This window comes from Streptomyces sp. CNZ287 (genome assembly GCF_007827615.1).
Window position 1 is genome coordinate 195,329 of record NZ_VISV01000004.1, and the last position, 56,891, is coordinate 252,219.

The window sequence follows — 56,891 nt, forward strand, 5'->3', positions numbered from 1 at the left end:
TGGGGGCGAAGCCCCCGGTCGGGGTCTGGGGGCGAAGCCCCCGGTCGGGGTCTGGGGGCGAAGCCCCCGGTCGGGGTCTGGGGGCGAAGCCCCCGGTCGGGGTCTGGGGGCGAAGCCCCCGGTCGGGGTCTGGGGGCGAAGCCCCCGGTCGGGGTCTGGGGGCGAAGCCCCCGGTCGGGGTCTGGGGGCGAAGCCCCCGGTCGGGGTCTGGGGGCGAAGCCCCCGAGACCCCTCCCATCGGCCAGACCCGAAACGGTGAGCCCCGCAGGGTTTCGCGGCGGGGTGGCGGACGGGTGCGGCAGCATCCCCCGGTATGGATGCCGTGCGGGTGGCCCTGCTGCGGGAAGTGCTGGCCGGGACCGAGTGGCCCGGAGCCGCGCGGCGGTTTGCCGGGGTGTTGCGGGGCGCCGTCGAGGCGCAGGGCGGTGGGTTGCTCCTCGTGGGGACGGCCGCGTACGAGCCGTGGCACCTCGCCGCCCACCTCGATGACGAAGCCGCCTGGTCGGGCCTCCCCGCCCTCTCCCCCACCCTCGTACGCCACCGGGTCCCGGCCTCCGGCCCCGCCCACCTCGGCGTCGGGCTCGGCCGGCTGGAGGCCGCGGGCCGCCGCGAGACCCTGCTCGTCGTCGCCCCGGACGAGCCCGGCGACGCGCTGCTGGAGCGCGTCGGCGACGCCCGCCGCGCCGGCGCCGCGGTGCTCGTGCTCGACGGCGGCTCCGCCGAACTGCCCGGCCTCGCCCACGAACTGCTCACCGTCCCCGGCGACAGCGGCGACATCGACCTGGAGACCGTCCAGCACCTCGTCAGCGCCGCCGCCGGCGAGAACGGTGACCCGCCCGCCGCCTCCGCCCGCTCCGGCTTCCGCCACCGCCTCGCCCGCCTCGCCGAGGTGCTGTCCTCCCCGCCCCCACCCCGCTGGTAGCCCGACCGACCACCAAACCGCCAGCCGGCCGGCCGGCCCCCGCCGTAATTCTCTTGCGGCCCGCCCCCCGCCCACCCGACCATGGCCCCTCGTGGCCGACGAATCCCGCGCCTACCGCGACCTCCTCCCCGACCTCGCCCCCTGGCACGCCTCGCGCGACTTCCGCCTCATGTGGGTCGCGGGCCTCATCACCGCCTTCGGCAGCTTCCTCACCTTCGTCGCCCTCCCGGTGCAGGTGAAGGAGCTGACCGGCTCCGCCCTCGCGGTCGGCGCCATCGGCACCGTCGAGCTGGTCCCGCTCATCGTCTTCGGGCTCTACGGCGGCGCCCTCGCCGACGCCATGGACAAGCGGAAGCTGATCCTCTACAGCGAGGCGGGGCTCGGCCTCGTCTCCGCCGTCCTGCTCCTCAACAGCCTGCTGCCCGAGCCGATGCTCTGGCCCCTCTACGTCGTCGCCGCGCTCACCAGCGCGCTCACCGGCATCCAGCGCCCGGCCCTGGACTCGATCGTCCCGCGCATCGTGCCGCACGAGCACCTGCCCGCCGCCGCCGCGCTCAACTCCCTGCGCTGGCAGCTCGGCGGCATCGCCGGCCCCGCGCTCGCCGGTTTCATCGTCGCGTACGCCGGGCTGCCCTGGGCGTACGCGCTGGACGCCGGGACGTTCGCCGTCTCCGTCGGCCTCGCGCTGATGCTCGCCCCGTCCCCCGCCGCCCGCGAGGCGGTGGCGCCGAGCCTGCGCGCGATAGCGGAGGGCGCGCGCTACGCGTGGAACCGCAAGGAGCTGCTCGGCACGTACGCCATCGACCTGGCGGCGATGTTCTTCGCCTTCCCGCTCGCGCTCTTCCCGTTCCTCGCCGACGACCTGGACGCGCCGTGGGCGCTGGGGCTGATGTACGCGGCGCTGCCCGCCGGTTCGCTGCTGGTGAGCCTCACCAGCGGATGGACCCGGCGGGTGCACCGGCACGGCCGCGCGGTGATGCTGTCGGCGGTCGGCTGGGGGCTGGCGATCACGGCGGCGGGGATGATGCCGAACGCCTGGGCGGTGCTGTTGCTGCTCATGGTGGCGGGCGCGTTCGACATGGTCAGCGGGGTGTTCCGGGCGGCGATGTGGAACCAGACCATCCCCGACGAGCTACGCGGCCGGCTCGCCGGCATCGAGCTGCTGTCGTACTCGGTCGGCCCGGTGGCCGGGCAGTTCCGCTCCGGCGGGGTGGCAGCGCTGACGAGCGTGCGGACGTCGATCTGGTCGGGCGGGGTGATGTGCGCGGGCGCGGTGGTGCTGCTGGCCGCGTGCCTGCCGAAGCTGATGACGTACGACGCCCGCACGAACGAGCACGCGGTAAGGGAGCGGGACCGCCGCGCCGCGGCGGCGGCGGAGAAGGCGGGAAAGGGCGGCCCGGAGGGCGTGCCGGCCCCGGACCCGGCGACGTGACGCCGCGGACCGAAGAGGACCGAAGAGGACCGAGGCGACGGCCGCCCGCCGCCGCCCTCTACCCCCTCAGCGGCCCGGCCCGCCCCCGCGGTCGCCCTCGTCGTTCCACCGGCTGTCCTCGTCCCACTCCTCGTTGCGCGCCTCCGCCGTCTCGATCGCCCGCGCCGCCTCCTCCGGCGTCGCGTACGGCCCGAGCCGGTTCAGGGCCCGGCACTGCGGGCCCTCCTCGACCTTCTTGTGCTCCAGGCAGTAGTACCATTCGCCCGGTTTGCCCGCCGTCTTCTTCTTGAACAGCGCCATCTCGCTCCTCATCTGCGGCGTGTCTGCGCGTCTGCCGCCGCCCATCGTGCCCGATCCGCCGCCGATAGACTCGGATCCATGTCTGGCCAGTCGTCGCTGCTCGCGCCCGGTACGCTCTCCCCGCCCCGCGCCGTTCCCGCCGCCATCCCCCGCCCCGAGTACGTCGGGAAGAAGGGACCGGCGCCCTACACCGGACCGGAGGTCCAGGACGCGGAGACCGTCGAGCGGATGCGTACCGCCGGGCGGATCGCCGCGCGGGCGATGGCCGCCGCCGCGGAGCACATCGCGCCCGGGGTGACGACGGACGAGCTGGACCGGGTGGCGCACGAGTACCTGTGCGACCACGGCGCGTACCCCTCCACCCTCGGCTACCGGGGCTTTCCCAAGTCGCTCTGCACGTCGGTCAACGAGGTGATCTGCCACGGCATTCCGGACTCCACGGTGCTGCGCGACGGCGACATCGTGAACCTCGACGTCACCGCGTTCATCGGCGGCGTGCACGGCGACAACAACGCCACGTACCTCGTCGGCGAGGTCGACGAGACCTCCCGGCTGCTGGTCGAGCGCACCCGCGAGTCGCTGAACCGCGCCATCAAGGCGGTCCGCCCGGGCCGGCAGGTCAACGTCATCGGCCGGGTCATCGAGTCGTACGCCAAGCGCTTCGGCTACGGCGTCGTGCGCGACTTCACCGGCCACGGCGTCAACACCGCCTTCCACTCCGGCCTGATCATCCCGCACTTCGACGACCCGCGCGCCACGACCGTGATGCGGCCGGGGATGACGTTCACGATCGAGCCGATGCTGACCCTCGGGACGCACGAGTACGACATGTGGGACGACGGCTGGACCGTGGTGACCAAGGACCGTAGGCGCACCGCCCAGTTCGAGCACACGCTGGTGGTGACGGAGTCGGGCGCGGAGGTGCTGACCCTCCCGTGAGCATGCCCGGGACCACCCGGGTGATACCGGCGCAGCGCCGGGCACCACTGACTCGGGGAAGCATCTCCCTAGAGGGAGCGCAGCGGGCGACGGCGTGCGCTTCCACGTCTTCGAGGGCGTGCCCAATCCGGCCGCGTACAAGCGCGGTTACCGCCGGCTGCTGGACGAGCTGCCGGTGGACGACCTGGAGAAGCAGCGGGTGGTCGAGGAGTGCCGCCGCGCGTTCACCCTCAACACGGACCTCTTCCGCGCCCTGGAGCCCGCGGACCCGCTGACCGCCTGACCCGCCCGGCCGGTGCCCCCCTTGCGCTGGAGTGCACTCGAGGGTGCATGGTCGTGACCATGGACAAGCGGACTCTGGGACGTACGGGCATCGAGGTCAGCGCTCTCGGCTTCGGCTGCTGGGCGATCGGCGGCGAGTGGTGGGACGCCGGGGGCGACCCGCTGGGCTGGGGCAAGGTGGACGACGACGAGTCGGTACGGGCCGTGCACCGCGCCCTCGACGGCGGCGTCACCTTCTTCGACACCGCCGACGTCTACGGCACGGGACACAGCGAGACCGTGCTCGGCCGCGCGCTCGCGGGCCGCCGCGACGACGTCGTCATCGCCACGAAGTGGGGCAACGTCTTCGACGCCGACCGCAGGACGCTGCTCTCCCGCGACCTCTCCCCCGGCTACGCACGCCGGGCACTGACCGACTCGCTGCGCCGGCTCGGCACCGACCGCGTCGACCTGTACCAACTGCACATCGGCGACGCCGGCTTCGCGGAGGCGGCGGAACTGCGCGAGGCGTGCGAGGACTTCGTCCGCGAGGGGCTGATCCGCGCGTACGCCTGGAGCACCGACGACCCCGCGCGCGCCGCGGCGTTCGCCGAGGGCCCGCACTGCGCGGCGGTGCAGCACCGGCTCAACGTGCTGGAGGACGCCCCGGAGATGCTGGCGCTGTGCGCGGAGCGCGGCCTCGCCAGCGTCAACCGCAGCCCGCTGGCGATGGGGCTGCTCTCCGGCGCGTACGACGCGGGCTCGCGGGTCGGCGCCGGCGACATCCGGGCGACGCCGCCGGCGTGGCTGACGTACTTCGGCGCGGACGGGCGGGTGGCGCCGGGGTGGCTGCCGCGGATCGAGGCGATCCGCGACATCCTCACCTCCGGCGGGCGCACCGTGGCGCAGGGTGCGCTGGCCTGGATCTGGGCCCGCAGCCCGCACACGGTCCCGATCCCCGGCTTCCGCACGGTGGCGCAGGCGGCGCAGAACGCGGGCGCCCTGGCCGCGGGCCCGCTGACCGCGGCGCAAATGGCGGAGATCGACGGGCTGCTGACGTAGCACGCCGCGACCCCGCCGACTCCGCTACGGCCGGTCCTGCGGCAGGGCGCTCGACTCGCGCAGCGCCAGCTCGTAGGGCGCCAGCAGCGTCGTCGGCGGGGCCTCCGCCGGGCCCTCGATCCGCGCCAGCAGCGCCTTCACCGCCAGCCTGGCCAGCTCCTGCTTGTCGGGCGCCACGCTGGTCAGCGACGGCACCATGTACCGCGCCTCCTGGATGTCGTCGAAGCCGACCACCGCGAGGTCGGCCGGAATCGCCAGGCCCTCGTCGTGCGCGACGCGCATCGCGCCCGACGCCATCATGTCGGTGAAGCAGAACACCGCGTCGGGCGGCTCCCGGAGCGCCAGCAGCTCCCGCATGGCCGCCGCCCCGCCCGCCCGGGTGTACGACCCCACGGCGGGCGCCAGCGCCTGGTCGTATGCGAGGCCCGCCTCGGCCAGCGCCTCGCGGTGGCCCTGCATGCGCTGCAGGGCGGTGGCCGTCGTGCGGTCGTCGTGCTGCCAGCCGATGACGCCGATGCGGCGGCGGCCGCGGCCGACGAGGTGCCGGGTGGCGTCGCGGGCGGCGGCGACGTTGTCGATGAGCACGTGGTCGGCGGGGACCTCGTAGTCGCGCTCGCCGAGCAGCACGAGCGGGACGCGGCGCTCGCGGGCGGCGAGCGCCGTCTGGTCCAGGCCGAGAGGGCTGAGGAGCACGCCGTCGATGAGCGGGTCGCCGAGGCCGCAGGCCAGCCGCAGCTCCTCCGCCGGATCACCGTCGGTGACCTCGATGAGGACGGTCTGCCCGCTCTCCTTGGCGGCGGCGATGACGCAGGTGGCCAGCTCCGCGAAGTAGGGCGCGACGAGTTCCGGTACGGCAAGCGCGATGACCCCGCTGCGGCCGGTGCGCAGATGGCGGGCGGAGGCGTGCGGGCGGTAGCCGAGTTCGTCGATGGCGCGCAGCACGCGCTCGCGGGTCGGCTCGGCGACGCGCGCGGCGCCGCGGACCACGTTCGAGACGGTCTTGATCGAGACACCGGCGCGCTCTGCGACGTCCTTGAGGCGGGCCCCGGGCACGGCTTCCTCCCGCTTCCTCCGAGGTTCTGGTGCGCACACCCTACGCCTTCTGCGCGGGCTGTTGACGTGGTGCGCACGGCGATATACAACGTTCCACCAAGAGCGCATTACAACGTTGTACAAGTTCGCCGCGGAAAGGGACATCCGCCATGCTCCGACGCCTCGACTCCCCCGGCCGCCCGGCCCCCGACCCCGCCCGCGGCACACCTGCAGCCCCGTACGCACCCTCCCGCCGCGCCCTGCTGCGCGGCGGTGCGGGCCTCGCCGCGGGCGCCGCCGCCACCGCGGCGCTCACCGGCTGCGGCACCACCATCGCCCAGGGCTTCACCGGCGGCGAACCCCCCGCGGACCGGCTGAACTTCTGGAACCCCTTCACCGGCGGCGACGGCGAACGCATGGTCGCCATGCAGGACCTGTACGAGAAGGACCACCCCGACAGCACCCTGCGGGCGACCACCTTCGTCTGGGGCAACCCGTACTACACCAAGCTGAGCCTGGCCACCATCGGCGAGCGCCCCCCGCACGTCGCCATCGCGCACCTGTCGAAGCTGCCGGTGCTCGCCCAGGCCGGGCTGCTCAGCGAGCTGCCCGCCGACGCGCTCGCCAAGCAGGGCATGACGCCGGAGAAGTTCGACACCAAGCCCTGGCGCAAGTCCCACGTCGACGACCGCCTCTACGGCATCCCGATCGACACCCACCCCTTCGCGCTGTACTTCCGCACCGACGTCGCCGAGAAGGCCGGCCTGCTCGACGGCGGCGAACTGGTCGACATCGACGGCGCGGACAAGTTCGCCGACGCGCTGCGCGCCGCGAAGGAGGTCACCGGCGTCTGGGGCGGCTCGGTCGCCTCGATCAAGGACACCGCCACCCAGTTCCGCATGTTCCTGTCCTTCTACACCCAGCTCGGCGGCCGGCCGCTGGTCGGCGACGCCGGCGCCACCGTGACGGTCGACCTCGGCGCCGCCGAGGAGGCGCTCGCGTACATCCAGCGCCTGGGCAAGGAGAAGCTGATACCCACGGGCGCCAACGGGCAGGCCGCCATCACCCTGCTCACCACCGGCGAGGCCGGGTTCCTGATGGACGGCGTGTGGCAGATCGTCGCCGTCCTGGACTCGGGGGCGAAGTTCGACATGCGGCCCCTGCCGCGGATCTTCGACGACGCCCCGTACGCCTGCTTCGCCGACAGCCACGCCCTGGTGCTGCCCCGGCAGCCGAAGCAGGACGACGGCCGCCTCGACCTGTCGCTGGAGTTCACCGCCTCGCTGCTGGCGAAGAGCAAGCTGTGGGCGGAGGGCGGGCACGTCCCCGCGTGGCTGCCGACCCAGCGCTCGGCCGCGTACCGGGAGCTGACGCCCCAGTCCCACTACACCGAAGCCGCCGAGGGCGCCGTCTACGACCCCGTCGCCTGGTACGGCGGCGCGGGCAGCAATCTGCAGAACCGGGTGGGCGACGCGGTCAGCGCCGCGCTCGCCGGCCGGTCGACGCCGCGCGCAGCCGCGGCCCGGGTCCGCGAGGAGCTGCGCACGCTCGCGGACGTCGAGTCCCCGATCTGACCCCCGCCGCCCCCACCCCCTCGAACGAAAGGCATCCCCGTGGCGAGCACAGTCGGCACCGGCGCCCTCACCCCCGACCGGTCACGCCCCCGCGAAACCCGCGGCCGGCTCGCGGGCCCGGCCCTGGTCGCGCCGTTCGCGCTTTTTTACATCGTTTTCCTCCTCGGTCCGCTCCTCTACACCTTCGTGGCGGGCTTCTTCAACGGCAGCCTGCTGCGCGACGGCTTCGGCAGTTGGGTCGGCTTCTCCAACTACGCGGACGTGCTGGGCGACTCCGAGTTCTGGCGCACCCTGAAGCACACCCTGTGGTTCACCGTGCTCACCACCATCCCGCTGGTGCTGCTGGCGCTGGGTCTCGCGATCCTCGCCGACCGGTTCGTACGCGGCCGGTGGTTCATCCGCTTCGCCTTCTTCGCGCCGTACGTCATCCCGTCCGCGTCGGTCTCCCTGATCTTCATGTGGGGCGTGCTCGCCGACCAGACCGGCCTGGCCCAGGACTGGCTGAAGACCCTCGGCGTCAGCTCGCCGCCGTCCTGGCTCGGCGATCCCAGCTGGGCGATGTGGTCGCTGGCCGGCGTCACCGTCTGGTGGACCATCGGCTTCAACTTCGTGCTCTACCTCGCCGGTCTGCAGGAGATCCCCCGCGACGTGCACGAGGCCGCCGCCATGGACGGCGCCGGGCCCTGGCAGCGGATCCGGCACGTGGTCATCCCCATGCTGGGGCGGACGACGACGCTCGTCACCGTGCTCCAGATCGTCGCCTCGCTGAAGGTCTTCGACCAGATCTACATGATGACCGCCGGCGGCCCCGACGGCTCCACCCGGCCCACGCTGCAGTACATCGTCGACACCGGCTTCACCGACGGCCGCACCGGCTACGCCTCGGTCGTCTCCCTCTTCCTCTTCCTCGTCATCCTGCTGATCTCCCTGGTCTGGTTCTTCCTCGTCCGCCGGGCAGAGAAGGAGAGCTGAGCCATGGCCCACACCAAAGAAGGCCCCGCCGCCACCGCCGCCGCGCCCGCCCGCGCAGAAGCGAAGGACCCCGCGCCCCGCCGCGGCTACGACGCCGAGAAGCTCTTCAACCGCGTCGCGCTCGGCGTCCTCGTCGCCTTCGCGCTGCTGTGGCTGGTGCCGCTGCTGTTCGCGACGGCGATATCCATCCGTCCCGCCGACGAGATAGCCGTCGACCCGGCTTCCTGGTTCACCTCGAACCCCACCTTCGCGGCGTACGAGGACCTCTTCGACAAGGGCAAGCTGCCCTACTGGTATGCCAACAGCTTCATCGTCTCGCTGCTGACCACGGTGCTCACCGTCGTCACCGCCTCACTCGCCGCCTTCGGCCTCTCCCAGGTGCGCTTCCGCTTCCGCCGCGGGGTCTTCCTGCTGCTGCTCGCCGGGATCATGATCCCGATGCAGGTGCTGATGATCCCGCAGTTCCTGGCGCTCCAGGAGGTGGGCCTCCTCAACACGTACTGGGGCGTGGTCCTGCCGCAGGTGCCGAACGTCGTCGCCGTCTTCGTCTTCAAGCAGTTCTTCGACGGCATCCCCAGGGAGCTGATCGAGGCCGCGCGCGCCGACGGCGCCGGCTGGCTCCGCACGTACGGGCAGATCGTGATGCCCGTCTCGCGGCCCGCCGTGTCGGCCGTGACGATCTTCGTCTTCGTGGCCGTGTGGAACAACTTCCTCTGGCCGCTGCTGGTCGTCACCGACCCGGAGATGATGACGCTGCCGGTCGGGCTCAACTCCGTACAGGACGCCTTCGGCATCCCGTACGCGCAGCTCATGGCCTCCGCCGTGCTGGGCGCCATCCCCCTGCTCGTCGTCTTCGCGCTCTTCCAGCGCCGCATCGTCGAGGGCATCGCCGGTACGGGCCTGAAGTAGGCCCGTACCCCCCCGAGAACCACTGTCAACGCCCCCGGAGAAAGGCACCGCATGCCGCACACCGCCAGGTTCACCGTCGACCCCGAGTTCGTCATCGGCGAGGTGGACCCGCGCCTGTACGGAACGTTCGTCGAGCACATGGGCCGCTGCGTCTACACCGGGATCTACGAGCCCGGCCACCCCACCGCCGACGCCGCCGGCTTCCGCGGCGACGTCGCCGCGCTCGTCCGCGAGCTGGGCACCGGCCTGGTCCGCTATCCCGGCGGCAACTTCGTCTCCGGCTACCACTGGGAGGACGGCGTCGGCCCGGTCGCCGAGCGGCCGCGCCGGCTCGACCTCGCCTGGCGGTCGGTGGAGACCAACGAGGTCGGCACCAACGAGTTCCTCACCTGGGCCAGAGGGCTGGGTCTGGAACCGATGATGGCCGTCAACCTCGGCACCCGCGGCATCGACGCCGCCCGCGCGCTCGTCGAGTACTGCAACCACCCCGGCGGCACCGCCTGGTCCGACCTGCGGATCAAGCACGGCGTCACCGAGCCGCACGGGGTGCGGCTGTGGTGCCTGGGCAACGAGATGGACGGCCCGTGGCAGACGGGGCACAAGTCGGCGCGCGAGTACGGCCGGCTGGCGGCCGAGGCCGGCAAGGCCATGCACCAGGTCGACCCGTCGATCGAGCTGGTCGCCTGCGGCAGCTCCAACGCGCAGATGGCGACCTTCGGCACCTGGGAGCGCGAGGTGCTGGAGGAGACCTACGACGAGGTCGACTATCTCTCGCTGCACGCGTACTACGAGGAACTCGACGGAGACCGCGCGAGCTTCCTCGCCTCCGGCGCGCACATGGACCAGTACATCTCCGACGTGGTGTCGACCGCCGACCACGTCCGCGCCGTACGCCGAGCGGACAAGCGGATCCGGCTCTCCTTCGACGAGTGGAACGTCTGGTACGCGGCCCGCTTCCCCGGCGAGCGGAACCTGGCCACCGCAGAGACGCCGCGGCTCATCGAGGACACGTACTCCGTGACCGACGCGGCCGTCGTGGGCTCCCTGCTCATCACCCTGCTCCGGCACGCCGACCGGGTCGCCGTGGCCTGCCTGGCGCAGCTCGTCAACGTCATCGCGCCGATCCGCAGCGAGCCCGGCGGTCCCGCCTGGCGGCAGACCGTCTTCCATCCGTTCGCGCAGGCCGCCCGGTTCGCACGCGGCACGGTGCTGCGCACCGAGGCGGACCGCACGGGCTCGCGGATCGAGACCCCCCGGCACGGCGACGTCCCCGCGCTCGACCACGTGGTGACGTACGACGAGGAGAGCGGCGACCTGACGATCCTGGCCGTCAACCGGGCCCAGGACGAGCCGCTGCGGCTGTCCGTCGCGCTGCGCGGGTTCGGCAAGGACGGCGGTGCGGACGGGTACTCGGTGATCGAACACCTGGTCCTCGCCGACGACGACCCGGACGCGGCGAACACCGAGACGGATCCGGGGCGGGTGCTGCCGCGGTCCCTCAGCACCACGCGGATCAGCGCAGACGGCGAGCTTGAGGCCGAACTGCCGTGCGTATCCTGGAACGTGCTCCGGCTGCGGAAGCGGGGTGCGTGACGGGATGCCGTAGGCAATCGAAACTGCCGCAAAACTCCGTACATCCCTCGGCCCTTCTCGGGAGTCGTACGTCGTGAGCCGCACGGTGCAAGCCGCGGCACGGCGCAGACCTGGTGTGAAGCTCGCTACATCTAGGCCGATTTTGCACGAACCATGGGCGTTCTACGCAAATCTGGCCTAAAGTTCCGGGAGCGAAGGGCGCGCGTCGATCAGGGGAGGATCGCGTGCGCCTCATCAGTCGCGATGTGCCAGGGGGGAACATGCGGCGTATCGGAGTAGCCGATACCGGGATCATGACGGCGGAGCCGAGACGCGGGACCCGCGTCCGCTCCGCCGCAGCGAAGCCGGCGTGGTACTTGCCGGCTGCCCTCGTCACCGACGCGGCGGGGATCGCGATCCCCGTCGTGCTCGTCTTCCTCACCACCCGGCAGCCGTATCCGGCGCACTGCGCCGCGCTGGCCGCCGGGGGCTGGCTCGCCGTACGGGCCGCGCGGCGCCGCTACTCCGCGCGGCAGCTCGGCGAGTCGGGCGCGGTGGTGCCGCTGCTGCAGGACTGGCTCCTGCTCTTCGGCGTGCTCGCCGTCGTCCGCGCGTTCACCGCCGACAGCGCGGCGGAACCACAGCCGGCGCTGCTCGCGCTGCTGCCTGCGCTGGTGCTGACCGTCGTCACCGCCAAGCTGCTCCACCACCATCTCGTCGCGTCCCGGCGGGAGGGCCAGGCGGTGCGGCGCGTGCTGGTGGTCGCCGAGCCGGCCACCGCCGACCACGTCGTCGGCCGGTTGGCGGCACGTACGGACCACGAGTACGTGGTCGTCGGTGTCGTCCCGGTCGGCGAGGCGCCGCTGTCCTGCGGCGCCCCGGAGGCCGCCCGGCTGGGCCCGGTCCCCTCGGACCGGGCGGGCTGGGACGCCCAGGCGGTGCTGGCCGCCGCCCGGGAGCACGGCGCCGAGCTGGTCCTCGCCGCTCCCGGACCGCTGCTGCCGGCGGCCCGGCTGCGGCAGTTGGCCTGGGCGCTGCACGACGCGGGGCTGCCGCTGGCCGTGCTGCCGGGCATCGCGGAGGTCGCGGAGCGGCGGCTGCGGCTGTCGGTGGTCGCGGGCCTGACGCTGCTGCACATCGCGCCGCCGCTGCGGCGGGGGGCGCAGTCGACGCTCAAGGCGTTGAGCGACCGGGTGGCCGCGGCGATCGGCATCGTGCTGCTGGCGCCGGTGTTCGCGGTGATCGCGGCGGCGGTGAGGTTCACGTCGCCGGGGCCGGTGTTCCACAGGCAGACCCGCCTCGGGCGGGGCGGGGCGCCGTTCACGATGTGGAAGTTCCGCAGCATGGTCGAGGACGCGGAGCAGCAGAAGGCCGCGCTGTCGGTGGTCAACGACCACGACGGCAGCCCGATCTTCAAGATCCGCCGCGACCCGCGGGTCACGCGGGTCGGCGAGGTGCTGCGCCGCAGCTCACTGGACGAGCTGCCGCAGTTGTTCAACGTGCTGCGCGGCGAGATGTCCCTGGTCGGCCCGCGCCCGCCGCTGCCGGAGGAGGTCGCCCGCTACAGCGACACCGAGCTGCGCCGGCTGGCGGTGAAGCCGGGGATGACGGGCCTGTGGCAGGTCAGCGGCCGCTCGGACCTCACCTGGGACGAGACGATCGCGCTCGACCTGCACTACGTGGAGAACTGGTCCTTCGCCCACGACATGGACGTGATGGCCCGCACCCTGCGCGCGGTCGTCGACGGCCGGGGGGCGTATTGAGACGCGGGACACCACTCTGCGTGCGTCGCGCGGCCGTTGAGGCGGCGCGGCCGGCGCCCGCCCCAGCCGCTCGCGGCGAAGCCGCGGCGGCGGGCGGGGTGCCCGAGGGGCGCGGCCCCTCGGATCCCCGCCGCGGGGTCGCTGAGGGGCGCGGCCCCTCAGGGCTTACGCCAGTCCTCGTAGACCGCCGCGATGCCCTCCCGCAGTCCGATCTCCGGGCGCCAGCCCAGTTCCGTGATGCGGGAGACGTCCAGCAGCTTGCGCGGCGTGCCGTCCGGGCGGCTCGTGTCGAAGGCGATGCGGCCCCGGTAGCCCACGACGTCCCGTACGGTCTCCGCCAGTTCGCGGATCGTCAGGTCCTCGCCGCAGCCGACGTTCACGGGAGCGTCCGCGTCGTAGCCCCGCAGCAGCGTGAGGCACGCCGCCGCCAGGTCGTCCACGTGGAGGAACTCCCGCCGGGGCGTTCCCGTGCCCCAGAGCACGACCTCCTCCGCGCCCGTCTCCCGTGCCTCGTGGAAGCGGCGGATAAGGGCCGGCAGGACGTGGCTCGTCTCCAGGTCGAAGTTGTCGCCGGGGCCGTACAGGTTCGTCGGCATCGCCGAGATGTACGCCGCGCCGTACTGCCTGCGGTACGCCTGCACCTGCTCGATGCCGGCGATCTTCGCCAGCGCGTAGGGCTGGTTCGTCGGCTCCAGCGGCCCGGTCAGCAGCGAGTCCTCGCGGATCGGCTGGCCGGCGAGCTTGGGGTAGATGCACGAGGAGCCGAGGAAGAGCAGCCGCCGTACGGACGCCGCGTGGCTGCCGGCGATGACGCTCAACTGGATGCGCAGGTTGTCCTCCAGGAACTGCACCGGGAAGCGGCTGTTCGCCATGATCCCGCCGACCTTGGCCGCGGCCAGCACCACCGCGTCCGGCCGGACTGCCGCCAGCCAGGCCGCCGTCCGCTCCGCGTCGCGCAGGTCCAGCTCGGCGCGGGTGCGGGTGACCACGTCGTAGCCGTCGGCGGTCAGCCGGCGGGCGACGGCCGAGCCGACCAGACCGCGGTGGCCCGCGACGAAGACGCGCGCGCCGGGCGGGAGGAAGCTCCGGGCGGCGGGCGGGAGTCCGTCAGCGCCCGCGGGCGAGGACAGTTCGTTCGATGGCGTCATAAGTACGAATTCTGCCATCCGGCGGAATGATCAGGGGGAAGGATCCCATGGGCAAGACGGCCCTCATCACCGGCGTCACCGGCCAGGACGGCTCGTACCTCGCCGAACTGCTGCTCGCCAAGGGCTACACGGTGCACGGTCTCGTGCGGCGCTCGTCGTCGTTCAACACCGAGCGCATCGACCACATCTACGAGGAGCCGCAGGAACCGGGACGCCGCCTGGTGCTGCACCACGCGGACCTCTCCGACGGCGTCGCGCTGGTGAACCTGCTGCGCGACCTGGCGCCCGACGAGGTCTACAACCTCGGCGCCCAGTCGCACGTCCGGGTCTCCTTCGACGCCCCGCTCTACACCGCGGACGTCACCGGCCTCGGCTCCATGCGGCTGCTGGAGGCGGTACGCGCCGCGGGCATCGACACCCGGCTCTACCAGGCGTCGTCCTCGGAGATGTTCGGCTCCGCCCCGCCGCCGCAGAACGAGCGGACCCCCTTCCACCCGCGCAGCCCGTACGGCTGCGCCAAGGTCTTCGGCTACTGGTCGACGGTGAACTACCGGGAGGCGTACGGCCTCTTCGCGGTGAACGGCATCCTCTTCAACCACGAGTCGCCGCGCCGCGGTGAGACCTTCGTCACCCGGAAGATCACCCGCGCCGTGGCGAGGATCAGGGCGGGTCTCCAGGACCGCCTCTACATGGGCAACCTCGACGCGGTACGCGACTGGGGCTACGCCCCGGAGTACGTCGAGGCGATGTGGCTGATGCTCCAGCGCGACGTGCCGGACGACTACGTGGTCGCCACCGGCGAGGCCGGCAGCGTCCGCCAGTTCCTGGAGGCCGCGTTCGGCGCCGCGGGCCTCGACTGGACGGAGTACGTGCGCTTCGACCCCAAGTACGAGCGCCCCAGCGAGGTCGACGCGCTCATCGGAGACGCCTCGAAGGCAGGCGACCTGCTCGGCTGGAAGCCGCAGGTCAAGTGGCCGGAGCTGGCACGGATCATGGTGGAGGCGGACATCGGGGCGCTCGACGCCGAACTCGCCGGCGCCACCGTCAGGATCGACAGGTAACCGGATACTCTCTCCCCGGACTCGCGACGCGCGGCCGCAGGGGACGACGGCCCAGGGGGGCACATGCACAAGCACAGAAGGACGCGGAAGTGGGGGGCGCTCGGCGTCGCCCTCGCGGTGGTGACGGGCACGCTCGTGACGGTCGGCGTCACGTACTCCTCGCCCGAGGCCGAGGCGGTGACGCCGCCGGTGGCGATGACCGCGGACGACCTGTCGACCTGGCAGACCAACGGCGTGGTCTGGTCCATGGCCGAGTCGAACGGCGTGGTCTTCGCCGGCGGTACGTTCTCCGCCATCCGCCCGCCCGGCGCGGCGGCCGGCACCAGCGAGACGAAGGCCGCGAACTTCGCCGCCTTCAACGCGGCGACCGGTGAGCCGACGGACTGCAAGCTCAACTTCACGATCGGCTCCGGCACCGCGACCGTACGCGCGCTGACCGTCTCCCCCGACGGCAAGACGCTCTACGCGGGCGGCGAGTTCGGCACCGTCAACGGCGTCTCGCGCAGCCGCGTCGCGGCCATCGACATCGCGTCGTGCACCGTGAAGACCGGCTTCAACGCCGGCGCCGTCTCCGCCCGGGTCTACGGTCTCGACGCCGCGGCGAGCGGCCGGCTGTACCTGGCGGGCGACTTCAAGACCGTCCGCGGCAAGAGCCGGGTGAAGTTCGCGGCCGTCAACGCGACCACCGGCGCGCTGAACTCCTGGAAGGCCAACGCGGGCCCCGACCGGGCCGGCCGCGTCATCGAGGAGACCCCGAACGGGCAGCACGTGGTGGTCGGCGGCGACTTCAACGGGCTCAACGGCGACGCGAGCGTGCACGGCCTGGCCGTCGTCCGGGCCGACACCGGCGCGACCGTACGGGCCTTCAAGGGCGTGAGCAACAACCAGAACAACCCGTACGAGCTGCACTGGAACTCCCTCGTCAAGGGCATCCACATCGACGGGTCCGGCATCTACACCGCGCACGAGGGCCACGGCGGCGGCGTCTTCGACGGCCGGCTCGCGATGAACCTCAACAGCACCTTCACCCAGCGCTGGCGCGACACCTGCCTGGGCGCCACCCAGGACGTCACCGTCTACAAGGACGTGCTGTACAGCGTCTCGCACGCGCACAACTGCAGCAGCATGGGCCAGTTCCCGGAGCTGAACGAGCGGCAGCACCTGCTCGCCGAGTCCGTGGACAACCCCAAGCCGCTGCTCTCCTGGTTCCCCGACACCGACGACGGCCCGTCCGGCACCGAGCAGATCGGCCCGCGCGTGATGGTCACCTCGTCCAGCGGCGGCAAGGACTACATGTGGGTGGGCGGCGAGTTCACCCGGATCCAGTCCAACGGCAACAAGCTCCAGCAGGGCCTGGTCCGCTTCGCCAACACCCCCGACTCCCGCAAGCCCGTCGCCGGCGCCACCGGCGTGACGGCGGCGAACGTCGACGGCGGCGTGCGGCTGCGCTGGAAGGCCGGCTGGGACCGCGACGACAGCAAGCTGACGTACACGATCTACCGCAACGGCGAGGCGCTGGAGACCAAGCCGACTCTGGACTCCAATTTCTGGACGCTGCCCCAGGGCTCCTTCACCGACAGCACGGTCAAGCCCGGCACGTCGTACAGCTACCAGATCACCGCGAGCGACGCCGTCGGCAACACCACCGCCAAGTCCGCGGCGGTGACGGTGACCACGCCCGGCACGCCGTCCGAGACGACGGTCGAGCGCACCACGACCGCCGACGCCTACGTCAACGGCTCGGCGACGAGCACCAACTACGGCGCGCACAACCAGCTCCTGGTGAGGAAGACCTCCCCGTACCTCAGCTACCTGCGGTTCTCGCTGCCGCAGGCGCCGAGCGGCATGACGCTGAAGTCCGCGAAGCTGACGCTGCGCACGACGAACGACGCCAGCGCGGGCACCCCGGACACCGTCAGCGTGCAGCCGGTCACCGGCGCCTGGTCGGAGTCGGAGGTGACGTACGCGACCCGGCCGGCTCTGTCGTCCACGGTGCTGGGCACGTTCACCGGCGCGACGGAGCTGGACACCGACTACACCGCGTCGCTCTCCGCCGCCCAGCTCAGCGGCTCACTGGGCGACACCCTGGACGTGGCGCTGACCAGCGACGGCACCGACGCCTGGTGGGTGCGGGCGCGCGAGACCTCGTACGCGCCGAAGCTCACGCTGACGTTCGGAGCGGGCTGATGCCGGCCCGTACGACACGGAGGTCCCGGGCGGCGCTCGCGACGGTGGCCGCCGCGGCGGCCGCCGTCCTGGCCCTGGCCGGCTGCAGCGGCGGCGACGACGAGGACGGCGCGGCCGCGAAGCCCCCGGTGTCCCAGCAGGAGGACGACCGCGCCACGAAGGACCCGGGCCCGGCGGACGAGGAGAGGGCCGACGACACCGAGAAGGTGCCGGAGGAGGATCTGGAGCCCGCCGAGGGCGAGTTCTCCGAGAAGGAGAAGACGTATCTGAAGGACCGGGTGCCCGAGGGCGTGGACCCGGCGGCGATCCTGGAGGCGGGCGAGGAAGCCTGCGCCAAGATCGAGAGCGCGGCGGCGACGGACGACGAGCTGGCCCGGGAGGCCATCCGCTCCGGCGACATCGCCCATGCGGAGGACGCGATCCGCACCCTCTGCCCCCAGTACGAAGACCTGCTGTAGGAGTTCGGCTTGAAGAGACTGCCCATCGTCGTCGCGATACCGACCAAGAACGAGGCCGAGAACATCGCGACGACGGTGCGGTCCGTCATCGACCACTTCGAGGCCGTGGTGGTGGTCGACTCGGACAGCACGGACGACACCCGCGCCCTGGCGGCGGACCAGGGCGCCGAGATCGTCCCGTACACCTGGGACGGCAAGTACCCGAAGAAGAAGCAGTGGTGCCTGGACCACGTCCATCCCGAACTGGACTGGATGCTGTTCGTCGACGGCGACGAGACCCCGAGCCCGGAGCTGATCGCCGAACTCCACCGCATCTTCGACCCGGCGGCCGACGGCTCGGTCAAGGTGGCCCCGGCGGCGTTCGACATCCCGCTGGGCTACTGGTTCGCGGGCAAGCGCCTGCGCCACGGCTACACCATCGTCAAACGCGCCCTGATGGACCGCACCCGCGTCCGCTTCCCGGAGCTGGGCGATTTGGAAGCCCCGGGCATGGGCGAGCAGGAGGGCCACTACCAGCCGCTCGCCGACGGCCCGGTGGTCCGGCTGCGCGCCACGATCGAGCACGAGGACCTGGACCCGGTCCGCACGTGGTTCGAGCGGCACAACCGCTACTCGGACTGGGAGGCGTGGCTGGAACTCCACCCGGAGGTCCGCGAGGAGATCCGCCAGGCCAAGACCCGCCAGGGGCAGCTCTTCCACAAGGCCCCGCTGAAGCCCTTGGTGTCGTTCGCGTACGCCTACGTCTGCAAACGCGGCTTCCTCGACGGCCGCGCGGGCCTGGACTACGCCCTGGCGATGAGCTTCTACCGCTGGCAGATCGGCCTCAAGACCCGGGAGAAGAGCGCATAGTACCCACCGTCGACAAGCCGCCGCCGGGCGACGCCTTGAGCCGGATCCGTGGTGCCGGAAGTGCGGGTCGGAGGGCGTGGTACGCGACCCGGTCACGCGGCGGCCCGGCCCATGAGCCGCCCGGAAGTACCGGCCGCGCCGGCGGCCACCGCCGCCGCGGCCTTCGGTGCTGCTCGGTTCGCACCCCGGCTCGCCCTGTCCGCTGCCAGCTGTCAGCCGAGTACGTGCAGCCCGAACCCCGTGCGGCCCGCGGGCTCCAGTCCCTCCTTCAGATGCAGCGAGGGAATCTCGTAGTCGCCGAAGTTCTGCCGCCGGAACGCGATCGGTTCGGTCGACTCCAGGGTGAGCAGGCGCTGTTCCCATGCCTTGGCGACATCCGGGTAGTCCTCGCCGGTCATCCGGTCGGTGCCGTACAGCAGGAACGGCGGCAGCACCTCGATGCCGGGGTAGTAGAGGATGCCGTGCTGTATCGGGAACAGCAGATCGTCGATGGGGCCGTTGATCCCGCGAGCGGCGTAGTGCGACTCCGTGCCGCCTGCGGTCACAGACAGCAGCGCCTTCCGGCCCACGAGGGTGCCCTCGCCGAACCGTTCGCCGTACTTGGTGTCGCTGTGCTCGCCGACGCCGTACGCGAAGTGGTAGGTGAACACCCGGTCCACCCAGCCTTTGAGGATCGCGGGCATCGCGTACCACCACAGCGGGAACTGGAAGATGATCGTGTCGGCCCACAGCAGCTTCTCCTGCTCGGCGAGAACGTCCGGGGTGAGCGTCCCGGCATCGAAGGCCCGGCCCGAGTCCAGGGCGACCTTCAGCGGACGCGAAGCGTCGGGGCCGTAGTCGGCGGCGTCCACGACCGCCTTCCAGTTCATCGCGTACAGATCGCTCACCCGCACCTCGTGCCCGGCGCTCTCCAACGTGGACACCGCCAGATCCTTCAGCGAGCCGTTGAGCGACTTCGGCTCCGGGTGGGCGTAGACGATCAGCGTCTTCATGGGAACTCCTTCGGATCGGATGCCGTCGATCCTGGACGCCGCGGCGCCCGGCGTTCAGGGGCGCCCCTTCCGTCGGACGGGACTTCCTGGGACTGGCAGGACCACCTTCACGGGCACCACCGAGGGCCATACTGGGGGCATGGACGATCTCGCGGGCTTCCTGCGGACCCGGCGCTCCCGGGTCGACCCGGCGGCCGTCGGCATCCCCACCGACAGCCGCCGCCGGGTCGAAGGGCTGCGCCGCGAAGAGGTCGCGCACTTGTCCGGAGTCAGCGTCGACTACTATGTACGTTTGGAGCAGGGCCGCGCGACCCAGCCCTCCGAGCAGGTCCTCGACGCGCTCGCCCGCGTCCTCGGCCTCGAAGAGACCGAACGCGAACACCTCTACCGGCTCGCCCGGCAACGCCGCCGCGCGAAGGCACCGAGCGGGCAGGTCCGGCCGGAGCTGCGCCGCATCCTCGACCTGATCGCCGACGCACCCGCGGTGATCATGGACCACCGCCTGGACGTGCTCGCCGGAAACCGCCTCGCCCGGCTCCTCTACGGCCGGCCGCTGCCGAGCCTGAACACCGCCCGGCACATCTTCCTTGAGGAGGCCGAGCACGGCCTCTACGCAGACTGGGAGACGTGCACCCTCGACGTGGTCGGGCACCTGCGCCTGGCCGCCGGCAAATACCCCGACGACCCCCGACTGGCCTCGCTGATCGGCGAGCTGGCAATGGGCAGCGAGCGCTTCCGCCGCCTCTGGGCCCGCGCGGACGTGCGCGCCCGCGCACATGGACGCAAGGTGTACCGGCACCCGCTGATCGGACTGCTGGAACTGCACCAGGAGAACTTCGCGCTACCGAACGAATCGGGCATGGAGCTGATCGTGCTGTCCGCCGCCCCCAACAGCCCCGCCGAGGACGGGCTGCGCCTGCTCGCGGGCCTGGGCGCGGGCGGCGGTGACGCGCATCCCACAGCGAACGCCCAGGTCCGCGAGTAACCCAGCGACGCTCCCCCACCGTCAGGAACGCCTCAGCGCTGATGGCTTTGCGGTCTCCGGACTACTTTGCGGCCGGTAGCATGTGTTCCTCCGCCTCGTCGGGGCCAGGGCCACAGGGGCGGGTGACACGGCGGTGCTTCCTCGACGGGCACGCGGGGCTGGACTACGCGCTGGCGATGAGCTTCTTCCGCTGGCAGATCGACTCAAGACCCGGGAGAAGAGCGGGTAGTTTGAGGTTCACCTTTCACAGAGTGACCTCGGATCGCTACGGTGAGTAGGGAGAAGGGGGCCCCTGGACCTCTCGGGAGTGACGCCCAAGGACGGCACCACACTGCTCGCCACCGGCAGGCTCGGCGAGCAGATCTCCCTCGACGAAGGACGAAGCCTCGCCGCAGTCGCCGCGACGCGCGCCCTGACCGCAGCCACAGCTGCCGCCGAGCAGGCAGGAACGACCCTGCACTCGGTGGTGTCCATGACCGTGTACGTCGCGGTGACAGCAGACTTCACCCGCATCAGTGAGGTCGCCGACGGCGCCTCCGCCACGCTGGTGAGAGCCTTCGGCCGGGCGTCCCTGCCCACCCGTACCGCCGTCGGTGTCGCCACACTGCCCGGCGGAGCCCCGGTGGAAATCCAGCTCATCGCCACCATCGCGCGGAATCCCCACCCAGATCCCCCATCAGGGTGATCTCCCGAAGCCTCCCCGCAGTCGCCATCCGGGTCGCGGAAGACGAGTAGACACCGCCACCCGCCCCCCGCGGCCGCGCCGCCTGCACCGCCGAACTCCCCCACTGGCAAGGGCGACCTCGCCCCGAGTGACAGTCGGCCGGCCGCCCGCGCGACATCTCAACGGCGCACCTCGTCGTAGACGTCCAGGAGGGTGTCCACCACGCCGTCGATGGCGAACCGGTCGTTGATCAACTGCCAGGCGGCCTTCGATGCCTCCTCGTTGGCCGCCGGGTCCAGGAGTTCCAGTACGGCCTGGCCGACCAGGGGGCCGTTGTCCTGGTCGGCGCGGCTGTCGAGGACGCGGCCCGCGCCGGCCTCCGCGACGTCGGGGCCGAGGCCGCAGGTGCGGGTGATCACGACGGGGACGCCTACGGACATGGCTTCCAGGACCGAGACCGGGAACGGCTCGACCACCGACGGGAGTACGTAGACGTCGGAGCTGCGGTGCTGGGCCAGGACCTCGGCGGGAGCGAGGGAGCCGACGTACGACACCGAGTCCGCCACCCCCAGCTCCGCCGCGAGCCGCATCATCGGCTCGGCCAGCGCGCCGGTGTCGGGTCCTGCGAGGACGAAGCGGGCATCCGGGTACTTCGCCAGCACCACCGGGATCGCCCGGATGAAGTCCTCGGGCCGCTTGCGCTCCTGCACCCGCGCGACGTACACGACCGTGGGCGGCCCCGACGTCCGCGCGGGCCTGCGCTCCTGCGGGAGCACGCCGTTGACGAGGGGGCGCGGCCGGTTCAGGGGCGTGTCCGGGATGACGGCCTGGATCTCGCCGTGCTCGAACTCCGTGAGGTACAGCGTCGCGTCCGCCTTGCGCAGCGCCCGGCGCAGCCCGAGCACGTCGACGGCGCGGGCCACCGGCTTCTCGGTGGGGTCGATCATGCCGTGCGTCTGGAGCACCACGGGCACCCCCGCCTGCTGCGCGATGAGCGCGAACGGCAGCGTGATGAGGTCCCGCATGAGGTGGACGTGCACGACGTCCGCGGAGCGGACGAGGCGGCGGGCGCGGGCCAGCAGCGCCGGCGAGGTGATGCCGCTCACCTCGAACCGCGGCAGCACGTGCTTCGCCTGGTACATGAACGTGGGCACGCCGTCGATGTCGCGGGGCAGCGGGCCCTCGAAGCCGTCGCCGAGGGTGGCGATGCGCGAGTCGACGCCCCGGGCCCGCAGCCCCTTGGACAGGTTGAGGGCGACGCGCGTGGGCCCGCCGAAGTCGTTCGTGGGCGTGTGCAGCGTGACGACATGCAGAACTCTCAAGACGGTCCCCTCCCCGGCACCCCCCGGCACCGTACGTATGTTCCCGGAGCCTACCCGCCGCACAACCCCGGGCCTATTTAGACTGTCTTCGGTTGCGGGACGGCTATACGGGGCGATACGGGGCGGGGGCAGTTCGGGGCGATGGCAGACCAAACGGACGGGCCGCGGCCCGGCGACGGCGCGGACGGCGGTGACGGCGGGGCCCGGGTGCCGCTCGACGAGACCGTGCAGATCCGCATGGCGCCGCTCGCCGCGAAGGCCGCCCGCCGCGCCCGTGCCGCGACCCCGGACCCGGACCCGAGCCCCACCGCCACCGCCACCGCCACCGCCACCCGCGTCCGGCGCCCGTTCACCCCCTTCGTCATCCCCAAGAGCCCCGCCCCCCGCGCCGTCCTCTCCCGCGCGCTGGCCGTCCCGCTCGTCGTCGCGCTCGTCTTCGTCCTCCCCCTGGCCGTCGCCGGCCGCTCCCAGCCCGACGTACGCGACGCGGTGTTCTGGCTCCAGCTCGCCACCACCTGCTACGCGGGCGCCCGCCTCTCCGCGATGGTCCTCGCCACCCGGCGGCGGCTCATCCAGGGCACCGTCTGGCTCTTCTGCTACGTCGCGATGGGGGTCGCGCCGCTGGCGCAGATCGTGCTGGAGCAGACCCCGACCCCGGTCGTCGGCACCCGCGGCGACTTCACGATGGCCGTGGCGCTGGTCCTCGCCGGGTTCGTCGCCTTCGATATCGGCGCGCTGCTGTCGCGGCACGCCTCCGAGGCCCGGCTGAGCCGGCCGCGCCCGGTGGCCTCGGTCAACAAGCGCCGTCTGTACCTGCTGGTGATCTTCGCCTACGCCGGCAGCGCCCTGCTCATCGCGTCCTTCGGCGGCCCCGCGCCGTTCTTCGGCAGCCGCCAGGCGATCAGCGACGAGCTGACCGCGGGCGGCACGTCCGACTCCCAGGTCGGCTCGGCGTTCCTGCGCGGCTTCGGTACGGTGCCCGCGCTGCTGGCGCTGCTGATGATGACGCGCTGGCTGGTGGTGTCCCGGCGGGCCCGGCGGCAGCCGGCCGTGGTGCTGCCGTGGGCGGGGCTCGTCCTGATCAACGCGATCGTCAACAACCCGATCTCCAACCCGCGGTACTGGTTTCTCACCGTCGCCTTCGCGCTGCTCTTCACCGCCTTCCCACGCAGCCCCGTGGTGTACCGGGCGGCGCTCGCGGGGGGCGTGGCGCTGGCGGTGCTGCTGTTCCCGTTCGCGGACAAGTTCCGCTACGACGAGGGCGGGCGGAAGCCGACGCAGTCGGGCTCGGTGCTGGAGCCGCTGGTGATGAAGGACTACGACCAGACGGTGATGTTCGCGAACACCATCTCGTACGTGGACTCCGGCACGGGCCACACGTACGGCAAGCAACTGGCGTCGTCGGCGTTCTTCTTCGTCCCCCGGTCGGTGTGGGAGGACAAGCAGCTCGACTCCGGCGTCAAGGTCGGCACGTGGATGGGGATGACGAACGTCAACCTGTCCTCGCCGCTCTGGACCGAGCTGTGGCTCGACTTCGGGCCGCTGGGCATGGCGGGCGGGCTGCTGCTGGTGGGGTACGCGGCGGCGCGTACGGACCGGAGGTTCGCCGAGTCGGGGCACATGTCGCGGGACCCGGGGAACGTGATGGCGACGGTGGTCCCGCTGATCGCGGGGTACTCGTTCATCCTGCTGCGGGGGCCGCTGCTCCAGGCCACGGGGCGGATCGGGATCGCGGTGCTCTGTCTGGCGCTGGTGACGACGTTCCGGCCGGAGGAGCACAAGCGGCTGCGCTGACCGCCTTCCGGCGGGGGCGGCGGGGGGTGGACCGGGGGCCGGGGTGCCCCGTTCCACCGGCGGGGTCCGGTACCGCGTTCCGGCGGGGTGCGGCGGGCCGTAGGCTCGGGGCGTGGATGTCGAGGATGATCTTCGGGGCGCGCTCGGACGGCAGTTGGCAGGGGCCGGCACGCGGCGGGCGGGAGCGGCCGTGGAGCGGCTCATCGCCGGCTACCGCGGCGATGACCCCGCCCCCGCGCTGCGGGACCGGGACGACGTGGCGGCGTACGCCGCATACCGTATGCCCGCCACGTTCCAGGCCGTGCGGGCCGCCCTGGGCGCGCTGGCCGACGCCGCGCCCGGCTGGACGCCGGACAGCCACCTCGATGTGGGCGGTGGGACCGGCGCCGCCGTCTGGGCGGCGGCCGCCGTCTGGCCGGAAGACGGGCCGCGCCCGACCGTCGTCCTCGATCACGCCGGGCCCGCGCTGGCGCTCGGCCGCGAGCTGGCCGCCGGCGCCGCTGCGCCCGCGGTACGCGCCGCTCAGTGGCGCCGCGAGGCGCTCGGTGCCGCCCGGGCAGGCTCCGGACGGGTCCGGAACCAGCCGGCCGACGGCGCCCGGTACCGGCAGCCGGGCGGCTCGGCACACGACCCAGCGGTCGGCTCGGCAGACGGCACGGCAGGTTCCGCATGGGCACCTGCCGGGCTCGTCACCGTTTCGTACGTGCTCGGGGAGCTGCCCGAGGAGGTCCGGCGCGAGGTCGTCGCGGAAGCGGCCCGCGGCGCACGCGGCGCCGTCGTCGTCGTGGAGCCGGGGACCCCGGACGGCTACCGGCGGGTGCTCGCGGCCCGGCGGCAGCTCGTCGACGCCGGCTACGAGGTGCTGGCGCCGTGCCCGCACAGCGCGCGGTGCCCCATGGAGGGGACCGCCGACTGGTGCCACTTCGCCGCCCGCGTGCAGCGCTCCGCGCTGCACCGCCGGGTCAAGGGCGGCGAGCTGGGGCACGAGGACGAGAAGTTCTCGTACGTGGCGGCGGTACGGGTCCCCGCCGGAGCGCCCGCGCCCGCGCGCGTCGTACGGCATCCGCAGCTCCGCAAGGGTCTGGTGCTGCTGGAGCTGTGCACGGCCGGCGAAGGGCTGGCCCGTACCACCGTGTCCAAGCGGCAGGGCCCCCGCTACCGCGCCGCCCGGGACGTGCGGTGGGGCGGCGCGTGGCCGCCGCCCGGGGACGACGGCCACGACGGGGCGTAGCCGGCTCAGTCGCGCAGCTCCAGCGTGCAGCACTTCACGCTGCCGCCGCCCTTGAGCAGCTCCGTGAGATCCATCGGGACCGGCTCGAAGCCACGCGCCCGCAGCGGCGCGACCAGCCCGGCCGCCGCCTGCGGCAGCAGCACGTGGCGGCCGTCGCTGACGGCGTTGAGGCCGAGCGCGAGCGCGTCCTCCTCCGCCGCGAGCAGCGCGTCGGGGAAGAGCCGGGCGAGGACGTCGCGGCTGCCCGGGGAGAACGCGGCCGGGTAGTACATGACGTCGGTGTCGGTGGAGTCGTCCAGGACGCACAGCGCGGTGTCGAGGTGGTAGAAGCGCGGATCGACCAGGTCGAGGCCGATGACCGGGCGGCCCAGGTACTCCTGCGCCTCGGCGTGCGACTCGGGACTGCTGCGGAAGCCGCGGCCGGCGAGGATCCAGGAGCGGGTGACGGCGAAGTCGCCCTCGCCCTCGTTGACGTGCTCCGGCAGGTGGTAGTCGGCGAAGCCGTGCGCGCGGAACCAGCGGCGCTGGGCGGCGGCCTCGCCGCTGCGCTGCGGGTACGCGAAGCGCGCGCCCAGCACGCGGCCGTCGACGACGAGCGCGCCGTTGGCGGCGAAGACCATGTCCGGCAGGGAGGGGTCGGGCTCCAGCAGCTCGACGGTGTGGCCGAGGGAGCGCTGACGGGTGACCAGATCCTCCCACTGCGCGAGCGCGAGCCGGAGGTCGACGGGTTTGGCGGGGTCCATCCACGGGTTGATGGAGTATGTGACGGCGAAGTGTGCCGGTGGGCACATCAGGTACCGGCGCGCCGAGGCTGTGCGCAACAACGAGGGCTCCTCACTGCTGACGTCCAAGCGCCGGCCCGCGGATCGCGCACGCCGACGCACGTAACCGAATGGTGCCCGGTGAACGGCCGCGCGCGCAGTAGTGCGGCACGGGTGGCCGGGGTCGCGCCGCGGGGCGCGGGGGTGCGGACGAGGAGTTCGGCCCGCCAAAGGCCCATTTAGCGCCATACGCACAGGTGACCGGTGGTCACGTTTTCATCGCGTACGGCGGCGGGCGGGCGGCGGCCCCGTGGCCCGGGATCGGCCGCATCCGCGCAGGTCCGGGCGTACGGGCCGGGCCGCGAGGGGCCGCCGGGGCGGCATCCGGGCCCTGGGTACCTGAGGGCGGTTCGCGGACCGGATGGCATACCGTGGCACAGGGTCGGCCTACGGGCACCCGCTGCGGTGGCAGCATGAGGATCGGGTCCTAGGGACGACGGGCCGAGGTGAGGGGACGTATGGCACGAGTACGCAGGCTTCCGCAGTGGCTTCCCGGCACCCGCCGGGGCCGGACGCGCGGCAGTGCCGCCGCGGCGGAGCGCCTGCAGGCGGCCGCCGCCGAGCGCAGGGAACTGCTGCTCGCCGCCGCCGACGCGGGCCTGCCGCTGGCGCCCGCCGCGTACCCGGAGGGCTACGGCTGTTCCTGCGACCGCATCGGCTGTCCCTCCCCCGGCCGCCATCCCGTCTCCTTCGCCTGGCAGACGCAGGCCAGCGCCGACGCGCAGCGCGTCGAGCGGTGGCTCGCCGCCCAGCCCGAGGCCAACTTCATCACCGCCACGGGCCGCAGCCACGACGTGCTCGACGTGCCGCAGGAGGCGGGCACGCGGGCGCTGGCGCAGTTGGAGGCGGAAGGCGTCGCGGTCGGCCCGGTGGCCGTCAGCCCGGAGCCGCCCGGGCCGGGGCGGATGCTGTTCTTCACCTCCACCCGCGGGACGCCGGAGGACGAGGACGAGTGGTGGCCCTGCGAGCTGGACTGCCGCCCGGAGACCATGGACGAGCACCCGGGGCTGCGCTGGCACTGCCGCGGCAGCTACGTGCTGGTGCCGCCGGCGCGGCTGCCGGGGGACGACGGCGTGACGTGGCTGCGCGGTCCCGAGCATCCGCTACCGGACCCGCTGACGCTGCTGGAGGCGCTGACGGACGCGTGCGCGGCGTACGCGGGCGCGGAGCGGGAACGCGAGGCGGCCTGGCCGCTGAGCTGAGGGCCGGCCGCGCCGTCTGACGGCACGCGCACCGGGCCGGGCCGACGGCCCGTACACGTACGCCGCCCCGCAACTTCTCCCGGCTCAGCTTCCCTCGGCGCCCACGAGCCCTTCCAAGCGGTTGTAGAAAACGATTCCGTCGCCCTTGTCCTCGCGCGGCGGCACCACCGCCGCCTGCTGCGAGACCCGCTCCATCGTCAGCGACTTCTCCGGCGTGCCCTGCCCCTTCATCAGCGGCTCGGCCGCCGCCGGCACCTCGACCTCGCGGCCCTCGGCCACCGTCTGCTTGACGAAGTGCCGGGTGCTGAAGAGCACCAGCGCACCGCCGTCGGCCAGCCGCAGCGCGACCGGCGGGTACTCGGGGGTGGGCTCGTCGACGTACTGCGTGACGTACTCCGGCGTGCGCCGGTACTGATCGCGCGCGCCGACACGCTCGGAGGTGTGCTGCCCGGGCGCGAAGTCGTCGCCCCGGCCGTCCTTCAGATACGCCGCGTACGCCTTGCCCACCTGCCCCGGCGCGACGGTCAGCCCGGCGGAGGCTCCCAGCGGCACACGGCGGACGTGGCCGTCCTCGTCCTCGGCGAACGTGCCGATCTCGGCCTGCTCGGTCTCGTCCAGCAGCGACAGGTGCGTCGCGTGCCAGCCCGCCTCCGGTCCTTCCTTGACGAAGACCAGGAGCCAGCGCAGCTCGTTGCGGTTGGTGAGGGTGTCGGCGACGAACCACCGCGGCCAGCCGCGCTGCTGGGGTATCAGATACCGGGTGTCGCTGAACTCCAGCGGCTCGTAGTCGGGGTTGCCCTCCGGGTAGTCCGCCTTGCGCACCGTCAGGCCCGCCTGGTCGATCTCGCGGAGCCCGCCGGCCTCGATGCGGGAGTTGACCTCGAGGTCGTAGTCCTCGTTGGCCTTGTTGTTCAGCTTCCCGAACCGGTCGAGGACGCGGCCCGCCTCGTCCTTGCTCACGGCGGGCTGGAGCACCTCCTCGCCGTGGACCGTGACGCAGCCCGTGAGCGTCAGCAGCGCGGCCAGCATCGGCACCGCGGCGACGGCCACCCGGAAGCGGCGTATCGGCATGATCTTTTTCTCCGACTCCTGCGCGGGGCCTGGGAACGGCGTCACCTTACCGGTTCCGCGGCCGGTCATCGGATCGGGACCGGATCTGCCGGGGCGGGCGTTCCGGCGGGCAGTGATTCGGCTCTCATTCGCCTCCGGCAGGCCAAAACCCTTTCCCGGGACGGGTCCGAGCGATCATCATGCTGCGCATGACATTCGGGGCAGCACTGAGCGAGTTGCGCAATGCTCAGAAAACGGCGAAGGGCGTCTCTCTCTACTCGCGCCGCGTCAACCGGCCGCTGGGGCGGGTGTTCGCGGCGGGGGCGTACGTCCTCGGGCTGCGGCCGAACCATGTGACGCTGCTCAGCGCGGCGTTCACCGGCGGCGGGATCGCCGCCGTCGCGCTGGTGCGCCCCGGCTGGGGCCTGGCCCTCGCGGTGTACGCGCTACTCGTGGTCGGCTTCGCCCTCGACTCTGCCGACGGCCAGTTGGCGCGGCTGCGCCGGGAGTCGAGCGCGGCCGGCGAGTGGCTCGACCACGTCGTCGACTGCGCGAAGGTCACGGCCGTGCACGCCGCCGTCCTCGTCTCGTTCTACCGGTTCTTCGACCTCTCGTCGGACGCCTGGCTGCTGCTGCCGCTCGGCTTCCAGCTCGCGGCCGTGCTGATCTTCTGCGGCGGGCTGCTGGCCGACAAGCTCAAGCCGAAGCCCGCCCCGGGCGCCGCCCCCGCGCCCGCCCCGCCGCCCTCGCGACTGCGCGCGGTGGCGCTGCTGCCGGTGGACTACGGGGTTTTCTGCGTGGTGTTCCTGCTGCTGGGCAGCGAGAGCGCCTTTCTCGCGGGTTATACGGCGCTGGCCTTGGCGGCGGCGCTGTTCCTGATCGCGTTTATGGCGAAATGGTTCCGGGAGCTGTCTGCGACGAGCTGACGGGGGCCTCGCCGCGCGGGCGGCGGTCCGCGAGCGCGTCGAGTGCGCGGCGCAGTTGGGTGCTCGACGTGTGCACGGTGTACGGGAAATAGACCACTTCCACGCCCACCGTCCTGAAGTCGGCCTCCAGCTTCTCCCCCTTGGGCGTGCCCCGCCAGTCGTCGCCCTTGAAGATCACATCGAACCGGACCTGCTGCCAGGTCTCCAGCTTGTCGGGCACGGTCTCGACGAATGCGGCGTCCACGTGCCGGATGCTGCGTACGATCTCCAGCCGCTCGACCAGCGGCACGACCGGGGCCCGGCCCTTCGCCAACTGCGCCATCTCGTCGGAGACCACGCCCGCGACGAGATAGTCGCAGCGGCTGCGGGCATGCCTGAGGATGTTCAGGTGTCCGACGTGAAAGAGGTCGTAGACCCCAGGTGCATAGCCGACCGTGTGCGCCACGGCACCCCCCAAGTATTCCCCCTGATATGTGCGCAACCCCCAGCGCGCCAGGAGTGTCAACCATAACGGGCAGGTGCGGATAAGGTGCAACCCGGGCTTCGGGAAGGCAAACGAGGGATGGCATGGTGACGCGAGTACTGCTGGTTTCGACCAACTATGCGCCGGAACAGGCAGGAATCGGGCCATATGCGACACAGATCGCGGAGCACTGGGTCGGGACCGGTCACGCCGAGGTGCATGTGCTGGCCGGCATGCCGCACTACCCGAACTGGCGCGTCGCCGAGGACTACCGCGGTGTCTGGCGCAAGGAGGAGGAGCGGGCCGGCGTCCGCCTGCACCGCCGCCGCCACTCCGTACCCGCGCGGCAGACCGCCGTACGGCGCGCGCTCTACGAGGCGTCGATCCTCGCCCACGGCATCGCCGCGCCGCCCCGCATGCCCGCACCCGACGCGGTCGTCGCGCAGTTGCCGAGCCTGGCCGGGGGCGCGCTCGGCGCCCGCCTCGCCCGCCGCCACGGGGTGCCGTACATACCCGTCGTACAGGACCTGATGGGCGCAGCGGCGGCGCAGAGCGGCATCCGCGGCGGGGGCCGCGCGGCCGCGGCCGCGCGCGCGGTGGAGTCCCGGGTGCTGCGGCGGGCGGCGCTGGTCGGGGTGATCCACGAGACGTTCGTGCCGCGGGTGGCCGCGATGGGCGTCGACGAGAAGCGGATACGCGTCGTCCCCAACTGGTCCCACGTGACCGGGCCCACCCGGCCGCGCGCCGAGATGCGCGCCCGGCTGGGGTGGCGCGAGGGCCAGACGGTGCTGCTGCACTCCGGGAACATGGGGCTGAAGCAGGGCCTGGACGTGCTCGTCGAGGCGGCCCGTACGGCCCCGTCGCTGCGGGTCGTGCTGATGGGCGACGGCAACCAGCGCGCGCACCTGGCCGCGCTGGGCGCGGGGCTGCCGAACCTGGACTTCCTGCCGCCCGCCGACTCCGCCGACTTCACCGACGTGCTGGCCGCGGCGGACGTGCTGGCGGTCACGCAGCGCTCGTCGGTGCTGGACATGAGCGTGCCGTCGAAGCTCACCTCGTACTTCGCCGCCGGACGGCCCGTGGTCGCCTCGGTCGCCGACGGCGGGGGCACGGCGGAGGAGATGCGGCGCGCGGGCGCGGGGGTCGTGGTGCCGCCGGAGGACCCGGCGGCGCTGCTGGAGGCGGTGCGTTCGCTGGCCGCGGAGCCGGAGGCGGCCGACGCGCTGGGGGCCAAGGGGCCGGTGTACGTGCGGGAGCACCTGAGCAGCGAGGCGGGTCTGGGCCGGATCACGGCGCTGCTGGACGAGGCCCTGGAGAGGGCTCGGGCCGGGGCGTCTGGCGGGGCCGGAGACGGGGCGGCGGACGGGGCGGCGGTTGTCCACAACCGGCCGGTTATCCACAGGCGGAAGGCGGCCGGGGAGTCGGCCGGGGAGGCCGTCGCGCATACTGACAAGACCGGTTGAGGGGGGCCGAGACCATGTCACAGCACGTTCCCGGCGAGAGCCACGGCATGCAGCCGCAGGACGAGCCCGACCTGCTGCGCGACCAGTTCCGGCAACTGCTGCGGTACCGCGGGATGATCGTCCTGGGCGTCGTCCTCGGGCTGCTGGGCGGCGGGTGGATCGCCCTCGCCTCCGGCGACGAGTACATCGCGTCCAGCGAGGTCACGCTCCGCCAGGTCAGCCTCGACCCCTTCTCCTCCGGCAGCGACGCGACGGCCATCAAGGAGAACATCGGCACCGAGCGGCAGACCGCCGCGAGCAACGCGGTCGCCAGGATCGTCGCCGACGAGGTGGACCACCCCGAGGACGGCGAGAAGCTCCAGCACGGCCTCCAGGTCACCAACCCGCCGAACACGCTGGTGCTCCGCTTCGACTACAGCGCCGACGACCCCGAGACCGCCGCCGAGCGCTCCAACGCCTTCGCCGCCGCCTACCTCGCGTACCGCGAGGACAAGAGCAAGCGGACGATCGACAACATGGTCGAAGCCTATGACGACCAGGTCAAACCGCTGATCGCGGAGCGGGACGCGCTCGACAGCGAGATCGAGTCGCTCGGCGAGGGCCGCGCGCTGGAGTCGGCGCTGTCCGCGCGCTCCTCGCTCAGCCAGAGCATCGGCCAGATCACCGCCGACCGCGCCAAGCTCCAGGCCCTGGACACCACCCCGGGGCACGTCGTGCGGGACGCCACGCCGCCCGCCGAGCCGGCGGGGCCGGGGATCTTCATGCTGCTGGGCCTCGGCGCCGCGTTCGGCGTGGGCCTCGGGCTGCTCGTCGCCTGGGTGCGGCTGGTCTTCGACCCCACGGCCCGCTCGGAGAGCGATGTCGTACGGGCGCTGCACGCCCCGGTGCTGGGCACCCTGCCGCGCACCCGCAGACCCGGCGGGCTGCTGGCCACCGGCCGGGTCGCCGAGGAGTACCGCTCGATGGCCTTCCGGCTCGCGTACGACCAGCGGTTCGCCGACCGGCGGCGGCTGCTGGTGGTCGCGCCGCGGGGCAGCATAGACATCCCCGCCGCGGTCTCGGTGAACCTGGCCGCGTCGTTCGTGGAGATGGGGCACGAGGTGCTGCTCGTCGAGGCGGACCTGCGCACGCCGAGCCTGTCGGCGCGGCTCAGTGCCGCCGACGGGGTGCGGCCCGGCTGGGCCCGTACGCCGGCGCGCGGTGACGGCGGCTGGCCGACGGGCCTGCAGATACCGATCGACGCCGGCGAGTCCGGCGCCTTCGACCTCATCCCCGGCACCCGGGTGCGCAACGCCGCGCGGGCCCTGACGTCCGCCCCGGCCACGCAGTTGATCTCGGAGGCGGACGCCCCGGGCTCCGTCGTGGTGGTGCTGGCTCCGGCCGTGCTGTCGTACGCGGACGCGCTGGCGCTCGCCGACCGGGTCGACGGCGTGCTCGTCGTCTGCGACCCGCGGCAGGTGCACCGCGAGGATCTGGCGCGCATCCGCGAGCTGATATCGGGCGCGGGGGGCACGGTGCTCGGCGCGGTGCTGCACTCGCACGGCAGCGGCGAGCCCGACGCGGGCGGGCGCGGCCGGTCCGGCAGAGGCGCGGTCCGCGGCGGTGCCCGGGGCGACGGGCGCGGCGGCGAGGCCGGTGCGGGCGCGGGGGTGCCGGCGCCGCCGGCCGAGGCCACGGGGGCGGACTACCCGGCCGACAGCCGGGCCGTGCGCTCCTCGCGGCGGTAGATGCGCGCCCGCTGGGCGATCGCCTCCTCCGTCGCCGACCAGGGCGTGGCGGCGCTGACGAACATCGCGGTGCTGGTGGTCGCGGCGCGGGAGTCGTCGGCGGAGGGGTTCGCGGTCTTCTCCCTCGTCTACATGACGTTCACCGTCGTGCTGGGCGTGCAGAGCAGCTTCGTGGGCCAGGCGCTGGTGCTGGAGCGCGACGGCGGCAAGAACGGCCGGGCGGGCGCGGGCGGTTCCGGCGTGGGGCCCGAGGGGGCCGGCGCCACCCAGGACGGGCCGGTCATCCCGTCCTGGGCGGAGCCCGACCCCGACACGCCGCGCCCGCCGCCCACCGGCGTCGCGTCCGCGTGCCGTTCCGCGGTGACGTTCTCGGCGCTGTCGTCCACCGCGGTCGGCGGCACGGCGGCGCTGCTGCTCGCGCTGGTGCCCGGCGAGCTGGCGCACGGTCTTGCCATGCTCGGCGTGGTGCTGCCCGTCGTGCTCCTCCACGACGTGCTGCGGTACTGCTTCGCCGCGCTCCGGCTGCCGCACCACGCGCTCCTCGCCGACCTGCTGCGGCTCGTCGTCGCCGTCCCGGCGCTCGTGCTGCAGCCGGACGGCTCGTCCCCGGCCCGGCTCATCGCCGTGTGGGGCGCGTCCGCGCTGCCCGCGCTGCTGCTCTGCCTGGCGCTGGCCGGGTACCGGCTCCGCGGCGCCCGCGGGGACTGGCGGCGCTACCTGCGCCGGGGGCACCTGGGCCGCCGGTTCGTGGTCGAGTTCGCGGTGGGCAACGGCGCGACCCAGTTGTCGGTCATCGGCCTCGGGCTCGTCGCCAGCCAGCTCGCGGTCGGCGCGCTGCGCGGCGCGACGACGCTCTACGGGCCGATGAACGTCCTCTACAACTCGGCGACTTCCTTCGGCCCGCCGGTGATGAACCGGATCCCGAACCTGCGCGGCAAGCTCCGCTCCGCCGCCGCCCTCGCCGTCCTGCTCGCCGGCACCGCCGCCGCCTGGACGACGGTGCTCGTCCTGCTGCCCGACTCCGCGGGACGCCAACTCCTCGGCGACACCTGGGCGTCGACGTCCTCGCTGCTGCCCGCGACCGGCAGCCAGTACGCGGGCATAGCGCTGGGCACCAGCGCGCTGCTCACGCTGCGCGTGCTGCGGCCGGAGAGCACGCTGCCGATCCAGGTCGTCTTCTCCCTGCTCTCGGTCGGCTGCATGCTCACCGGCTACGCCGCCGGGGGCGTGCTCGGCGCGGCCTGGGGCCTGTGCGCCGGCTCCGCGCTGAAGGCCGCGGCCCTGTGGCTCAGGGTCGCGGCCGTCAGCCGCTCGCTCGCCGCCACCGGCCCCGGCGGTGCGGGCGGTTCGGGCGACGCGGGTGGTTCGGGAGGTCCGGGCGGCACCGCCGGGCCGGGCGGCGGTGCCGGGTCCGCTCACGCGGGCGGCCACGCGCCCGTCGGCGGGACCGTCACACCCGGTGCAGTCCCGGCCGCCCGGCCTCGATCGCATAGGAAGCCGCGGTCGCGACCGGGGCGCCTTCGGTGGTGATGTACGGCACGACGCGGAAGTCCGCGCGGCACTGCTCGCGGTCCAGCGCGACGGTCACGTAGCCGCGGCGGCCGTCGTAGAACCGCAGGTGCGGGTTGGCCTGGGTGAGCCGGTCGTAACTCGCGGGCCGCTCGGCGCCGTTGCCGCCGCTGCTGATGGAGGTGGCGACGATCTCGCTGGCGACGGCGGGCGCGGCCGGGTCGGCGTAGTCGCGCTTGACGTCCATCGCGTAGTGCACGTGCACGTCGCCCGTGAGGACGACGAGGTTCTCCACCCCCGCCGCCTCGGCCGCGTCCAGGAACCGGGTGCGGGCGGCGGTGTAGCCGTCCCAGGCGTCCATGCTCACGGTGTACTCCCCGATCGGCTCGCTGCGCCGCTCGGCGAGTACGACCTGCTGCGGCACGACGTTCCACCGCGCGCGCGAGTCGCGCCAGCCGTCCGCGAGCCAGTGCTCCTGCCGCTCGCCGAGCATCGTGCGCGCCGGGTCGTCCGCGTCGCCCCCCGGCCGCGCCCAGGCGCCGCCGTACGCCTGGTCGCTGCGGTACTGCCGGCCGTCGAGGACGTCGAACTGCGCCAGCGTGCCGTAGTGCAGCCGCCGGTACAGCCGCAGGTCGGCGCCGCGCGGGCGCTGCGGCCTGCGGAGCGGCTGGTTCTCCCAGTACGCCCGGTAGGCGGCGGCCCGGCGGACGAGGAACTCGTCGGGCGGCAGGTTGTCCTGGGAGATGGCGCCCGCGTAGTTGTTCTCGACCTCGTGGTCGTCCCACGTGAGGATCCAGGGGTGGGCGGCCTGGGCGGCGCGCAGGTCGGCGTCGCTGCGGTAGAGCGCGTACCGCAGCCGGTAGTCCTCCAGCGTGACCGTCTCATGGTTGAAGACGGCGGGGAGGGTGCCCGCGGGGTAGGCGCGGCTGCCGCCGGTGGAGGCGACGGCACCCTCGTAGATCCAGTCGCCGAGGTGGAAGACGGCGTCGAGGTCCTCGTTCGCGAGGTGCTTGAAGGCGGTGTAGTAGCCGCCGGGGTAGTTCTGGCAGGCGACCACGCCGAAGCGCATGGCCGAGTTGCGCGCGTGCTGCGGGGGCGCGGTGCTCGTACGGCCGACGGGGCTGATCCAGGGGCCGAGCCGGAAGCGGTAGTAGTACGGGCGCCCGGGCGCGAGTCCGTCGACCTCGGCGTGCACGGTGTGGTGGAACTCGGGGTGGGCGAGCTCCCGTCCGCGCCGGACGACACGGCGGAAGCCCTCGTCGTGGGCGATCTCCCAGTCGACCGGGAAGGGGGCCGGCGGCATCCCGCCGTCGGGTTCGAACGCCGCGGGCGCGAGCCGGGTCCACAGCACCACGCCGTCGGGGGCCGGGTCGCCGGAGGCGACGCCGAGGGTGAAGGGCTCCTGGCGTATCGTCCCCGGGTCCGCCGGCTCGTCCGCGTGGGCCTGCGGCAGACCCACGGAGAAGGCGAGCGCGGCGGCGGCACCGGTGACGGTGAGGAAGCGGCGGCGGCTCACGTGTGCCGCGGCGGCACGCAGGGCGTCTTGCGGGTGGGGAGGCGTCATGCGCGGTATTGCAATTGCCGGGAGCAACCGCTGTCCATACCCGGTGCGTCGGCAAGGTGACAGGGCGTTGACGTCTAGAGCGGATTCCAGGCGAACTGACGTTCACGTGAGCGCGCCATAGACTCACGGCATGGCCGAGGTGATCGCGAAGGACGGTAGCTGGGTTCGACGGCGAGATCATACGGATCATCCCGGGCCGCGATCGGGGGGTGCACAAGCTGCGGCAGTTGCTCGGCGAGGTCGCCGTGCCGCTGCCGGCGGTGGCGGGGATCGCGTACGAACCCGGGCGCAAGGGCGGGGTGTTGCGGCTGCGGCTGCGCGACGGCGCGTGCCCGCTGCTGCGGGCCGCGGGCGGCCGGCTGCCGGAGGCGGCGAGCCCGTACCTGCTGCGGCCGGAGCGCGACCGCGGCGGGGTGGCGGAGTACTTCGCCGAAGAGGTGCGCAGGGCGCTGCTGTTGGACCAGGTGCCGGACGGCCCCGTCGACCGCTATCTGCTGCCGGGCCCCGCGGTGCCGCTGACCGTGTCCGGCATGGACGGCAACGCGACGTTCGACGGCGAGCAGATCCGGGTGGAGTGGAAGGGCCTGGTCGAGGAGGTCAAGAAGGCCACCGGGAACAGGACGCTCCGGCTCGCCGACCTGGCGGCCGCGGAGTGGATACCGGCCGCGGGCATGGGGATGGGCGGCCTGCGGTTCCGGCCGCACGGGGCGGTGGTCTTCCTCGCCGTGGACAAGGACCCGCACACGCTGGCGCTGTGGGGGACGAAGAGAGAGCTGGGCGAGGCGGTGCTGCTGGCGGCGGCGGTGACCGTACGCCTGCCGCACCCCCACCCGCCGGCGGACGCGGCCGGCGGCGGGTCGGGGCAGGTGACCGCGGCGCTGCCCGCGGCCGGAGAGGAGCCGGCGGACGCGGTGCCACCGGAGTTCCGCAAGGAGCCGCCCGCGGCGTCCGCGGAGGCGTCGGCGGACCCGGCCGAAGCGGCGGCGGCGCCGGCGAGTTCGGAGGCCGCGGTCCCGGGCGACGACCACGACGCGGTGCTGCGCCGGCTGCGCGAGCTGGGCGAGTTGCACGCCGCCGGGGTGCTGACGGACGAGGAGTTCGCAGCCGCAAAGCGGGCGATCCTGCAGCGCATGGGCGGAAACGGCTGACAACGCGCGTCACCTGGCGTGCGGTTGGCGAAAACTTGGGCCGGAATTAAACGTTCTACGCTCTTCACCCCAGCCCCACAGGCCCCAATAATCAGGCCCCATGACTATTTACGACTCGATCGGCGGGGAGACGGCGGTCGCGACCGCCGTGGACAACTTCTACGACCGAGTGCTCGACGACCCGGAGCTGAAGCCGTTCTTCGACGGCATCGACGTCCAGCGCCTCAAGCGCCACCAGCGCGCCTTCATCGGCGCCGCCCTCGGCGGCCCCGGCGGCTACAACGGCCGCGGCATGCGGAAGGCCCACGAGGGGCTCGGCATCACGCCGGCCCACTTCGAGCGGGTGGTCGACCATCTGACGGCCACGCTCGTCGGCCTCGGCGTTCCGGACGAGACCGTGAAGACCATCGGCGCCACCCTGGAGCCGCTGCGCGCGGACATCGCCCAGGAGGCGTAGCGCAGGCCCGGAACTTACTCTGCCCGCATGACCGACCCCGGCGGGCTGCCGCACGTCCCGCCCATGCTGGCGGTCTCCGGCAGCCTGCCGACGGCCGCCGCGGACCCCTCGTGGGCGTACGAGCTGAAGTGGGACGGCATCCGCGCCGTCGCGTACGCCCCGGGCGACGGCTCGCTCACGCTGCGCACCCGCAACGACAACGACGTCACCGTCCGCTACCCCGAGCTGGCCCCGCTCGGCGAGGCCCTCGCCGCCGCCGGGCACGCCTGCGTGCTCGACGGCGAGATCGTCGCGCTGGGCGCCGACGGCCGCCCCTCCTTCGGCGCGCTCCAGCGCCGCATGAACCTCACCCGCGGCGCCGTCATCGCCCGCCTCGCGACCGAGGTGCCGGTCGACTACATGGCGTTCGACGTGCTGTACCTCGACGGCGAGTCCACCCTGCGCCTCCCGTACCGCGCACGCCGCGCGCTCCTCACGGACCTGCGCGTCGAAGGACCGCACTGGCGCACGCCCCCGCACTGGGAGGGCCACGGCACCGAGGCGTGGGAGATGACCAGGCGGTACGGGCTGGAGGGGCTGCTCGCGAAGCGGCTGGAGTCGCCGTATCTGCCGGGGCGGCGCAGCGGTCTCTGGCTGAAGATCAAGAACGTCCGCACCCAGGAGGTCGTCGTCGGGGGCTGGACGGAGGGCGCGGGCAGCAGGTCGGACGCGGTCGGCGGGTTGCTGATGGGTGTCTGGACGGAGGCCGGCGAGCTGGCCTACGCGGGGACGGTGGGCAGCGGCTTCTCCCGGCACGCGCTGGAGGTGCTGCGGGAGCGGCTGGCGGGGCTGGCCCGGGACACGAGCCCGTTCTCCGGCCCGGTCGCGGACCGGCACGTGCGGGCGGGCGGCGCGGTGCACTGGGTGGAGCCGGAACTGGTGGGGGAGGTCACGTACGGGGAGTGGACGGCGACGGGCGTCCTGCGGCATCCGGTGTGGCGGGGGCTGCGGCCGGACAAGGGCCCGGAGGAGGCGCGGCGGCCGGAGGCGTAGCGGGTGCCCGTACGCGTGGGGCGGCCCTCGTCCGCGTACGGGCCGGGCAGCCGAACGCCCCGAGCCTGCGGGGCCGCCGCGTGCCCGGCGCCCCGAGCACGCCGGGCACGCGGCGGGGGCGCGTCCCGCGCCGCCGAGGGGACGGCCGCGCGGGACGCGCCCGCGGCCGGCGGCAGGGATCGTTCGCTGCCCGCGGTTCCGGCGCGCACCGCGCGGCTCGACCCCGCGAAGCATCCTGCTCCTCTGCGGCTTGGCGTCGTTGTGCGCCGCCACCGAGGACTGCCGCCGGGCTTCCCCGCCGCGCTCGTTCCTGGCGTTCATCGCCTCCTGAACGCGGCGTTCCCGCCCTGCCGGTGCACTCTCCACTGTCCCACGAATGGACTAATCAGTCATATCCGGCAGGTCGAAGTGGTCGTCGAGCAGCGGCGCCAGCAGGTCACCGTGCGTGGCGATGCGCTCCGTCACGTCACCGGGAAGGAAGACCAGCTCGTCCGGATCCGCACATGCCTCCACTTCGTCCCAGGTCAGCGGGGTGGAGACGGTCGGCCGGGCCTGGGCGCGCAGCACGTACGGGGCGACGGTGGTCTTCGCCCGCGAGTTCTGGCTCCAGTCGACGAAGACCTTCCGCGGGCGCAGTTTCCGCGCCATCCGGTGCAGGATCAGCTCCGGATGTTCCTTCTCGAGACGCCGGGCCAGGGATTTCGCGTACGCGCTGGTGGCCTCGGCGGAGGCGGGGGCGAGGGGCACGTACAGGTGCAGGCCCTTGGAGCCGGAGGTCTTCGGCCAGGCGTCGAGCCCGTCGGCGCGCAGTGCCTCGCGCACCAGAAGCGCGGCCCGGCAGCACTCGACGACGGTGGCGGGGGCGCCGGGGTCGAGGTCGAAGACGATCCGGTCGGCGAGCCGTTCGTCCGCCCTCACCGGGGCCGCCGGCGCCGCGCCGGGATCCACCGCCTTCCACTGCGGCACGTGCAGCTCCAGCGCGGCGAGGTTCGCCGCCCAGAGCAGCGTCGGCAGGTCCTGGACCAGCACGTGGTGCACGGTGCTCCGGGTCAGCTCGACATCCGCGACGCTCACCCATTCAGGCGTGCCCGCGGGGGCGTTCTTGGCGAAGAACCGCTCCCCGTCCACGCCGTCCGGGAAGCGCAGGAAGGAGGCGGCCCGGTCGCGCACGTGCGGCAGGAGGACGTCGGCGACTTGGGCGTAGTAGTGCAGCGCCTCGCCCTTGGTGAAGCCGTACTCGGGCCACAGCACCTTGTCGAGGTTGCTGAGCTTCAGGCGGCGTCCTTCGACCTCGGTGACCGGCATATGCTGAACCTCCGGGAGAGAGGACATATGGATGAAATCTATATGGAAGGGTGCGATCTCCTTCGGGTTGGTCAGCATTCCGGTCCAGCTCTACTCCGCCACCGAGGAGCGCGGCGTGTCCTTCCGGCAGGTGCACGCGGCGGACGGCGGCCGGATCCGCTACCGGCGGTTCTGCGAGCTGGAGGACCGCGAGGTGCAGTACGCGGAGATCACCAGGGCGTACGAGACGGAGGACGGCGAACTCGTCGTGCTCACCCCCGAGGACCTCGCCGAGTTGCCGCTGCCCAGCAAGAAGATCATCGACGTGGTGGGTTTCGAGGAGGTCGGCTACTTCGACCCCATTCAGTTCTCCCGCGCGTACTACGTCAAGGCCGCCGACGCCGCGGCCGCCAAGCCGTACGTCCTGCTCCGCGAGGCGCTGAAGCGCTCGGGGCGGGTGGCGGTGGTCAAGGTGGCGCTCCGCAACCGGGAGGCGCCCGCGCTCGTACGGGTGCTGGCGGAGGAGGACGTGCTCGTCCTGCACACGATGCTCTGGCCCGACGAGGTGCGCTCGGCGCAGGCGGTGGCGCCGGACGAGAAGGTGACCGTGCGCCGGCAGGAGCTGGACATGGTCGACTCGCTGATGGACGCGCTGGGCGGCTACGACCCGGAGGAGTTCACGGACGAGTACCGCGAGGCGGTCGAGGCGCTGGTGGCGAGCAAGGAGGGGATCGCACCGCTGCCGAAGGAGGCGGCGGCCGGCGAGGAGCGGGGGCAGGTGATCGACCTGATGTCGGCGCTGGAGGCGAGCGTCCAGGCGGCGAAGGACAAGCGCGGGGGGACGGCGGCACCGCGGAAGAAGGCGGCGGCGAAGAAGGCGACGGGAAAGAAGACGGCCGCGAAGAAGGCGACGGGGAAGACGGCGGGGACGAAGAAGGCGGCGGCGAAGAAGACCGGCACGGCGGGGAAGAAGACGGCGGCGAAGAAGACGGCCAAGAAGACGACGAAGAAGCCGGGCAAGGCAGCCTGACGGAGGCGGGGGCGCCGGGACGGCCGGAGCCGGCCGCGGCCTCCGGAGAGACGGAGCGCGAGGGCCCGCACGTGGGCGGACCCCCGCACCGGGGGCATGACGCGAACGCCGTCGTGGTCAGAACCAGCGACGGCGTCCCTTGCCCTTCCCGATGTCCTCGGCGGCGCCGGGGGTGTCGGCGGTCTCGGGTGCGGCGGCGTGGCCGGACGTGCCGCTGCTCTGCTCCTGCTGCTGGCGGCGGGCGCCCTCGCGCAGGTCGTAGCCTTCCTGCACCTCGCGGACCCTCATCGACGCGTTCGAGCCGGCCGGCACGTTCTCGACGATCTCCTCGGTCTTGAGGACGGTCTCGAAGGTCTGGGTGTCCTCGATGCGCCGGGTGCCGATGTCGGCGACGGCGTAGGGCTCGGACACCTTGTGGACGATGACCTCGGCGTCTTCGCCGTAGAGCGGCACCTTCACGCTGCGCTCCACGAACTCGTGGTGGTCGCCGGCGATCAGGTTGCCCTCCTTGCCGTCGACGTCGCTGCGCCGTACGACGCACTCGTCGTGGCCGCGCGTGACCTCGAACCGCTGCGGGGTCTCCCGCACCCGGATCGTGACCTCGGCCTCGCCCATGGGCTGCCGCCGGTCGACGGGCTCGACCTGGAGCCGCTCGCGGTACGCGACGACACGCTGGTCCTCCGCCGCGCCGCCGCGCTGCGCGTTCTCGGGCTGCTGACCGCGCCGGCTCTGCTCACCCTGGCCGCCGCCGCCCGCCGCAGCGGCGGCGTCGGTCTCGCGCCCTACCCCCGCGGCTTCCGCGGCCTTGCCACTGCCGCCACTGGCTGTGTTCCTGTCGGTCTGCACAGTTCCTCCCGCTGGTGGTGCGTGCAGGGATAGAAGCGGTCCGCCGACTAAATCTCGACGAAACCGGCATATCACCTATATAACCCCTCCGCCGTTCAGGTGTCGACCGGAGGGAGTAATCCGCAGCTCGCAGGCGGCTCAACGCCGCGCGCCACCGCCTTGCTCACCCCGGGACGCCCGATCCGTGCGCTTCCGCAACCGGGCCCGCCCGATCTCACGCAGTTGCGGATCGGCGTCGATGGCCTCATCCCGCTCGTCGTCGTACGCGTCCCGCGACTCGGCGGGCCGCGCGGGCTCGCCGCGGCGTCCCGTCTCGGCACGACGGCGACGGCTCTCGTCGCTGCCGCCACTGCCGCTGTCGGTCGCGTGCTCGTCGGTCTGCACGGTTCCTCCCGCCGGAGAGTAGGGGGTCACGTGCGGCCTCCCCTGGGGGTGAAACGGGATAGGTCCGGCAGTTCCATGAAAGCTCGCGTCGATCGGCGTGTCGACCGGAAGGCTGATCGGCTACGGCGGGGCTCACGGCCTGCACCGGCAGGGACGGACGGGTTGACGCCGGGGGGCGTGGGTCCGGGCGGTGACGGGGCCGGCGTGAGGGGAGCAGTCCACGGGGATTCGCCCGGGTCCGTGCGCGGGGCGGCGGGTGTACGGGGTGGGGGTGGGATGCGTGCCCGGGGTGTGCCGGGTTCGGGGTGCGAGCGCCCGGGAGCCGTGACGTACGGAGGCGGTGCCCGGCAGCGCGGACGGGCGCGCGGACCTCGCGATGTCGGGCAACGAGGGGGTGCCCGCTGATCCGGCTGTCGCGTGTGGCATGGGAGTCGGCCGACGGCGTCGCGCCGCCGGCCGACATCGCCGTGCCGGTTACGTTCCGGGTGCGGGCTCGGACGCTCCTTGCCCCTCGAAGTCGATCCAGTTGACATTGGAGCCGCCGCTGACCTGTACGAAGTACAGCGGCCCGGTCACCGTGGTCGAGTCACCGACCGGCTGGGCGGAGAAGTTCTGGTACGTCTGCCAGCCGCCGGTACCCGAGACCTGGATCGTCGCAACGGTCGGCCCGGTGTCAGGATCGCCGGTGCGGACCTCCCACGTCGCGCCGCTGGAGGGGCTTGCCGCGCGAAGCGTGATCCGATCGAGGCGACTGAGGTTCATGACGTCCCACCCGAACCAGTCGCCCGGCTCGATGTAGCCGACGTTCTTGCCGCCGCCCCCGACGTCACTGGTGGTCTCGATCTGGACCCCGGCGGTGCCGCCCGAGGTCGATCCCTTCAGCCGACCGTGCTGGTCGAAGAACTCGGCCTCGGTGCGCTTGGTGTGCAGCACCACCGCGTCCTCGCCCGTGAGCGGGGAGACGTCGGCGGCGCCCCCGTCGGTATACGTGGCCGTGACCACGCCGAATACGTTCTCTCCGATATGGCCCGCGTCCCCGGGGAGCACGAAGCTCCCGCTGCAGCCGCGGTACTGTTCGTAGCCGTGCGGGTGGTCATCGTGGCCGAGCCCGGGCTGGACGACCACGTTCTGGCAGTCGATCGTGCCGTCCTCGGGGTCGTTGACCTCGACCTCGTACCGGATGGTGTCGCCGAACTCGAAGAATCCGCCGTCGGTGGGAAGGACCAACTCCACCTCAGGGGCGGTGTTGCCGACCGTGATGGCGATACTGGACACACCGGTGCGTCCGTCAGGGTCCGTCACCGTCAGGCGTGCGGTGTAGTCCCCGACGGTCTCGTAGGTGTGCGTGGGAGCCACGTCGGTGCTGTCGGTGGTGCCGTCACCGTCGACATCCCACGCGTAGGTGAGTTTCTGTCCGTCTCGGTCCTTCGATTCCGACCCGTCGAATGCGACCGTGAGAGGGGCCGGGCCCGATGTCCTGTCCGCGGTGGCGTGGGCAGTCGGTGCTCGGTTCCCCTGGACGTAGTCGATACGGTAGATGCCCGAGTCGGCGTTGTTGCCGCCGAAGCCGCTGCCCCACTCGATCATGTAGAGCGCGCCGTCGGGGCCGAACTGCAGGGCGTGCGGACGGGTGAGGTTCAATTCCGCGAGGATGCGGTTGACGTCGGTGTACGCGCGCCTGGTCCGGTCGAGTTGGACCGTGAAGAGACGGCTGTTGTTCCAGTCGGCCCAGATCGCCTTGCCGTCGAAGTACGCGGGCCACTTGCGTCCGGAGTCCAGGTCCGGGTCGTAGCGGTAGCTGCCCGAGGTCATCGGCGCACCGCTGCCGCCGATCTCGGGCACACCGGTCGACGACTTGCCCTGCCACATCGTGGCGGGTTCGGCCGATGGCAGCTTGGTCAGTCCGGTGTTGTTCGGCGAGTTGTTCGTGGGAGCCGAGCAGTCGAACTCCGGGCCCGGGGTGTCGGTGGCGAAGTCGTAGTCCCGGTAGGCCGTGTTGGCGCCGACGCAGTACGGCCAGCCGTAGAAGCCCGGCTTGCGGACGATGTTCCACTCGACGCGGCCGTCCGGGCCGCGGTCCGGGCTCGGCGACCCGGCGTCGGGGCCGTAGTCGGCGACGAACAGGCCGCCGGTCTCTTCGTCGAGTCCGATCCGGAAGGGGTTACGGAATCCCATGGCGTAGATCTCGGGCCGTGTCCGGTCGTCACCGTCGTCGAAGAGGTTTCCCTTCGGCACGGCGTACCTGCCGTCGGGCTTGGGCCTGATCCGCAGGATCTTGCCGTTGAGACTGTCGGTGTTGGCGGAGGTGCGCTGGGCGTCCCATGCCGAGCGCCCCGGACGCTCGTCGATGGGCGCGTACCCCGACGACGCGAACGGGTTGGTGTTGTCGCCGGTGGCTATGTAGAGGTTGCCCTTGTGGTCGAACTCCAGCGCCCCACCCGCGTGACAGCATTGGTCCCGCTGGGTGTCGACGGTCAGCACGACCTTCTCCGACGACATGTCGAGAGTGCCGCCCTTCAGGGTGAACCGGCTGACGCGGTCGACGGCTTTGTCGCCCTGGGGCGAGTAGTACAGGTAGAGGTGCCCGTTGGTCGTGTAGTCGGGGTCGAGCGCGATGCCCAGGAGCCCGAACTCCTGGCCGGTGTAGACGTTGAGGTGGCCAGCCGTCGACGTGCCGCCGTCGGCGGCGATGACCTTCACGTCGCCGTTGCGGTCGATGTAGACGACCTGGCCGTCGTCGGCGACCGCCAGCTCCATCGGGTTCGCCGTGTTGTCGTCGAGGGTGACCTTCTCGAAGCTGTCGGTGAGCGTGGCCGCGCAGTCGGCGTTCTCGACACCCGCCGCGGTGCGGATCCCGCCCAGGAGGTGGCGCAGGAACTTCGGATCCGAGAAGGACTCGGCGGTGTGGCCCATGCCTGTGTACCAGGACCGACCACCGTCGTACCCCTGGCACCAGGTGATCGGGTGCTCCGGCCCCATGTCGCCGCCGCTGTACGTCGATTCGTCCAGCGACGCGAGCACGTGCACCTTCCCGCGCGGGTTCTCGCGGTAGTTGTACCACTCGTCGAACCTGCTCCAGGTCGGCGCGAAGCCGGCGGTCGACGGGTGTGCCGGGTCCTCCACCTTCACGGTGGCGTTCTGCTGGGCCGGGTGGTTCTTGAAGTAGGCACCCACCAGTTCGCCGTACCACGGCCATGCGTATTCGGTGTCGGACGCGGCGTGCACACCGGCATAGCCGCCGCCGGACCGGATATAGCGCTCGAATGCGGCCTGCTGGGCCTGGTCGAGTACGTCGCCCGTCGTCGAGAGCCAGACCACGACGTCGTAGCGGGCGAGGTTCTCGTCCGTGAACGCCGATGCGTCCTCCGTGGTGTCTACGGTGAACCCCTCGTCGTCACCGAGCTTGCGGATCGCGTCGATCCCGGCCGGGATCGAGGAATGCCGGAATCCGGCTGTCTTGCTGAAAACCAGGGCGGAGAACTGCTCGGTATCGGGCTGGTCGGCCTGGGCGGCGGTCGGAATCGCGATGATCCCGCCGAGTGTGAACACGATCAAGCCCACCAGAATCCGCGTTGTCCCGCGGCGTATTCGTGCTCTGAGCTGGGTCGTGATGTCTCTCATCACGAGCCTCCTTGATCAGTACCGGTGCACCCGGCCGGGACCGGCCGGACACGCTTGTTCGGCGTGCCGTACTCCCACGTGGCCCGTCCCCGCAGGGGAAGAGCCGGGGCGGAGCAGCATGCTGCCGTTGGGGCCTCAGCCGGCTCCGGCGAGACTTCCCCTCCTGTTTCACTCACTGGTGCAGGCCCTCGTCGGCATACATGGGGGGTCTCGCCCTGAGGACGAGCAGGACGTCGCCTCGACGACGGCCCGTAGCGCCGCGCGTGCTTGCGGCTGCGGACGTCTTCGGCCGGCCGGCCGCCGCCGTTGCCGCCGCGCGCACGCCGGTGATCGGCGCTGCCGACCACGACTCAACGGCTTGCCCACAGGAGCCCTCTTTCGGTGAGGGTGCGCACGTGCGGATTTCTGAAGTCGTCCGGACCGTGACCGACGGTGGACACGAAGACGCGGCCCTTGCCCCACGTCCTGACCCACACCGCGGGGATATTCACCGACCGCCGGCGCGTGTCATCGGCATCGAACGTGAGCGTGGCGAGTACGTCGTTCAAGGGGTCGTTCAGGGCCCAGTACGGCTCGGTGTCGACGTCGAAGTCGCCGAGCCCGGCGATGACCGGGTGGTCGGCGTATTCCGCGGTCAGGTGTATCCGGTGCCGGCGGGGACCCTGCGGGCACGTGAGGAACTTCCCGCCGGTCAGCAACTGGTAGTCGAGGTCTTCGCGAAACGCGTCGACGACCCCGCCGTGCCAGCCGGCGAATCCCGTTCCCGCCCGGACTGCTGCGATCAGTCCGGCGCTCTCACCGGCGGTGATGTCACCCCTCGTCCAGCACTGCACGATCAGGTCCGTCTCGGCCAGCAGATCCTCGTCCTCGTAGACCTCCAGGGAGTCCTCGACCAGGATCCGAAAGCCGTTCCCACGGAGGAACGGCATGAAGAGGTTCGTCGTCTGAACGGGAAAGTTGCCGTCCCAGCCGCCTCGCACCACCAACGCCTGCCGATGTCCGGAGGTCATGGGGCTGTCTCCTTTCGCCTGTCGGGCCACGTGGCGGCCTCGGCCGATGTTTCCCGCGGAGCACGTCCCAGGTGTTGCGGATCGTGAGGCGACGGTACCGACTCCGCAAAGTTGCGAAAAAATTATCGACCGGCAGCAGACTCTAGGAACGCACCGCACAAACGTCAAGGTGTCGGACACGGCCGCCCGAAGATTCTCGGCAGGATTCGCCGGAACCTGCCCGCAGCGCCGTGCCGCGAACTGCTGCCGCCCACCCGATGACTGCGGTCGGCATGGGGAGAGCCGTACTCCGGTCAGTCGCGGTGGGCTGTGCTGTCGCGGACGACCAGGGTCGTGGCCAGTTCGACGCGGGGACTTTCGGGCTCGTCGCCGTTCATCAGCCGGAGCAGTGTCCGCAGCGCGCTGCCGCCCATGTCCTTCAGCGGCTGGCGCACCGTCGTCAACGCCGGGGAGACCCACCGCGCCTCGGGCAGGTCGTCGAAGCCGACGACGCTGACGTCCTCCGGCACGCGCAGCCCGGCTGCGGCCAGGGCCTCGTATCCGCCGATGGCCATGTGGTCGGAGCAGATGAACAGTGCCGTCGGCGGCTCGGGCAGCTCGCAGAGCGCCCGTACCTGCTCCGCGCCGCTGGCGCGGTCGTAGGTCCCGTACCGGATCATCGCCGGATCCCCGTCGATGCCTGCCGCCGACATGGCGGAGCGGTAGCCGGCGGTGCGCGCCCGTGCATAGAGGTGGTGCGGCGGCCCGGTGACCAGCGCGATACGCCGGTGCCCGCGGTCCAGGAGATGGGTGGTCGCCTCGTAGGCACCCGCCCAGTTCGTCGTACCCACGGAGACCACGTCGGGCGGCGGATCGCTGAGCGGATCGATGACGACGATGGGGATGCGCGCCTGTCGCAGGCGGGTGAGCTGGTGGGGGGTCGGCTCGATGAGTCCCAGGACCACGCCGGCACTGCCGCGCTCCACCACGCGGTCGACCCAGTCCTGTGCGCCACGGTTGTTCGCCGAGGCGCCCGATCGGGCCGCGGAGATCACGACGTGCACTCCCGCCTCGTACGCCGCCGCTTCCAGGCCGCTGGCGACGCTCGCGGGCCACGATCCGTCGAGCCCGCTCATCACCAGGTCGAGAGCGCGGACGGCCGACGCGGACAGCGATACGCCGCGGCGCGTGTACTGATGCTGGCGCAGGGCGGAGTCGACCTTGGCGCGGGTGTCCGTCGAGACATCGTCCCGGCCGTTCAAGACCTTGGAAACGGTGGAGATCGACACGCCGGCCGTCTCCGCGATCTGCGCGAGCGTGGGCCGCGGTGTCCTGATTCCGGTCACGGATCTACTCTCTGCTCTCCCGATAATTTTCGTTATGCCATGGCTCTCGCTCAGGAGATTACCGTGCGGTTCACCTGTACGCCTGACCCGCTTCCCTTCGGGGGGCCGCCTCCGGGATCTTGACGGTCCTCATCGGGCGGTCTACCGTGCGCATCGAGCGGTTTCGAAACTTTTTGACAAGCTCCGCCCGAGGACATCGCGACGGATCTGGTGACGACGCACCAGCCGCCCTGGGAAGGAGGTGTCATGGCATCGTCAATGCCGCCGCGGGGCCCCCTGCGGGTCACCGTCTGGGGCGAGGGCCTGCACGAGCAGCGCGATGCCGAGGTCGCCAAGAGGTATCCGCAGGGTATGCATGGCGCCGTCGCCGACGGTGTCTCCGACCACCTCGGCCAGGAGGCGCGGGTGCGCACGGCGACGCTGGGGGAGCCCGAGCACGGCTTGACCGAGGAGGTGCTCGCGGCGACGGACGTCCTCACCTGGTGGGGGCAGCTCGCTCACCGCGAAGTCTCCGACGAGGTCGTGAAGCGGGTGCATCGCCGGGTGCTGGCCGGGATGGGCCTGATCGTGCTGCACTCGGGGCACTTGTCGAAGATCTTCACGCGGCTCATGGGCACCACCTGCACCCTGCGCTGGCGCAGTGCGGGGGACCGCGAGCTGATCTGGACGACGGCGCCCTCCCATCCCATCGCCGCCGGTGTGCCGCACCCCATCGTCATCGAACAGCAGGAGATGTACGGGGAGTTCTTCGACATCCCGACCCCCGACGAGCTGATCTTCATCAGCTCCTTCAGCGGTGGTGAGGTCTTCCGCAGCGGCTGCACCTTCCGGCGCGGTCACGGCAAGATCTTCTACTTCAGCCCGGGGGACCAGGACTACCCCGTCTATCACCACCCGCACGTACGACGCGTCATCGCCAACGCCGTCCGGTGGGCAGCCCCCGACGCCGACCACGCGAGGCCACGACTGATCCACAGCGGGACAGACTGGTTCCTCAACGGCGACGGCGTACGGGAATGACCGAGCAGACCTCAGGGACCGAGCCGCCGTTCAGGACGGTTCCGGACGACGGCGAGCCGCTGCGGATCCTCGTCGTCGGCGCCGGCCGCATGGCGCGGCTCTGGTTGCGCACCATCCTTGCCTCCCCCGAAACCATGCTGGTCGGGGTCGTCGACACCGCCCCGGCCGCAGCCGAGAAGGCCCTCGCGGAGACCGGCGCCCCGGACGTACCCACCGGACCGGACCTCACCGCGGTGGCGGCGGCCACCTCGCCGGACGCGGTCGTTGACGTGACCGTCCCCGCGGCACACCTGCCCGTCACCCTTGAGGCCCTCGCCCTCGGTCTGCCCGTCCTCGGCGAGAAGCCGCTCGCCGTCACTCTCCCGGAGGCACTGCGGCTGGCCGCCGCCGCCGAGCTGGCAGGCGAGCTGTTCATGGTCAGCCAGTCCCGCCGCTACCACCCGCACCTCTTCGCGTTCAAACAGCAGGCCGGCCGACTGGGCCGACTCGGCATCCTGACCACCGAGTTCTTCAGGGCGCCACGCTTCGGCGGCTTCCGCGACACAATGGATCACCCGCTGCTGCTCGACATGGCGATCCATCCGTTCGACACCGCCCGCTGGCTGCTGGACGCCGAGCCGGTCTCGGTTCGCTGCGAGGAGTACAACCCCGGCTGGAGCTGGTACGCCGGTGCCGCCGCCACCACCGCCGTCTTCGAGATGACCGGGAACAGCCGCTACGTCTTCACCGGCAGCTGGTGCAGCCCCGGCCTGGAGACCTCCTGGAACGGAGCCTGGCGGCTCAGCGGCGAACACGGCTCTATCACCTGGAACGGCGGCCGCCCCACCGCCGTCGAGATGACACCCGAACCGGGCGTGGACCGGGCGGCGGGACGCGCGCAGACAACGGCTGAACCGATGAAGGGCGTCGCCGGCTCCCTGGCCGCATTCGTGCACGCGCTACGCACCGGCACCGTACCCATGGGCGAGGTCCACGACAACGTCATGAGCCTGGCCATGGTGACGGGCGCCCTTGAGTCCGCGCTGACCGACCGCCGGATCCGCGTCGACGACCTCCTCGACGCCGCGCTCGCGGACGCCCTCGTGTCAGCCACCGGCCCGGAACGCGACCTCCTGTGCTCGCGGCCCCGTCGTCTCCTTCGCGGTCCTGCACGAGGACCGCTGGCGTCCGGGCCAGCCGACTGAGCTTTCAGTTCGGTCGCCGATCGGGCGAGGTGCCGGTGTGCGCGACGCACGAGGCTCCGGGGTGCGGGGCGGGACCGACCACCTGTGCCGGGCCCCGATCGCCGACGCTCCGGTCCGGCGCGGGCGGCAACCGGAACCGCTCCCGCCCGGCTAACGGACGGCTTCGGCCGTAACTCGCGGTAACAGCCCCGGATTCCGCCCCGTACGGAGCCCGACCGCCGACTTCTGCCACCTCACACGCACGCGCCCCGCGCAGAACCGCCGTCCGCCCCTGCGTCAACCCCGCATGCGGCGGACCGCGCGGCGGCAGACCACCCGCACGAGGTCCTTCACCGGCACGTTGCGCACCGGCCGGTCCTCCAGTGCCGTACGGGCCGTCGGCGCCTCCGGCGGCGCGGATGCCGGCGGCGCGGCGGTCTTCGCGGCCAGCTCGGCGGAGGCCAGTATGCCGCCGAGTACCGCCTCCGTCGCCGCCTCCGTGGGGATCTCCCTCGCCGTCACCGGCTCCGCCGGGCTGCTCGGCCGCCGGGTCAGCGCGTCGAGGTCGCCCACGACCCGTGTCCCCGAAGCCGCGATGCCCGCCACGACCCGATCGGCGACCTCCGCCACGGCCTCCTCCGCCCACGGCGGAGTCGTGATGCGGGGTTCGTCCGGCGCCGGTTCGTACGCCTGCAGGCGCGGGACCACGCCCTCGCGGATCACCTTGCCCTGCCGCCACGTGCTCCAGTTGCGGTCCCGCAGCTTGCGGTTGAGCTGCAGCAGCAGCTCCGCCTCGCTCTGCGTCAGCGACGAGTTCCCGCCGCTCTCCTGCGGCTGCAGCACCTCCTCCGGCAGGTTCAGCAACTGCTCGAAGACGCGGAACTGCCACAGCGGCCGCGCCTCGTCCACGACCACCGCCGTCACGTTCTCGGGACCCGCGGCCGCCGCCCAGCGCTCGATCAGCTCGTCGTGCCGCTGCAGGTGCCAGAAGTCCGGCGTCGGCTCCTCGTACGGAGGCTTGCGCAGCATGGCGTCGAGCCAGGTCTCGTACGACTCGCAGAGCCCGTGCTTGACGTACTGCTGCCAGTGCGACGGCATGATCTTCCGCAGCGGCCGCAGCGTCACGACCACATGCACGCCGCTCACGCCGCCCGCACCCGCCAGTTCCTTCACCGCCCTTCGCGCCGCGTCCGCGGAAGCCGTCGCGAAGAACTCGCTGCTCGCGAAGAACCGCAGGTCACCTGCCTCCGCCGCCTCCCGGCAGAACGCCTCCCAGGGCTCCCTCTCCGCCGCCGTCGGATCCTTCCTGGCGATCGCGACCGCCGGATCCTTCGCCTGGCGGCCCGGCCCGGCGTAGACGACGCCGTGCTCCCTGAGGGTGTCGCGGGCCTGGTGGAAAGCGGCCTGGAGGGCGGTGGTGCCCGTCTTGTGGGGGCCGATGTGCAGCAGTCTCGTGCCCGGTGGAGTGGGGACGGTGCATCGCTCTTCCTGCATGGAAGGGCCTTTCGTGTTCCGGAGGAGGGCCTCGATTCTGCAACGGCGTGGCTACCGGCCGGTGAGGTCAGGCCGAACAACGGGCAAACAAACGGCCCCCGGCCCGGCCGCGCAACTTTCGCTCCCGGTGATCGTTTCCCCGGTCGTGAACCTGACGAAGCCACGCCTTCGCCTCGCCGCCCTCGCGCTCGCCGCCGCGCTCGCCGGCGCCGCCGCGGCCACCGCCCCCGCCGCCCTCGCGGACGGCGACCCCACCCCGCCGGTCGCCCTGTCGCAGGCCGCGGAGCTGGAGCCGTACGTGCAGACGCACCTGATGTTCGGCACGGTACGGCCCAACGGCGGCCCGGACGTCACCGACCGGCAGTTCCGCGGGTTCGTGGACGAGGTCGTCACCCCGCGTTTCCCCGCGGGACTCACCGTGGACGAGGTACGGGGCCAGTACCGCGACCGGCACGGCACCATCGAGCGGGAGCGCTCGTACGAGGTCTACCTGCTCTACCCGCTCACCGAGGCGCAGGAGCAGGACGCCCGGATCGAGGAGATCCGCGACGCCTACACGGCCCGGTTCGCGCAGGAGTCGGTGGCCCGGGTGGACGAGCCCGCCCGCGCCGGCTTCTGACCCGGGCCGTCCCCGCGGCCCACCGGCACGAACCCGCCGTTCCGAGCCCTCCCCCGCCCGCCCTCAGCCCGACTCCCGCACCACCAGCCGCGGCGCCGTCACCACCGGCTCCTGCTCCTCCTGCCCGCCCGCCAGGCTGCGCAGCAGCAGCCGGGCCATCACGCCGCCCATCCCCTCGACGTCCTGGTGCACCGTGGTCAGGGGCGGCTCCGTCCAGGTCGCCGGGTCCAGGTCGTCGTAGCCGACGACCGCGACGTCCGCGGGGACGCGGCGGCCGTGGGCGCGCAGGGTACGCAGCGCGCCGGTGGCCATCAGGTCGGAAGCGGCGAACACGGCGTCGAGGTCCGGGTCGCGGGCCAGCAGCTCGGCCATCGCGCGTTCGCCGCCGGCCGGGGTGAAGTCGCCCTCCGCGACCAGCTCGTGGCCGCCCGGGGCGGCTCCGCCCACCCCCAGCGCCGCCCGGTATCCGGCCAGCCGGTCCACCGCCGACGTCTGGTCAAGCGGCCCCGCGATGTGCCCGATCCGCCGCCGGCCCCGCCCCAGCAGGTGCCGTACCGCCAGCTCCGCGCCCGCCCGGTTGTCCGTGTCCACGTACAGCAGGCCCCGCTCCCCCGCCGCCCCCGGCCAGCCCGGGCGGCCGCCGTAGACCACGGGCAATCCCGCCGCCGCGGCCAGGCCCGGCAGCGGGTCGTCGCGGTGCAGCGAGAACATCAGCGCGCCGTCGACGTGCCCGCCGGCCAGGAACCGGCCGATCCGTGGATAGTCCGCCCGGTCCGCGACGTACAGCAGCACCAACTGCGTGTCCGCCGCCGCCAGCGCCCCGCTGATCCCCCGCAGCTGCCGGGCGAAGAACGGGTCGGCGAAGACCCGGCTCTCGGGCTCGGCGATGACGACGGCGACCGCGCCGGTGCGCCGGGTGACGAGCGTGCGCGCGGCCTGGTTCGGTACGTAGCCCAGCTCGGCCACGGCGCGGCGCACCCGCTCGCGCAGCGGCTCGCGCACCCCCGCGCCGCCGTTGACCACGCGCGACACCGTGGCCCGCGACACTCCGGCGCGGGCGGCCACGGCCTCCAGCGTGGGGCGGTTCCCGGACACCTCAACTCCTCTTCGCTCGGTGGGCCTTGACAGTAGCCCGCCCACTCGGCAGTGTGCCTCAACACAACCTGAGAGCGCTCTCAAACGAGCGCATCCCCAGGGGAGAACCTCCTCATCCCCCCACACCTCGAGGAGCAGCCAGACATGCATGCAACACGAATACGGTGGCGCAGGAGCCTGCTCGGCGCGGTCGCGGCGATCGCCGCGGTCAGCGCCCTGACCCTGCCCTCCGCGACGGCCGGCGAGGACGCGGGAGACAAGGCCGCGGCAAGCGGTCCCGCGCCCCTCGCCGAGGTCTTCCGCGACGACTTCGACGGCGCCGCCGGCTCCCCGCCGTCCGCCGCGAACTGGATCGTCGACACCGGCACCTCCTACCCCGGCGGCCCCGCCAACTGGGGCACCGGTGAGATCCAGACGTACACCGACAGCCCGGAGAACCTCCAGAAGGACGGCAACGGCAACCTCACCATCACCCCCCGCCGCAACGGCTCCGGCGGCTGGACCTCCGCCCGCATCGAGACCCAGCGCACCGACTTCCAGGCCCCGGCCGGCGGCCTGATGCGCATCGAGGCGCGGATCCAGATGCCGAACGTCACCGGCGCCGAAGCCCTCGGCTACTGGCCCGCGTTCTGGACCCTCGGCGACGCCTACCGCGGCAACTACTGGAACTGGCCGGGCATCGGCGAGTTCGACATCATGGAGAACGTCAACGGCGTCGACAGCGTCTGGGGCGTGCTGCACTGCGGCACCGCGCCCGGCGGCCCGTGCAACGAGAACAACGGCCTCGGCGCCTCCCGCGCCTGCCCGGGCGGCAGTTGCCAGTCGGGATTCCACGAGTACGCCCTGGAGCTGGACCGCAGCGGCCCCGTCGAGGAGCTGCGCTGGTACGTGGACGGCCAGCAGTACCACTCCGTCAACGCCGACCAGGTAGGGGCCGAGACCTGGGCGAACCTCGCCCACCACGGCCACTTCCTGCTCCTCAACGTCGCCATGGGCGGGGCCTTCCCCGACGGCGTGGCCGGCCACGCCACCCCCACCGACGCCACCCGTCCCGGTGTGCCCATGACCGTCGATTACGTGTCCGTCGAACAGTCCGGAGGTGCCGCCGCATGATCTCGCGACGCAGGCTGCTGGGTGGTCTCGCCGTCGCGTCCGCCGCCGCGGGGACACCTCTGGTGCTCTCCGCGGCGCGGGCGGGCGGTGCCGCCGCGGCCCTCGACGTGACCGTCGTCAACAAGACCGGCGCGTACGAGAACTCCTCGATCAGCATCTACGTCGTCGGCAACGAGGGCGGCCGGCAGGTCCGCCTCACGCCCGACGGCACTCTCGCGCCCATCGCGCTCGACGACAACGGCTCCGACGGCTACACCGACTACGCGATCCCCTTCGCCGGCAGCGGCGACACGTCCCTGACGCTGCCGAACATGTCCGGTCGCCTCTACGTCGCCCTCGGCGGCAAGCTGAAGATGAAGGCCGTCACCGACGGCGCCGGCAACGCGGCGCTCGCGTACCCCGCCGGCTGGGTCTCCACCGACCCCAACTACCCCGTGGTGCACGACTGCATGGAGTTCACGCTCAACGACGCGGGCATGTTCTGCAACACCACCATGGTCGACATGTTCAGCGTGCCGATGTCCCTCCATCTGACGGGCGCCGACGACCAGACGACCGGGACGCTCAAGGACGGCGCCAGGCAGCAGGTCTTCGACACCCTGGCGGGCACCGAGGGCTTCGACCGGCTGGTGGACGGGGACGGGCTGCGGGTCATCGCCCCCGGGCACGGCCTGGACACCGGGCTCTTCGACGGCGCGTATCTCGACGGGTACGTGGACGAGGTCTGGTCCGCGTACGCGGGCAAGGACCTGAAGGTCACCACGAACGCCGGCACCTTCACCGGCCGCGTCGCCGGCGACCGGCTCTCCTTCACCGGCCCCGCCGACGTCGCCTTCGACCGGCCGCCCACCCGCGACGTGCTCTTCTGCGACGGCAAGCTCGCCGCCCCGAACGACGGCACCACGGGCCCCGTCGCCGCCATCCTCGGCGCCGCGCTCAACCGCACGACCCTGCGCGACCACGCCGACCAGCCGGTCACCGACGCCTCCGCCTTCTACGGCACCGACATCTCCAACCACTACGCGCGGGTGATGCACGAAGTGTCGGAGGACGGGCGGGCGTACGGGTTCGCCTTCGACGACGTGTCCGGCTTCGCGTCGTACATCGAGGACCGGGCGCCGCAGCGGCTCACGCTGACGCTGACGCCCTTCTGACACCCACGGGAGCCGGCGGGGGGCAGCGGGAGCCCGCCGGCTTCCGCGGGGCCGCGGGAGCCGCGGCACGCCGGGGGCTGTCCGGTGGTCAGGGCCGGGCAGCCCGCGGCCCGCGGCGCGCGGGCCCGCCGCGCGTGGGACCGGCGGCGGGGCGTTACGCGCTGCTCATCGACAGCTTGGCCGCGAAGCCCAGGAACGCCGTCCCCGCCGCGGCCGACATCCCCGCCGTCAGCCGCCGCCTGCGGCGGAAGAGCGCGGCGAGGTGCGTACCGCTGAAGATCAGGGCCGTCAGGTAGGTGATGCTGAACAACTGCGCCCACGCCGCGAGCACGACGAACGTCAGCTCCGGATGCGCGTACGCCGGGTCGATGAACTGCACGAAGAAGGAGACGAAGAAGAGGATCGCCTTCGGGTTCAGCAGGCTGACGACGAACGCCCGGCGGTACGGGCGTTCCATCTCCTCCCGCGCCGGCTCCGGCCGCCCGGCTTCCCCCTCCGCCCGCGCGACGGCCCGCGCCTCGCGCTCGCGCCACATCCGCCACGCCCCGCGCAGCATCCCGACCGCCAGCCACGTCAGATACCCGGCGCCCGCGAACTTGACGACGGCGAACGCCGCCGGGCTCGCCTGGAGCAGCGAGGCCACGCCGCCCGCGGAGAGCACCATGAGCACCATGTCGCCGCACATGACGCCGCCGGCCGCGCGGTAGCCGGCCCGGGCGCCGCGGCGGGCGGCGACGGAGACGACGTAGAGGGAGTTGGGGCCCGGCAGCAGGATGATCAGGGCGAGCCCGGCGAGGTACGTCGACAGATCCGTGACTCCAAGCATGCGGGCCAGGCTGCCACGTACCCGCTGATCCGACGAACCGATTATCGGGCGATCCCGCATGCCGGACAGGGGCGGTCCCGGGCACCGGCCGGTTAGGCTCGTCCGTGGATCACCGG

At 72.5% G+C, this 56,891-nt stretch carries 48 protein-coding genes and 2 pseudogenes; 32 read left to right on the forward strand and 18 right to left on the reverse strand.

Annotated elements, in window-relative coordinates:
- The first annotated feature begins 313 nt into the window (after positions 1-313).
- Both FB457_RS10905 and FB457_RS10910 read left to right on the forward strand, forming a co-directional pair.
- Entirely contained in the window at positions 314-922 is a 609-nt protein-coding gene (locus FB457_RS10905; protein ID WP_047015406.1) for a hypothetical protein, read from the forward strand.
- Between the two features lie 91 nt (positions 923-1,013).
- A complete protein-coding gene (locus FB457_RS10910) occupies positions 1,014-2,354 on the forward strand; it encodes an MFS transporter (RefSeq protein WP_047015407.1) in 1,341 nt (446 codons plus the stop codon).
- A 66-nt stretch (positions 2,355-2,420) separates the two neighbouring features.
- On the opposite strand, the gene FB457_RS10915 is transcribed toward FB457_RS10910, so the two are convergent.
- Positions 2,421-2,654 carry a hypothetical protein gene (locus tag FB457_RS10915; RefSeq protein ID WP_047015408.1) on the reverse strand — a complete coding sequence of 78 codons (234 nt, stop codon included), beginning with the start codon at positions 2,652-2,654 and terminating at the stop codon, positions 2,421-2,423.
- Between the two features lie 78 nt (positions 2,655-2,732).
- Between FB457_RS10915 and map the strand changes: the two genes are divergently transcribed.
- The 3 genes and pseudogenes from map to FB457_RS10930 all read left to right on the forward strand — a co-directional run bounded on the left by map (position 2,733) and on the right by FB457_RS10930 (position 4,916).
- Complete coding sequence (gene map / locus FB457_RS10920) at positions 2,733-3,593, forward strand: type I methionyl aminopeptidase (protein ID WP_047015409.1); 861 nt, start codon at positions 2,733-2,735, stop codon at positions 3,591-3,593.
- A gap of 85 nt (positions 3,594-3,678) precedes the next feature.
- Positions 3,679-3,876: pseudogene (locus FB457_RS10925) on the forward strand (biliverdin-producing heme oxygenase); the annotation flags it as partial.
- A 47-nt stretch (positions 3,877-3,923) separates the two neighbouring features.
- Entirely contained in the window at positions 3,924-4,916 is a 993-nt protein-coding gene (locus FB457_RS10930) for an aldo/keto reductase (RefSeq protein ID WP_047015411.1), read from the forward strand.
- Between the two features lie 24 nt (positions 4,917-4,940).
- Here FB457_RS10930 and FB457_RS10935 read toward each other — a convergent pair whose 3' ends face one another.
- A complete protein-coding gene (locus tag FB457_RS10935; RefSeq protein WP_047015412.1) occupies positions 4,941-5,969 on the reverse strand; it encodes a LacI family DNA-binding transcriptional regulator in 1,029 nt (342 codons plus the stop codon).
- A gap of 149 nt (positions 5,970-6,118) precedes the next feature.
- Here FB457_RS10935 and FB457_RS10940 point away from each other — a divergent pair, with 149 nt between their 5' ends.
- The 5 genes from FB457_RS10940 to FB457_RS10960 all read left to right on the forward strand — a co-directional run bounded on the left by FB457_RS10940 (position 6,119) and on the right by FB457_RS10960 (position 12,738).
- Positions 6,119-7,522: an extracellular solute-binding protein gene (locus tag FB457_RS10940; protein WP_145781683.1), complete on the forward strand. Its 1,404-nt coding sequence runs from the start codon at positions 6,119-6,121 to the stop codon at positions 7,520-7,522.
- A gap of 39 nt (positions 7,523-7,561) precedes the next feature.
- Complete coding sequence (locus FB457_RS10945; protein WP_047015414.1) at positions 7,562-8,494, forward strand: carbohydrate ABC transporter permease; 933 nt, start codon at positions 7,562-7,564, stop codon at positions 8,492-8,494.
- A gap of 3 nt (positions 8,495-8,497) precedes the next feature.
- Positions 8,498-9,403, forward strand: coding sequence for a carbohydrate ABC transporter permease (locus FB457_RS10950; RefSeq protein WP_047015415.1), 906 nt, complete (start codon positions 8,498-8,500; stop codon positions 9,401-9,403).
- Positions 9,404-9,454: 51 nt separating this feature from the next.
- The gene (arfA, locus tag FB457_RS10955; RefSeq protein WP_145781684.1) at positions 9,455-10,996 is read left to right on the forward strand and encodes an arabinosylfuranosidase ArfA; all 1,542 of its coding nucleotides are present in this window, start codon (positions 9,455-9,457) and stop codon (positions 10,994-10,996) included.
- A gap of 260 nt (positions 10,997-11,256) precedes the next feature.
- Positions 11,257-12,738, forward strand: coding sequence for a sugar transferase (locus FB457_RS10960; protein ID WP_052770243.1), 1,482 nt, complete (start codon positions 11,257-11,259; stop codon positions 12,736-12,738).
- Between the two features lie 158 nt (positions 12,739-12,896).
- On the opposite strand, the gene FB457_RS10965 is transcribed toward FB457_RS10960, so the two are convergent.
- Positions 12,897-13,886 carry a GDP-L-fucose synthase family protein gene (locus FB457_RS10965; RefSeq protein WP_047015418.1) on the reverse strand — a complete coding sequence of 330 codons (990 nt, stop codon included), beginning with the start codon at positions 13,884-13,886 and terminating at the stop codon, positions 12,897-12,899.
- 47 nt (positions 13,887-13,933) lie between these two features.
- Here FB457_RS10965 and gmd point away from each other — a divergent pair, with 47 nt between their 5' ends.
- The 4 genes from gmd (at position 13,934) to FB457_RS10985 (ending at position 18,441) form a co-directional block, all read left to right on the forward strand.
- Complete coding sequence (gmd, locus tag FB457_RS10970) at positions 13,934-14,947, forward strand: GDP-mannose 4,6-dehydratase (protein ID WP_047015419.1); 1,014 nt, start codon at positions 13,934-13,936, stop codon at positions 14,945-14,947.
- A 63-nt stretch (positions 14,948-15,010) separates the two neighbouring features.
- A complete protein-coding gene (locus tag FB457_RS10975) occupies positions 15,011-17,134 on the forward strand; it encodes a CBM96 family carbohydrate-binding protein (protein WP_047015420.1) in 2,124 nt (707 codons plus the stop codon).
- Positions 17,134-17,592, forward strand: a complete 459-nt coding sequence (locus FB457_RS10980; RefSeq protein WP_047015421.1) for a hypothetical protein — start codon at positions 17,134-17,136, stop codon at positions 17,590-17,592. The genes FB457_RS10975 and FB457_RS10980 overlap by 1 nt, the downstream gene beginning before the upstream one ends.
- A 9-nt stretch (positions 17,593-17,601) precedes the next feature.
- The gene (locus FB457_RS10985) at positions 17,602-18,441 is read left to right on the forward strand and encodes a glycosyltransferase family 2 protein (RefSeq protein WP_047015422.1); all 840 of its coding nucleotides are present in this window, start codon (positions 17,602-17,604) and stop codon (positions 18,439-18,441) included.
- Between the two features lie 212 nt (positions 18,442-18,653).
- Here FB457_RS10985 and FB457_RS10990 read toward each other — a convergent pair whose 3' ends face one another.
- Positions 18,654-19,433, reverse strand: coding sequence for an NAD(P)H-dependent oxidoreductase (locus FB457_RS10990; RefSeq protein WP_047015423.1), 780 nt, complete (start codon positions 19,431-19,433; stop codon positions 18,654-18,656).
- A 139-nt stretch (positions 19,434-19,572) separates the two neighbouring features.
- Between FB457_RS10990 and FB457_RS10995 the strand changes: the two genes are divergently transcribed.
- Together FB457_RS10995 and FB457_RS11000 are read left to right on the forward strand one after the other, a co-directional pair.
- Positions 19,573-20,418, forward strand: a complete 846-nt coding sequence (locus FB457_RS10995; RefSeq protein WP_047015425.1) for a helix-turn-helix transcriptional regulator — start codon at positions 19,573-19,575, stop codon at positions 20,416-20,418.
- A gap of 307 nt (positions 20,419-20,725) precedes the next feature.
- Positions 20,726-21,103 (forward strand): RidA family protein, encoded by a 378-nt coding sequence (locus FB457_RS11000; RefSeq protein WP_047015426.1) that lies wholly within the window; start codon positions 20,726-20,728, stop codon positions 21,101-21,103.
- A 158-nt stretch (positions 21,104-21,261) separates the two neighbouring features.
- Here the strand turns inward: FB457_RS11000 and FB457_RS11005 are convergent, their stop codons facing one another.
- Positions 21,262-22,404: a glycosyltransferase gene (locus tag FB457_RS11005; RefSeq protein ID WP_145781686.1), complete on the reverse strand. Its 1,143-nt coding sequence runs from the start codon at positions 22,402-22,404 to the stop codon at positions 21,262-21,264.
- A 141-nt stretch (positions 22,405-22,545) separates the two neighbouring features.
- Between FB457_RS11005 and FB457_RS11010 the strand changes: the two genes are divergently transcribed.
- Both FB457_RS11010 and FB457_RS11015 read left to right on the forward strand, forming a co-directional pair.
- Positions 22,546-24,198 (forward strand): hypothetical protein, encoded by a 1,653-nt coding sequence (locus FB457_RS11010; protein ID WP_145781688.1) that lies wholly within the window; start codon positions 22,546-22,548, stop codon positions 24,196-24,198.
- Positions 24,199-24,388: 190 nt separating this feature from the next.
- Positions 24,389-25,429 carry a small ribosomal subunit Rsm22 family protein gene (locus FB457_RS11015; protein WP_145781807.1) on the forward strand — a complete coding sequence of 347 codons (1,041 nt, stop codon included), beginning with the start codon at positions 24,389-24,391 and terminating at the stop codon, positions 25,427-25,429.
- A gap of 5 nt (positions 25,430-25,434) precedes the next feature.
- On the opposite strand, the gene ddaH is transcribed toward FB457_RS11015, so the two are convergent.
- Positions 25,435-26,250: a dimethylargininase gene (gene ddaH / locus FB457_RS11020; protein WP_047015430.1), complete on the reverse strand. Its 816-nt coding sequence runs from the start codon at positions 26,248-26,250 to the stop codon at positions 25,435-25,437.
- 458 nt (positions 26,251-26,708) lie between these two features.
- On the opposite strand from ddaH, the gene FB457_RS11025 reads away from it, so the two are divergent.
- On the forward strand, positions 26,709-27,452 hold the full coding sequence (locus tag FB457_RS11025; RefSeq protein ID WP_047015431.1) for a bifunctional DNA primase/polymerase: 744 nt from the start codon (positions 26,709-26,711) through the stop codon (positions 27,450-27,452).
- Positions 27,453-27,536: 84 nt separating this feature from the next.
- Here the strand turns inward: FB457_RS11025 and FB457_RS11030 are convergent, their stop codons facing one another.
- On the reverse strand, positions 27,537-28,568 hold the full coding sequence (locus FB457_RS11030) for an SCO2278 family lipoprotein (protein ID WP_253911181.1): 1,032 nt from the start codon (positions 28,566-28,568) through the stop codon (positions 27,537-27,539).
- A 143-nt stretch (positions 28,569-28,711) separates the two neighbouring features.
- Between FB457_RS11030 and FB457_RS11035 the strand changes: the two genes are divergently transcribed.
- The gene (locus FB457_RS11035) at positions 28,712-29,428 is read left to right on the forward strand and encodes a CDP-alcohol phosphatidyltransferase family protein (protein ID WP_486588989.1); all 717 of its coding nucleotides are present in this window, start codon (positions 28,712-28,714) and stop codon (positions 29,426-29,428) included.
- Here FB457_RS11035 and FB457_RS11040 read toward each other — a convergent pair.
- Positions 29,388-29,873, reverse strand: coding sequence for an FAD synthase family protein (locus FB457_RS11040; RefSeq protein ID WP_047015433.1), 486 nt, complete (start codon positions 29,871-29,873; stop codon positions 29,388-29,390). The genes FB457_RS11035 and FB457_RS11040 overlap by 41 nt on opposite strands.
- Positions 29,874-29,995: 122 nt before the next feature.
- On the opposite strand from FB457_RS11040, the gene FB457_RS11045 reads away from it, so the two are divergent.
- From FB457_RS11045 to FB457_RS11055, 3 genes are read left to right on the forward strand one after another with little or no spacing between them, the layout of a single operon-like run.
- Positions 29,996-31,354 (forward strand): glycosyltransferase family 4 protein, encoded by a 1,359-nt coding sequence (locus FB457_RS11045; RefSeq protein ID WP_047015434.1) that lies wholly within the window; start codon positions 29,996-29,998, stop codon positions 31,352-31,354.
- Positions 31,355-31,401: 47 nt separating this feature from the next.
- The gene (locus FB457_RS11050) at positions 31,402-33,081 is read left to right on the forward strand and encodes an LPS biosynthesis protein (RefSeq protein WP_047019839.1); all 1,680 of its coding nucleotides are present in this window, start codon (positions 31,402-31,404) and stop codon (positions 33,079-33,081) included.
- Positions 33,082-34,611: an MATE family efflux transporter gene (locus FB457_RS11055; protein ID WP_145781690.1), complete on the forward strand. Its 1,530-nt coding sequence runs from the start codon at positions 33,082-33,084 to the stop codon at positions 34,609-34,611.
- On the opposite strand, the gene FB457_RS11060 is transcribed toward FB457_RS11055, so the two are convergent.
- Positions 34,532-36,154, reverse strand: a complete 1,623-nt coding sequence (locus FB457_RS11060) for an alkaline phosphatase D family protein (RefSeq protein WP_047015436.1) — start codon at positions 36,152-36,154, stop codon at positions 34,532-34,534. The two genes, FB457_RS11055 and FB457_RS11060, sit on opposite strands and share 80 nt — an antisense overlap.
- Before the next feature lie 130 nt (positions 36,155-36,284).
- Here FB457_RS11060 and FB457_RS11065 point away from each other — a divergent pair.
- The 3 genes and pseudogenes from FB457_RS11065 to ligD (FB457_RS11075) all read left to right on the forward strand — a co-directional run bounded on the left by FB457_RS11065 (position 36,285) and on the right by ligD (FB457_RS11075) (position 38,791).
- Positions 36,285-37,302, forward strand: a pseudogene (locus tag FB457_RS11065) (DUF4429 domain-containing protein).
- Between the two features lie 100 nt (positions 37,303-37,402).
- Positions 37,403-37,759, forward strand: coding sequence for a group I truncated hemoglobin (locus FB457_RS11070; RefSeq protein ID WP_047015438.1), 357 nt, complete (start codon positions 37,403-37,405; stop codon positions 37,757-37,759).
- 27 nt (positions 37,760-37,786) lie between these two features.
- Entirely contained in the window at positions 37,787-38,791 is a 1,005-nt protein-coding gene (gene ligD, locus FB457_RS11075; protein ID WP_047015439.1) for a non-homologous end-joining DNA ligase, read from the forward strand.
- Between the two features lie 381 nt (positions 38,792-39,172).
- Here ligD (FB457_RS11075) and ligD (FB457_RS11085) read toward each other — a convergent pair whose 3' ends face one another.
- Complete coding sequence (gene ligD, locus FB457_RS11085; protein WP_047015440.1) at positions 39,173-40,096, reverse strand: non-homologous end-joining DNA ligase; 924 nt, start codon at positions 40,094-40,096, stop codon at positions 39,173-39,175.
- A gap of 31 nt (positions 40,097-40,127) precedes the next feature.
- On the opposite strand from ligD (FB457_RS11085), the gene ku reads away from it, so the two are divergent.
- On the forward strand, positions 40,128-41,105 hold the full coding sequence (ku, locus tag FB457_RS11090; RefSeq protein WP_047015441.1) for a non-homologous end joining protein Ku: 978 nt from the start codon (positions 40,128-40,130) through the stop codon (positions 41,103-41,105).
- A 117-nt stretch (positions 41,106-41,222) separates the two neighbouring features.
- Here the strand turns inward: ku and FB457_RS11095 are convergent, their stop codons facing one another.
- The 5 genes from FB457_RS11095 to FB457_RS11115 form a co-directional block, all read right to left on the reverse strand.
- Positions 41,223-41,951, reverse strand: a complete 729-nt coding sequence (locus tag FB457_RS11095) for a DUF2382 domain-containing protein (protein ID WP_047015442.1) — start codon at positions 41,949-41,951, stop codon at positions 41,223-41,225.
- A 138-nt stretch (positions 41,952-42,089) separates the two neighbouring features.
- Entirely contained in the window at positions 42,090-42,335 is a 246-nt protein-coding gene (locus FB457_RS11100; protein WP_145781692.1) for a hypothetical protein, read from the reverse strand.
- Positions 42,336-42,809: 474 nt separating this feature from the next.
- Positions 42,810-45,896, reverse strand: coding sequence for a ThuA domain-containing protein (locus FB457_RS11105; RefSeq protein WP_253911584.1), 3,087 nt, complete (start codon positions 45,894-45,896; stop codon positions 42,810-42,812).
- Positions 45,897-46,306: 410 nt separating this feature from the next.
- A complete protein-coding gene (locus tag FB457_RS11110) occupies positions 46,307-46,966 on the reverse strand; it encodes a ThuA domain-containing protein (protein ID WP_047015445.1) in 660 nt (219 codons plus the stop codon).
- 293 nt (positions 46,967-47,259) lie between these two features.
- On the reverse strand, positions 47,260-48,291 hold the full coding sequence (locus FB457_RS11115) for a substrate-binding domain-containing protein (RefSeq protein ID WP_145781694.1): 1,032 nt from the start codon (positions 48,289-48,291) through the stop codon (positions 47,260-47,262).
- A gap of 246 nt (positions 48,292-48,537) precedes the next feature.
- On the opposite strand from FB457_RS11115, the gene FB457_RS11120 reads away from it, so the two are divergent.
- Complete coding sequence (locus FB457_RS11120; protein WP_107086093.1) at positions 48,538-49,311, forward strand: ThuA domain-containing protein; 774 nt, start codon at positions 48,538-48,540, stop codon at positions 49,309-49,311.
- Entirely contained in the window at positions 49,308-50,495 is a 1,188-nt protein-coding gene (locus FB457_RS11125; protein ID WP_047015448.1) for a Gfo/Idh/MocA family protein, read from the forward strand. The genes FB457_RS11120 and FB457_RS11125 overlap by 4 nt, the downstream gene beginning before the upstream one ends.
- Positions 50,496-50,771: 276 nt before the next feature.
- On the opposite strand, the gene FB457_RS11130 is transcribed toward FB457_RS11125, so the two are convergent.
- Complete coding sequence (locus tag FB457_RS11130; protein WP_145781696.1) at positions 50,772-51,968, reverse strand: hypothetical protein; 1,197 nt, start codon at positions 51,966-51,968, stop codon at positions 50,772-50,774.
- A gap of 145 nt (positions 51,969-52,113) precedes the next feature.
- On the opposite strand from FB457_RS11130, the gene FB457_RS11135 reads away from it, so the two are divergent.
- A complete protein-coding gene (locus tag FB457_RS11135) occupies positions 52,114-52,587 on the forward strand; it encodes a DUF3574 domain-containing protein (RefSeq protein ID WP_047015450.1) in 474 nt (157 codons plus the stop codon).
- 63 nt (positions 52,588-52,650) lie between these two features.
- Here the strand turns inward: FB457_RS11135 and FB457_RS11140 are convergent, their stop codons facing one another.
- Positions 52,651-53,682 (reverse strand): LacI family DNA-binding transcriptional regulator, encoded by a 1,032-nt coding sequence (locus FB457_RS11140; protein ID WP_047015451.1) that lies wholly within the window; start codon positions 53,680-53,682, stop codon positions 52,651-52,653.
- Between the two features lie 144 nt (positions 53,683-53,826).
- Between FB457_RS11140 and FB457_RS11145 the strand changes: the two genes are divergently transcribed.
- Positions 53,827-54,795, forward strand: a complete 969-nt coding sequence (locus FB457_RS11145) for a glycoside hydrolase family 16 protein (RefSeq protein ID WP_047015452.1) — start codon at positions 53,827-53,829, stop codon at positions 54,793-54,795.
- The gene (locus tag FB457_RS11150) at positions 54,792-55,949 is read left to right on the forward strand and encodes a beta-1,3-glucanase family protein (protein WP_047015453.1); all 1,158 of its coding nucleotides are present in this window, start codon (positions 54,792-54,794) and stop codon (positions 55,947-55,949) included. The genes FB457_RS11145 and FB457_RS11150 overlap by 4 nt, the downstream gene beginning before the upstream one ends.
- A gap of 154 nt (positions 55,950-56,103) precedes the next feature.
- On the opposite strand, the gene leuE is transcribed toward FB457_RS11150, so the two are convergent.
- Positions 56,104-56,775 carry a leucine efflux protein LeuE gene (gene leuE, locus FB457_RS11155; RefSeq protein WP_047015454.1) on the reverse strand — a complete coding sequence of 224 codons (672 nt, stop codon included), beginning with the start codon at positions 56,773-56,775 and terminating at the stop codon, positions 56,104-56,106.
- Between the last annotated feature and the right edge of the window lie 116 nt (positions 56,776-56,891).

What these genes read in the sequence shown, in the direction of transcription:
- FB457_RS10905 (WP_047015406.1), top strand. Translation starts at nt 314, where the DNA reads ATGGATGCCGTGCGGGTGGCCCTGCTGCGGGAAGTGCTGGCCGGGACC.
- FB457_RS10915 (WP_047015408.1), bottom strand. Translation starts at nt 2,654, where the DNA reads ATGGCGCTGTTCAAGAAGAAGACGGCGGGCAAACCGGGCGAATGGTAC.
- map (WP_047015409.1), top strand. Translation starts at nt 2,733, where the DNA reads ATGTCTGGCCAGTCGTCGCTGCTCGCGCCCGGTACGCTCTCCCCGCCC.
- FB457_RS10930 (WP_047015411.1), top strand. Translation starts at nt 3,924, where the DNA reads ATGGTCGTGACCATGGACAAGCGGACTCTGGGACGTACGGGCATCGAG.
- FB457_RS10940 (WP_145781683.1), top strand. Translation starts at nt 6,119, where the DNA reads ATGCTCCGACGCCTCGACTCCCCCGGCCGCCCGGCCCCCGACCCCGCC.
- FB457_RS10950 (WP_047015415.1), top strand. Translation starts at nt 8,498, where the DNA reads ATGGCCCACACCAAAGAAGGCCCCGCCGCCACCGCCGCCGCGCCCGCC.
- arfA (WP_145781684.1), top strand. Translation starts at nt 9,455, where the DNA reads ATGCCGCACACCGCCAGGTTCACCGTCGACCCCGAGTTCGTCATCGGC.
- FB457_RS10960 (WP_052770243.1), top strand. Translation starts at nt 11,257, where the DNA reads ATGCGGCGTATCGGAGTAGCCGATACCGGGATCATGACGGCGGAGCCG.
- FB457_RS10965 (WP_047015418.1), bottom strand. Translation starts at nt 13,886, where the DNA reads ATGACGCCATCGAACGAACTGTCCTCGCCCGCGGGCGCTGACGGACTC.
- gmd (WP_047015419.1), top strand. Translation starts at nt 13,934, where the DNA reads ATGGGCAAGACGGCCCTCATCACCGGCGTCACCGGCCAGGACGGCTCG.
- FB457_RS10975 (WP_047015420.1), top strand. Translation starts at nt 15,011, where the DNA reads ATGCACAAGCACAGAAGGACGCGGAAGTGGGGGGCGCTCGGCGTCGCC.
- FB457_RS10980 (WP_047015421.1), top strand. Translation starts at nt 17,134, where the DNA reads ATGCCGGCCCGTACGACACGGAGGTCCCGGGCGGCGCTCGCGACGGTG.
- FB457_RS10990 (WP_047015423.1), bottom strand. Translation starts at nt 19,433, where the DNA reads ATGAAGACGCTGATCGTCTACGCCCACCCGGAGCCGAAGTCGCTCAAC.
- FB457_RS10995 (WP_047015425.1), top strand. Translation starts at nt 19,573, where the DNA reads ATGGACGATCTCGCGGGCTTCCTGCGGACCCGGCGCTCCCGGGTCGAC.
- FB457_RS11010 (WP_145781688.1), top strand. Translation starts at nt 22,546, where the DNA reads ATGGCAGACCAAACGGACGGGCCGCGGCCCGGCGACGGCGCGGACGGC.
- FB457_RS11025 (WP_047015431.1), top strand. Translation starts at nt 26,709, where the DNA reads ATGGCACGAGTACGCAGGCTTCCGCAGTGGCTTCCCGGCACCCGCCGG.
- FB457_RS11035 (WP_486588989.1), top strand. Translation starts at nt 28,712, where the DNA reads ATGACATTCGGGGCAGCACTGAGCGAGTTGCGCAATGCTCAGAAAACG.
- FB457_RS11045 (WP_047015434.1), top strand. Translation starts at nt 29,996, where the DNA reads ATGGTGACGCGAGTACTGCTGGTTTCGACCAACTATGCGCCGGAACAG.
- FB457_RS11050 (WP_047019839.1), top strand. Translation starts at nt 31,402, where the DNA reads ATGCAGCCGCAGGACGAGCCCGACCTGCTGCGCGACCAGTTCCGGCAA.
- FB457_RS11055 (WP_145781690.1), top strand. Translation starts at nt 33,082, where the DNA reads ATGCGCGCCCGCTGGGCGATCGCCTCCTCCGTCGCCGACCAGGGCGTG.
- FB457_RS11060 (WP_047015436.1), bottom strand. Translation starts at nt 36,154, where the DNA reads ATGACGCCTCCCCACCCGCAAGACGCCCTGCGTGCCGCCGCGGCACAC.
- FB457_RS11070 (WP_047015438.1), top strand. Translation starts at nt 37,403, where the DNA reads ATGACTATTTACGACTCGATCGGCGGGGAGACGGCGGTCGCGACCGCC.
- ligD (WP_047015439.1), top strand. Translation starts at nt 37,787, where the DNA reads ATGACCGACCCCGGCGGGCTGCCGCACGTCCCGCCCATGCTGGCGGTC.
- ligD (WP_047015440.1), bottom strand. Translation starts at nt 40,096, where the DNA reads ATGCCGGTCACCGAGGTCGAAGGACGCCGCCTGAAGCTCAGCAACCTC.
- ku (WP_047015441.1), top strand. Translation starts at nt 40,128, where the DNA reads ATGAAATCTATATGGAAGGGTGCGATCTCCTTCGGGTTGGTCAGCATT.
- FB457_RS11110 (WP_047015445.1), bottom strand. Translation starts at nt 46,966, where the DNA reads ATGACCTCCGGACATCGGCAGGCGTTGGTGGTGCGAGGCGGCTGGGAC.
- FB457_RS11120 (WP_107086093.1), top strand. Translation starts at nt 48,538, where the DNA reads ATGGCATCGTCAATGCCGCCGCGGGGCCCCCTGCGGGTCACCGTCTGG.
- FB457_RS11125 (WP_047015448.1), top strand. Translation starts at nt 49,308, where the DNA reads ATGACCGAGCAGACCTCAGGGACCGAGCCGCCGTTCAGGACGGTTCCG.
- FB457_RS11130 (WP_145781696.1), bottom strand. Translation starts at nt 51,968, where the DNA reads ATGCAGGAAGAGCGATGCACCGTCCCCACTCCACCGGGCACGAGACTG.
- FB457_RS11145 (WP_047015452.1), top strand. Translation starts at nt 53,827, where the DNA reads ATGCATGCAACACGAATACGGTGGCGCAGGAGCCTGCTCGGCGCGGTC.
- FB457_RS11150 (WP_047015453.1), top strand. Translation starts at nt 54,792, where the DNA reads ATGATCTCGCGACGCAGGCTGCTGGGTGGTCTCGCCGTCGCGTCCGCC.
- leuE (WP_047015454.1), bottom strand. Translation starts at nt 56,775, where the DNA reads ATGCTTGGAGTCACGGATCTGTCGACGTACCTCGCCGGGCTCGCCCTG.